Source organism: Nocardioides sp. T2.26MG-1 (assembly GCF_950101795.1).
GTDB lineage: Bacteria > Actinomycetota > Actinomycetes > Propionibacteriales > Nocardioidaceae > Nocardioides.
In genome coordinates, this window is the sequence record NZ_CATNLZ010000007.1 from 1 (window position 1) to 57,671 (window position 57,671).

Genomic DNA, 57,671 nt, shown 5'->3' on the forward strand with positions numbered 1-57,671 from the left:
CACGCGTAGCGCTACGGAGTGCCCAGGGGACGTCCGTGGGCTGCCGGGGCTCGACGACCCGCTTCGCTCGAAGGTCGCCTTCGCGTCGGCGCCTTGCGGCCGCACGCGTAGCGCTACGGAGTGCCCAGGGGACGTCCGTGGGCTGCCGGCGCTCGACGACCCGCTTCGCTCGAAGGTCGCCTTCGCGTCGGCGCCTTGCGGCCGCACGCGTAGCGCTACGGAGTGCCCAGGGGACGTCCGTGGGCTGCCGGGGCTCGACGACCCGCTTCGCTCGAAGGTCGCCTTCGCGTCGGCGCCTTGCGGCCGCACGCGTAGCGCTACGGAGTGCCCAGGGGACGTCCGTGGGCTGCCGGGGCTCGACGACCCGCTTCGCTCGAAGGTCGCCTTCGCGTCGGCGCCTTGCGGCCGCACGCGTAGCGCTACGGAGTGCCCACGCAGGTGTTGGTGGTCCTCAGCCGGAGTAGTCGGCGCTGGCCCGCTTGGCGGTCTCGAGGAACAGCTGCCGTGAGGCGAGGTTCTCCTCGAGCTCCCTGACCTTCTTCTCATTGCCCGCGGACCTCGCCTTCTCGAGGTCGGCCTCGACCTTGGCGATGGCGGCCTCGAGCTTGGAGACCATGTCGTCGGCGCGGGCGGACTTCTCGGGGTCCGAGCGGCGCCACTGCTCCTCCTCGACGCCCCGGATCTCCTGCTCGACCTTGCGGATCCGGCCCTCGAGCTCCTTCATCCGCTCCCTCGGGACCTTGCCGGCGGCGTCCCACCGCTCGGCGATGTCGCGGAACGCCCGCTTGGCGGCCTCGATGTCGGTGACGGGCAGCAGCGCCTCGGCCTCGACGAGCAGCCGCTCCTTGACCTCGGCGTTGGCCGCGAACTCCTGGTCCTGCTCGGCGGCGGCCGCGTCGCGGGCGCCGAAGAACTGGTCCTGGGCGCCGCGGAAGCGCTTCCAGAGAGCGTCGTCGACGTCGCGCGGAGCCGGACCGGCGGCCTTCCACTGCCGCATCAGGTCGCGGTAGCGGCCCGCGGTCGGGCCCCACTCGGTCGACGTGGCGAGCTCCTCGGCCTCGGCCGCCAGTCGCTCCTTGACGGCCCGAGCCGCGTCGCGCTTCTCGTGCTGCTCGGCGAAGTGCGCCTTGCGGCGCCGGGTGTACGCGGTGCGGGCGGTGGAGAAGCGGCGCCACAGTGCGTCGTCGGAGGACCGGTCGATGCGGGGGAGCGCCTTCCACTCGTCGAGCAGCTCGCGCAGCCGGTTGGCGCCGTTGCGCCAGTCGCTGCCCTCGGCGAGCTTCTCGGCCTCGGCGACGATGCGCTCCTTGCTCGCACGCGACTCGGCCGAGCGCTGGGCGCGCTCGGCCTTGCGGGCCTCGCGCTGCTGGTCCAGGACGGGGCCGAGGGCCTCGAGCCGCGCGGTGAGCGCCGCGAGGTCGCCGACGGCGTTGGCCTCGGCCACCTGGGTCTGCACGGTGCGCACGGAGGCGGCCGCCTCCTCCGGAGCCATGACCCCGGACTGGATCCGCTTCTCGAGCAGCTCCACCTCGAAGGCGAGCGCGGCGTAGCGCTCGGTGAAGAACTTCAGCGCCTCGTCAGGGGTCCCTTCGGGGTACTGCCCGACCGCGCGTTCCCCGTCCGGGGTCTTCACGTAGACGGTGCCGTCCTCGTCGACTCGTCCCCACTGCTGGCTAGTCACCACGAAATCCCTGGTTCCCTCGATGTGCGCTGGGCGTCCGCCGGCGCGGAACGCAGGTGCCCATGCTAGTCATGAACCGCCGGCGCTCGCCCGAGCCCGCCGCCCACCGGTGCGGCGGCGCCCTCGGGCGCTCGATAGTCTTCCGGGGTGCTGATCGCCGGATTCCCCGCAGGCCCGTGGGGTACGAACTGCTACGTGGCCGCCACCGGACCCGGCAGCGAGTGCGTGGTCGTCGACCCCGGCAAGGACGCCGCCGACGGCGTGGCACAGGTGGTCCGCGAGCACCGGCTCAAGCCCGTGGCGGTGCTCGTGACGCACGGCCACGTCGACCACATGTGGTCGGTCGCGCCGGTCGCCGGGACGTACGACGCCACCGCGTGGATCCACCCCCAGGATCGGCGGCTGCTCTCCGACCCGACCGCCGCCATGTCGCCCGACACCGTGCAGATGCTGCTCGGCGGCGGCTACGAGTTCGCCGAGCCCGACGACGTCCGCGAGCTCTCCGACGGACAGGTGCTCGAGCTCGCCGGTCTGCGGCTCACGGTCGACCACACCCCGGGCCACACCCGCGGCTCGGTCACGTTCCGCTCGCCGTACGACCAGCAGGACGTGAGCCAGGTGATGTTCTCCGGCGACCTGCTCTTCGCGGGATCGATCGGCCGGACCGACCTGCCCGGTGGCGACCACGCGGCGATGCTGCGCAGCCTCGCCGACAAGGTGCTGACGCTGCCCGACGACGTGGTCGTGCTCCCGGGCCACGGCGAGCAGACCTCCATCGGCCGCGAGCGCGCCACCAACCCCTTCCTCCAGGACCTGGGACAGGACCTCTGAGCATGGCCAAGCCCACCCCGCTGAGCGGGTTCCCCGAACTGCTGCCCGAGGCGCGCGTCGTCGAGCGTGAGGTCATCGCGTCGCTCTCACGCACCTTCGAGCTGCACGGGTTCGCCAACATCGAGACCCGCGTCGTCGAGCCGCTCGACCGGCTCGCCAAGGGCGGCGAGATCGACAAGGAGATCTACGTCCTGCGCCGCCTGCAGGCCGGCGACGAGGAGGGCGACGCTGCGGGAGACCGGGTGCTGGGCCTGCACTTCGACCTGACGGTGCCGTTCGCGCGCTACGTGCTCGAGCACGCCGGCCACCTGGAGTTCCCGTTCCGGCGCTTCCAGATCCAGCCGGCGTGGCGCGGCGAGCGCCCGCAGGAGGGCCGGTACCGACAGTTCACCCAGGCCGACGTCGACATCGTCGGCAAGGACGTGCTGCCGTTCCACCACGACGTCGAGGTGATGCGCGTGATGGTCGACGCGCTCGACGCGCTGCCGATCCCGCCGGTGAGCTTCCAGTTCAACAACCGCAAGCTCATCCAGGGCTTCTACCGCGGCCTCGGTGTGCCCGACGTGACGGCCGCGATCCGCTCGATCGACAAGCTCGACAAGCTGCCGGCCGAGGCGGTCGCCGGGCTGCTCGTCAGCGAGGCGGGTGCCACCTCGGAGCAGGCGCAGCGGTGTCTCGAGCTCGCGAGCATCCGGGTGCCCGACTCGTCCTTCGTGGAGCGCGTCCGCGCGCTCGGGGTGCAGGACGACCTGCTCGAGGAGGGCCTCGCCGAGCTCGCCGCCGTCGTCGAGGGCTGCGGCGCCGGCACCCACCGGCACGTCAGTGTCGAGGCCAACCTGCGGATCGCCCGCGGCCTGGACTACTACACGGGCACCGTCGTCGAGATCTTCATGGCGGGCTACGAGCGGCTGAAGTCCGTGGGGGGCGGCGGTCGCTACGACGCGCTCGCCTCCGACGGGCGCGCGACCTACCCCGGTGTCGGGGTCTCCTTCGGCGTCTCGCGCACGTTGATCCCGCTACTCGCCGACGGCGTCCTCGCCGGCAGCCGCCCGGTCCCCAGTGCCGTGCTCGTGGCCGTCGTCGACGAGGACACGCGTGCCGCCAGCACGGCGGTCGCCGACGCGCTCCGCTCCCGCGGCATCGCCTGCGAGGTCGCGGCCAGCGCCCAGAAGTTCGGCAAGCAGATCCGGTACGCCGAGCGCCGGGGCATCCCGTACGTGTGGTTCCCGCACGCCGAGGGTGGGCACGAGGTCAAGGACATCCGTTCGGGGGAGCAGGCCAGCGCGGATCCGGCGACCTGGGCCCCACCGACCGAGGACCTCACGCCCCAGGTGGTCTCGGCAACCTCGACCACCGACGTCAGCTCGACCAACGACAGCTCGACCAACGAGACGGAGCAAACCAAGTGATCCGCACCCACGACGCCGGCGCCCTGCGCGCCGAACACGTCGGCCAGACCGTCACCCTCGCCGGGTGGGTCGCCCGGCGCCGCGACCACGGGGGCGTCGCGTTCCTCGACCTGCGCGAGGCCAGCGGCGTGGTCCAGGTCGTCGTCCGCGACGAGGCCGTCGCCCACGCCCTGCGCAGCGAGTACTGCATCAAGGTGACCGGCGAGGTCGCGCTGCGGCCCGAGGGCAACGCCAACCCCAACCTCCCGACCGGTGAGATCGAGGTGATCACCAGCGGTCTCGAGGTGCTCAGCGCCGCCGCTCCGCTGCCGTTCCCGATCGACGAGCACGTGGAGGTCGGCGAGGAGGCCCGGCTCAAGCACCGTTACCTCGACCTGCGGCGCCCGGGCCCCAACCACGCGCTGCGCCTGCGCAGCAAGGTCAACAAGGCCGCCCGCGACGTGCTCGACGGCCACGGCTTCGTCGAGATCGAGACGCCGACGCTGACGCGCTCGACGCCCGAGGGCGCCCGCGACTTCCTGGTGCCGGCACGGCTCCAGCCCGGCAGCTGGTACGCCCTGCCGCAGAGCCCCCAGCTGTTCAAGCAGCTGCTGATGGTGGCCGGCATGGAGCGCTACTTCCAGATCGCGCGGTGCTACCGCGACGAGGACTTCCGCGCCGACCGGCAGCCCGAGTTCACCCAACTGGACATCGAGATGAGCTTCGTCGAACAGGACGACGTCCTGGCGGTGGCCGAGGAGATCCTGGTCGCGCTGTGGAAGTTGATCGGCCACGACGTGCCGGTCCCGCTGCCGCGGATGACCTACGCCGAGTCGATGGCGCGCTACGGCACCGACAAGCCCGACCTGCGGATGGGCCAGGAGCTCGTCGAGTGCACCGAGTACTTCGCGAACACCACGTTCCGGGTCTTCCAGGCGCCGTACGTCGGCGCGGTGGTGATGCCCGGGGGAGCGAGCCAGCCGCGCAAGCAGCTGGACGCCTGGCAGGAGTGGGCCAAGCAGCGCGGCGCCCGAGGCCTGGCCTACGTCCTCGTGGGCGAGGACGGCGAGCTCGGCGGCCCGGTGGCGAAGAACATCACCGACGACGAGAAGGCCGGCCTGGCCGCACACGTGGGCGCAGAGCCGGGCGACTGCATCTTCTTCGCAGCGGGAGCGGTCAAGCCGAGCCGTGCGCTGCTGGGAGCCGCCCGCCTGGAGATCGGCCGCCGCTGCGGCCTGATCGACGAGGACGCCTGGAGCTTCCTGTGGGTCGTGGACGCGCCTCTGTTCGAGCCGACCGCCGACGCCACCGCCTCCGGCGACGTGGCGCTGGGCTACAGCGCGTGGACGGCGGTGCACCACGCGTTCACCTCTCCGCAGGACCTCGATACCTTCGACACCGACCCGGGCAGCGCCCTCGCGTGGGCCTACGACATCGTCTGCAACGGCAACGAGATCGGCGGCGGGTCGATCCGTATCCACCGCGAGGACGTCCAGCGGCGGGTCTTCGCGATCATGGGCATCGGCGAGGACGAGGCCCAGGAGAAGTTCGGGTTCCTGCTCGACGCGTTCAAGTACGGAGCGCCTCCGCACGGCGGCATCGCGTTCGGCTGGGACCGGATCGTGGCGCTGTTGGCCGGCACCGAGTCGATCCGCGACGTGATCGCGTTCCCCAAGTCCGGTGGCGGTTTCGACCCCCTCACCGCAGCTCCTGCGCCGATCACGCCTGAGCAGCGGAAGGAGGCGGGCGTAGACGCCTCGCCGCCGAAAGCCATCCCGGCGGAGGCTTGATCAGAAGGACGGCAGGCCAACCCGTCGAGACCAGATCGTTACACGCAGTAGACCCTTTGATGCGCTGGCGTCACATAGAGTCCGACCCGTCGCCGGCCCTCCGGCGCCCGTGATCCGGGCTCTCGAACCGACGCGCAGCACACCCGACAAGACAGAGGTGACATGACTGTTCAGGCCTCCAACCTGGAGAGCGAACACCTGCCGGACCCGACCGGCGCGCCCGAGAGCGACATCGCGAAGATCGCCGGCAAGTCCCCGACGAAGCTCGCGATGGACCGGTTCCGTCGCGACAAGCTCTCGATGATCTCGTTCACGGTCGTCGCTGTGTACGTCCTGATCGGCATCTCGGCGCCGTTCCTCGTGAAGTTCGGCGTGCTCGACCCGACCGGCTTCAACAAGGAGCTCGTCGACCCGTCCACGGGCGGTCTCCCCATCGGCAGCTACGGCGGCGCAAGCTGGGATCACCCGTTCGGCGTCGAACCGGGCACCGGCCGTGACGTGCTGTCCCGACTTCTGTACGGCGTGACGTTCTCGCTGACGATCGCCATCTCGGCGACGATCATCGCGATCGTCATCGGGACCGTGCTCGGCATCATCTCCGGCTTCACCGGTGGCTGGGTCGACTCCATCATCGGCCGCGCAATCGACCTGACGCTGTCGTTCCCCCAGACGCTGATGCTGCTGGCGCTCTCGAGCATGGGCGTCGCCACGGTGGCCAAGTTCATGCCGGGCGGAGAGTCCGACAACCTCCCCAACGGCGCCTACGTGGTGATCGTGCTCGGCCTGTTCGGCTGGCCCGGCATCGCTCGTATCATCCGCGGGCAGGTGCTGTCGGTGCGCGAGCGCGAGTTCGTCGACGCCGCGGTGCTGATCGGTGCGTCTCGGCGACGGATCTACTTCAAGGAGATCCTGCCGAACCTGTGGGCACCGCTGCTGGTCACGTTCACGCTGACCATGCCGGCGTACATCTCCGCAGAGGCGGCGCTGAGCTTCCTCGGGGTCGGCATCATTCCGCCGACACCGACGCTCGGCAACATCCTGCGCAGCTCGATCAACTACTCCATCGGCGACTTCATGTTCTTCTTCACGCCCGCGTTCCTGATCATGGTCATCGTCGTGAGCTTCAACCTGCTCGGTGACGGCATCCGCGACGCGCTCGACCCCAAGGCGGCGCGTTGACGCCCTGCCCGGGCACCCACCCACGCTTCGGCGGCAGAAAGCCGTCGAATGTGCCGCCGCTCCAGGCGCGACACACACTCAAGGAGAAGTAATGGTCAAGTATCGAAAGCGGTTGCTCGCAGCCACCGCTGCGATCGCGCTGGCGGCCGGACTGGCCGCGTGCGGTGGCGGCTCGGACGACAAGAGCCCCGACAACAGCCCGACCGGTGACGCGGGCGCCGAGGGCGCGAAGGGTGGCACGCTCTACTACTACATCTACGCGCCGTACGAGCACGTCGACCCGCAGCGCACCTACGTGGGTGTGGAGCTGACGAACTTCCGCCGGACGATCTACCGCAGCCTGGTGGCCTTCCCGATCTCCGAGGACGCGGACGTCGCCAACACCCCGGTCCCGGACCTCGCGACGGACGTCGGCACCAAGAACGACGACGCCACGGAGTGGTCGTTCACGATCAAGGACGGCGTCAAGTGGGAGGACGGCCAGCCGATCACGTGTGATGACTTCAAGTACGGCGCGTCCCGCGTGTTCGCGACCGACGTCATCACCGGTGGCCCGAACTACCTCCTGAGCTACCTCGACGTCCCCACGGACAAGTCGACGGGCCTGCCGATCTACACCGGGCCCTACAACTCCAGCCCTGAGGGTCAGGCCGCCTTCGACAAGGCGATCACCTGCGACGGCAACACCATCACCTACAAGTTCAACAAGCCGTGGCCGGACTTCCCGCTGGCCGTCGCGAGCCTGTCGATGATGGACCCGTACCGCAAGGACAAGGACCAGGGCGCCAAGTCCAACTACCAGATGTTCTCGAACGGTCCCTACCGCATCGAGGGCAGCATGTGGAACAAGAACAAGGGTGCGACGTTCGTCCGCAACGACAACTACGACGAGACGACGGACTCCACCGACATCCGGATGGCGCTCCCCGAGGAGATCGTCTTCAACGTGGGTCAGACCACCGAGACGATCTACGACCAGCTGATCCAGGACTCCGGTGACGCGCAGTACGCGGTGACCAGCCAGCGCGTGCCCCCGGCCTACTACTCGCAGATCGTCGGCGACATCGAGAACCGCTCGGTGCTCGTCCCGTCGCCGTACGTCGACTACCTGGTGCCGAACTTCCGCCGCCTGACGGACCCCGCGGTCCGCGAGGCCCTGAAGGTCGCCACGGACGCCGAGGGCTGGATCAACGCCGGTGGTGGCGAGAAGGCATACGCCCCCGCCGAGTCGATCGTCAACCCGGCCGTGATCGGCTACCAGGACAACCCGGCGTTCTCCGGCCCGCAGGCCGGTGACCCCGACGCTGCCAAGAAGATCCTGGACGACGCCGGTGTTCAGACGCCGTACCCGATCAAGTTCACCTACCCGCAGTCGGACACCGCCGACAAGCAGGCCGCAGCGCTCCGGGAGACCTGGAACAAGGCCGGCTTCGACGTGACGCTCGACCCGCTGGGCGACACCTACTACGACGTCGTGCAGCAGCCCGACAAGGACAGCGACGTCATGTGGGCCGGCTGGGGCTCTGACTGGCCGTCGGCCATCACGGTGACCCCGCCGCTCTTCGACAGCCGTCCCAACCTGACCGCCAACAGCGACGGCCAGGACTACGGCGCCTACAAGAGCGACGAGTTCAACAAGCTCGTCGACGAGGCCGCCAACGCGGCCGACGTGGACGCGCAGACCGCCGCCCTGCAGAAGGCCGACGAGGTCCTCGGCAAGGACGTCGCCTACATCCCGCTGGAGATCGCGCAGTTCTACTTCCTCCACGGCTCGAAGGTGACCGGCTACATGAACACCCCCGCCTCGTCGATGTACCCGGACCTGGGCCCCATCGGCGTGGAGCAGTGACGGACTCCGTCACCGGAACACCCAGCAACACTCAGTAGCACCTGAGTCGGGGGGGGGGGGGGGGGGGGGGNCCCCCCCCCCCCCCCCCCCCCACGCCCGGGGGTGAGGGCCTCGTCGAGGGGCCCTCACCCTCACCTCCGTCCAGGGTGCATGCTTGGTCCAAGCACCAGCCGCACCCACTGACACGACCCGAGGTGGTCCCTCCCGATGTTCGCGTACGTCGTTCGCCGGCTCTTCATCGGCGTGATCCTGCTGATCGTGATGAGCCTGGTGACGTTCATGCTGTTCTTCCTGATGCCCCAAGACCCCGCGCGGGTCGCGTGCGGCAAGAACTGCAGCATCGCCCAGATCAAGCAGACCGAGAAGGCCCTCGGCTACGACAAGCCGGCCCTCACCCAGTGGGTCGACTTCCTGCAGGGCGTGGTCGTCGGGCGCGAGTACCCCGAGGACAAGACGCTGCGCGAGAAGGCGCCGGAGCTGATCTCCGACTGCGCCGCTCCGTGTCTCGGCTACTCCCGCGTCAACCAGGTCACCGTCGCCTCCGAGATCAAGGAGGCCTTCCCGGTCTCCCTCTCGCTGGCCGTGCTCGCCTTCCTGATGTGGATCATCGGCGGCGTCCTCTTCGGGGTGATCGCCGCGGTCACCAAGGGGACCGTGATCGACCGTGGGATCGTCGCGCTCTCCTTGGTCTTCTACGCCTTCCCGACCTTCTTCATCGGCCTGTTCCTACTCAAGTTCATCGCGATCAAGTGGGGCCTGGTCGACGTGCCGAGCTACACGACGATCGCCGAGGGCGGCATCGGCGGTTGGCTGAGCAACCTGTTCCTCCCGTCCCTGACGCTCGCGCTCTTCTTCATGGCCGGCTACGTCCGGATGACCCGTGCGTTCGTGCTCGAGTCGATGACCGAGGACTACATCCGCACCGCCCGTGCGAAGGGCCTCAAGCGCGGCCCGGTGCTGTTCAAGCACACGATGCGCGCCGCACTGACCCCGCTGGTCACCATGGCCGGACTCGACTTCGCCGGCCTGATGGGCGGCGCGATCATCACCGAGTCGGTGTTCAACTTCAACGGCCTCGGCAAGCTCGTAGTCGATGCGAACGTCTCCTACGACCTGCCGACCCTGATCGGACTCGTGGTCCTGCTCGGAGCATTCGTGATCGTGGCCAACATCATCGTCGACGTTCTGTACGCCGTCATCGACCCGCGCGTCCGCGTCGCCTGAGGGGAAACAACCAACCGTGAGCTTTCTGTCCGTCCGGGACCTCCGGGTCCACTTCCCGACGATCGACGGCGTCGTCAAGGCCACCGACGGCCTCTCCTTCGACCTCGAGCGGGGCAAGACCCTCGGCATCGTCGGCGAGTCCGGCTCCGGCAAGTCGGTGTCGACCTCTGCCATCCTCGGTCTCCACCGCCGCACCAACGCGATCGTCAGTGGTGAGATCCTGCTCGACGGCGTCGACCTGCTGAAGATCAGCGACGAGGACATGCGCCGCCGGCGTGGTCGTGACGTCGCGATGATCTTCCAGGACCCGCTGTCGGCCATGCACCCCTACTACCGCGTCGGCAACCAGATCGCCGAGGCCTACCGCGTCCACCATGACGTCAGCAAGAAGGCCGCGCGGGCCCGTGCCATCGAGATGCTCGACCGCGTCGGCATCCCGCAGCCGGATCGCCGCGTCGACGACTACCCGCACCAGTTCTCCGGCGGGATGCGGCAGCGCGCGATGATCGCGATGGCGCTGATCAACAACCCCAGCCTGCTGATCGCCGACGAGCCGACGACCGCGCTCGACGTCACCGTCCAGGCCCAGATCCTCGACCTGCTCCAGGACCTGCAGCGCGACTTCGACGCCGCGGTCATGATCATCACCCACGACCTCGGGGTGGTGGCCGAGATGGCGCACGACGTCCTGGTGATGTACGGCGGCCGCTGTGTCGAGTACGGCTCGACCAAGGAGATCCTCACGCACCCGGAGATGCCGTACACCTGGGGGCTGCTCTCCAGCATCCCCGAGGTCGGCGCCGATCCCGAGGCCAAGCTCCTGCCGATCCCCGGCAACCCGCCAAGCCTGCTGAACCCGCCCAGTGGCTGCCACTTCCACCCGCGGTGCACCCACCGTGACAAGGTGCCGGGCGACTTGTGCTGGACTGTGAGCCCCGAGCTGACGCCGGGGACGCGGGGAGATGGTCACCTCAAGAGGTGCCACCTCGCGAATCCCGACGTCGTGTACGAACGAGAGGTCCTGCCGGAGATCGCGCCGGACCTGGTGGAGGAACGATGAGCGACCAGCAGCTGCCGATGGTGGGTGGCATGCCAGGTGACGACCCGACCAGTCGGGGCGGCGAGCGGTTGGGCGCGGCCAGCCAGTTCGTGGAGACCGAGCGGCCGCACTCCGCGGCACAGGCCCACTTCGACGCCGAGCCGATCCTCGAGGTGCGCGACTTGCGCATGTACTTCCCGGTCCGGTCGGCCGGCATCATCCGGCGCACTGTCGGCAACGTGCAGGCCGTCGACGGGGTGTCCTTCCAGGTGCCGAAGGGCGGATCGCTCGGCCTGGTGGGGGAGTCAGGCTGTGGCAAGTCCACCACCGGTCGGCTGATCACGCGGCTCTACGAGCCGACGGGTGGGTCGATCGAGTTCGACGGCCGGGACATCTCGAAGACCTCGTCGCGCGGTCTCAAGCCATTGCGGCGGGAGATCCAGATGATCTTCCAGGACCCCTACACCTCGCTCAACCCGCGGCACACGGTCGGCGCGATCGTGGGCGCCCCGCTGCTGATCCACGGCATCCTGCCGAAGGACAAGGTCCTCCCGCGGGTGCAGGAGCTGCTCGAGATCGTCGGGCTCAACCCCGAGCACTACAACCGCTACCCGCACGAGTTCTCCGGCGGCCAGCGTCAGCGCATCGGCATCGCCCGGGCGCTCACGCTGCAGCCCAAGCTCCTCGTGGCCGACGAGCCGGTCTCCGCGCTCGACGTCTCGATCCAGGCACAGGTCATCAACCTGCTGCAGGAGGTCCAGCGCGAGTTCGACATCGCGTTCCTGTTCATCGCCCACGACCTCGCGGTGGTCCGGCACTTCTGCCCCGAGGTGGCGGTGATGTATCTCGGCAAGATCGTCGAGATCGCCGACCGTGACTCGCTCTATGACCGCCCGAACCACCCGTACACCCAGGCGCTGCTGTCCGCGGTGCCCGACGTGCGGCAGGCGGCGGTCGGTGGCCGCCGGGAGCGGATCCGGCTCGAGGGCGACGTGCCCAGCCCGATCAACCCGCCGTCCGGCTGCCGGTTCCGCACCCGGTGCTCGCTGGCGCAGGAGATCTGCGCCCGCGTCGAGCCGCCGCTGCTCCAGATCGGGAAGCGTCACAAGGTCGCCTGCCACTTCGCCGGCGAGCTGGGGCACCACCCCGAGCGGCCGGTCACGGCCTCCCTGCTCGGCGTCGACGACACCGGCACGCCCGACCCGGGCGCCAGCCCGAGCATCGAGGTCGGCAACGACCCGGGCTACGCCGACACGTGGTTCGACCTCCAGCGCAAGACGATGGCGGGGGCCTGACATCAGGCTGCCCGCACTAGCCTGACCCGGTGGACGAGGGACTGTTCGACGCGCCCGGATCAGGCTCGCGCGCCAGCGGTGGGTCGCTCACCGGTAACACGCACGCGTCGGCGCCGCTCGCGGTGCGGATGCGCCCGCGCACGCTCGACGAGCTGGTCGGACAGGCACAGCTGCGTGCGCCCGGGTCGCCGCTGCGTCGGCTGGTCGAGGGCGACCAGCCGATGTCGCTGCTGCTGTGGGGCCCGCCGGGGACCGGCAAGACCACGATCGCGGCGATCGTGAGCCAGCAGACCGACCGCCGGTTCGTGGAGGTCTCCGCGGTCTCGGCCGGGGTCAAGGAGGTGCGGGCGGCGATCGACGCGGCCCGCGCCGAGCTGGTCGGCAGCGGCCGCGAGACCGTGCTGTTCGTCGACGAGGTGCACCGGTTCAGCAAGGCCCAGCAGGATGCGCTGCTGCCGGGGGTGGAGAACCGCTGGGTGACGCTGATCGCGGCCACCACGGAGAACCCGTTCTTCAGCGTGATCTCGCCGCTGCTGTCGCGCAGCCTGCTGCTGCGGCTGCAGTCGCTGACCGACGACGACATCCGGGCGGTGCTCGCGCAGGCGCTGGCCGACGAGCGGGGCCTGGGCGGCCGGGTCACGGTCGAGGACGAGGCTCTGGAGCACCTGGTCCGCCTGGCGGGCGGGGACGCCCGGCGGTCGCTGACCTACCTCGAGGCAGCGGCCGGCGCCGCGACGTCCCAGGGGAGCGACACCGTCGACCTGGCGACCGCCGAGACCGCGGTCGACCAGGCCGCGGTCCGCTACGACCGCCAGGGCGACCAGCACTACGACGTGACCAGCGCGTTCATCAAGTCGGTCCGGGGCTCCGACGCCGACGCCGCGCTCCACTACCTGGCCCGGATGATCGAGGCGGGCGAGGACCCACGCTTCATCGCCCGGCGGCTGGTCATACTCGCCAGCGAGGACGTCGGCCTCGCCGACCCGACCGCGCTGACCACGGCGGTCGCCGCGGCCCAGGCCGTCCAGCTGATCGGCATGCCGGAGGCGGGCCTCAACCTCGCCCACGCCACGATCGCGCTGGCGGTGGCCCCCAAGTCCAACGCGGTCACGCTCGCGATCGGCGCCGCCACCGCCGACGTCAAGGCAGGCAAGATCGGCCCGGTCCCGCCCCACCTGCGCGACGCGCACTACTCCGGGGCCAAGAAGCTCGGCCACGGCGCCCGCTACAAGTACAGCCACGACGAGCCGTTCGGCATCGCCGAGCAGCAGTACGCCCCCGACGTGGTGGCCGACGCCGAGTACTACCGGCCCACGACCCTGGGCGCGGAGGCGGCGATCAAGGAGCGCTGGGAGCGAGTACGCCGTTTGATCCGTGGGAGCGGTGGTTGAGGAAGGCGCTCTGCGCCTGTCTCGAAACCACCGCGATAGGGTCGGACACCATGCAGGACTGGATCGTGCCCGTCGGCGCCGGGGCCCTCGCGCTGCTGGCGCTCGGGCTCGGCGTCGCCCTGCTGCGCGCCCGGTCCCGCACCGACCGGGCCGTCACCGCGGCCCGCGCGGAGACCGCCGCGCTCCGGGCCGAGCTCGAGGCACTGGAGCGGCGGCTGTCGCGCCCGGACCCGCGGACGCCCGCCGACGCCGCGGAGCCCCAGGAGTACGTCATCACCCACCTCGGTGAGGACGACCCGGACGCGACCGAGCCGGCGCACCTCGAGCGTGCGCTGTTCGCCGACCTGGTGCTCCGCGAGACCGTGGTCAAGGCCGCGTCCCTGGCCCACGGCGTACGCCGTGCCCTCGCCCCCGAGACCCGCAACCGGATCCGGTTCGAGATGAGGCGCGAGGTCAAGCGGGCCCGCAAGCAACGCCGCTCCGACACTCGCCAGGCTCGCCGCGAGTGGCAGGCGCGCCAGCGCGCCGACGACCCGAACCACCCCGGTCGCCCGGACCGCAAGGAGACGGCGGCATGAGGCGCGGGCTCTGGTTCGTCGCCGGGGCCGGGGCGGGGGTCTACGCCATGGTCCGCGGCCGGCGCGCCGCCGAGGCGCTCACCGTCGACGGCCTCAAGGATCGGCTCGGCGCCCTCGAGCTGGGCGCCCGGATGTTCCGCGACGAGGTCGCGCAGGGGCGGGTCGAGAAGGAATCGGAGTTGCGCGAGAGACTCGGGCTCGTGCCTCATGGGAGGCCCGAGCTCGAGGGGGGACGGCACAAGGCCGTCACCGCGCCGCCCGCAGCACTCACTGAAGAGGAAGGCACCACCTGATGGACACCGCGGAGATCCGCCGACGGTTCGTTGCGCACTTCGAGCACAACACGACCGTCGGGGCACACACGCCGGTGCCGTCCGCGTCGCTGCTGCTCGACGACCCGAACCTGCTGTTCGTCAACGCCGGCATGGTGCCGTTCAAGCCGTACTTCCTCGGCCAGGAGACCCCGCCCTACCCGCGGGCGACCAGCGTGCAGAAGTGCGTGCGCACCCCGGACATCGAGGACGTCGGCAAGACCACCCGGCACGGCACGTTCTTCGAGATGTGCGGCAACTTCTCCTTCGGTGACTACTTCAAGGAGGGCGCCATCGAGCTCGCCTGGGACCTGGTCACCAAGCCGCTCGCCGACGGCGGCTGGGGGCTGGAGGAGAGCAAGCTCTACCCGAGCGTCTACGAGGACGACCCCGAGGCAGTGGCCCTGTGGCGCAAGGTCACCGGACTGCCGGAGGACCGGATCATCCGGCTCGGCAAGCGGGAGAACTACTGGTCGATGGGGGTGCCCGGACCGGGCGGTCCGTGCTCGGAGATCCTCTACGACCGCGGCCCCGACTACGGCCCCGACGGTGACTTCGGACCCAAGGGCGAGGACCGCTACCTCGAGATCTGGAACCTCGTGTTCATGCAGGACGAGCTGAGCGAGGTCCGGTCCAAGGAGGACTTCGACATCGCCGGCTCGCTGCCGAAGAAGAACATTGACACCGGCATGGGCCTCGAGCGGGTCGCGTTCCTGCTCCAGGGCAAGGCCAACATGTACGAGATCGACGTGATGTTCCCGGTCATCCAGAAGGCCGAGGAGCTCAGCGGTCGCCGCTACGGCGCCGACCACGAGGACGACGTGCGGTTCCGCGTCGTGGCCGACCACATCCGCAGCTCGATGATGCTGATCGGCGACGGCGTGACCCCCGGCAACGAGGCCCGCGGCTACGTGCTGCGCCGGCTGCTGCGGCGAGCGGTCCGGTCGATGCGCCTGCTCGGCTACGAGGACCCGGCGCTGCCCGAGCTGTTCCCGATCAGCCGCGACAAGATGGGGGAGACCTACACCAACCTCCACCAGGACTGGGAGCGGATCTCCACCGTCGCGTACGCCGAGGAGCACGCGTTCCGGCAGACGCTGCGCGCCGGCACCACGATCTTCGACCAGGCCACCGCCGAGTTGAAGCAGGCCGGCGGCAGCCAGCTCTCCGGCGACAAGGCGTTCGCGCTGCACGACACCTACGGCTTCCCGATCGACCTCACCCTCGAGATGGCCGCCGAGCAGGGCCTGGCCGTCGACGAGGTCGGCTTCCGGCGCCTGATGAACGAGCAGCGTCAGCGCGCCAAGGACGACGCGAAGGCCAAGAAGGGCCAGCACCGCGACGCCTCGGCCTACCGCCAGGTCGCGGACTCGATGGGCCGCCCGGTGGAGTTCACCGGCTACGACGTGATCACCGACGAGGCGTCGGTGCGCGGCCTGGTGGCCGCGGGCGGCGTGGTCGCGTCGGCCGGACCCGGCGACGAGGTCGAGGTCGTGCTGGACCGCACGCCGTTCTACGCCGAGGGCGGTGGCCAGCTCGCCGACCAGGGCATCATCGAGCTCGACAACGGCGCCCGGCTCGAGGTGCGAGATGTGCAGTCGCCGGTCACGGGGCTGATCGTGCACCACGCGACCGTGCTCTCCGGCGAGGTGACCGCCGGGCTGGGCGCGCACGCCGTCGTCGACGTCGAGCGTCGCCGCGCGATCTCGCGTGCGCACACCGCGACCCACATGGTGCACAAGGCCTTCCGCGAGGCCCTCGGCGAGACGGCCACCCAGGCGGGGTCGGAGAACGCGCCGGGCCGGTTCCGCTTCGACTTCTCCGCGGTCGGCGCCGTGCCGGCGTCGGTGATGGCGGACGTCGAGGCGCGCGTCAACGAGGTCGTGCTCGACGACCTGGCCGTGCACGCCGAGGTGATGAGCCAGGCCGAGGCGGTCAGATCCGGCGCGATGGCGCTGTTCGGCGAGAAGTACGGCGACCGGGTGCGCGTGGTGTCCGTCGGCGACTGGGCCCGCGAGCTGTGCGGCGGCACCCACGCCGGCAGCTCCGGCAAGCTCGGCGTGATCAAGCTGCTGGGCGAGTCGTCGATCGGCTCCGGCGTACGCCGCGTCGAGGCGCTGGTCGGCAGCGACGCCTACCGGTTCCTGGCGCGCGAGCACGTGCTGGTCTCCCAGCTCTCCGACACCCTCAAGGTCCGGCCCGAGCAGCTGCCCGAGCGGGTCAGCGACCTGGTCGAGAAGCTCCGCACCGCGGAGAAGGAGATCGAGAAGGTCCGGGTCGCCCAGCTGCTCGCCGCGGCGGGCGAGCTCGCCGCGGGTGCCGCGAAGGTCGGGCCGGTCAACCTGGTCGCGCACCGCGCGGACGGGGCGGGCGGCGGCGACGTGCGCACGCTCGCGCTCGACGTCCGCGGCCGGCTGCCGCAGGGCGAGCCCGGCGTCGCCGTGGTCATCGGTGCCCTCGACGGCAAGGTCGCGGTCGTGGCCGCGCTCAACGACGAGGCGCGGGCCCGCGGACTGAGCGCCAACGATCTGGTGCGCGCGGTCGGCCCACTGGTCGGCGGCAAGGGCGGCGGCAAGGACGACGTGGCGCAGGGTGGCGGCACCGACGCCTCCCGCATCGACGAGGCGATCGCGCTGGTCACGACCGAGGTCGGGCGGGTGGCGGCCGGCTGAGGCCCGGCCGCGAGGATGAGCCCGACGATGAGGCACGGCACCCGCATCGGCATCGACCCCGGAGACGCCCGTATCGGGGTGGCTCGCAGCGACCCCACGGGGTTCCTGGCCACGCCGGTCGAGACCGTACGCCGCGGCAAGGGCGACCTCGCCCGGATCGTCCGGATCCTCAGCGAGGAGGGCGACGGGTCGCCCGTCCTCGAGGTCGTCGTCGGCCTGCCCCGGTCGCTCTCCGGGGGCGAGGGGCCGGCCGCGGTCAAGGTCCGGGAGTTCGCGGGCCGGCTCGCGGCCCGCGTGGCACCGGTCCCGGTGCGGCTGGTCGACGAGCGTATGACCACCGTGTCGGCGGAGGCTATGCTGCGCGACCAGGGCCGCAAGGGGGGCAAGCGGCGAGCCGTGGTCGACCAGGCAGCAGCCGTCCTGATCCTGCAGCACGCACTGGACACCGAACGCGCGACGGGGGCCGCGCCGGGCGAGATCGTCGAGGAGACCTAGATGACCGACGAGTACGAGCCCCTCGAGGGCCTGGACGACACGCGCGATCACGGGGGTGTGCTCGGCACCGCGGACCCGGCGTACGAGCCGGGCCGGCGGCGGAGGCGCCGCAGCCTGCGCAGCTGCCTCGCGGTGCTGGTCGCGCTCGCGATCGTCGTCGGCGGCTTCTACTTCGTGGTGACCTGGGGCATCGACAAGGTGCGCGACCAGTTCGGCTCCGCCGAGGACTACCCGGGCCCGGGTCGCGGCAACGTGACCTACCAGGTCGTCAGCGGGGCCACGGCCGGGAGCATCGGCCGTGACCTGAAGTCCGCGGGGGTCGTCGCGTCGGTCGACGCGTTCGTCGAAGCCGCCAACGCGAGCCCGGACTGGTCCAAGCTGCAGGCGGGCTACTTCGCGCTGAAGAAGGAGATGGCCGCCGCCGACGTGGTCGGCATCCTCGTCGACCCCGCCAACATGGTCACCGACCGGGTCACGATCCCCGAGGGCCTACGGGTGGTCGACACGGTCGCGATCCTCGCGAAGAAGACGAAGTACAAGAAGGCCGACTTCAACAAGGTCCTCGACAAGCCCGACTCGCTCGGGCTGCCCGACTACGCCGACGGCAACCCCGAGGGCTACCTCTTCCCGGCGACCTACGACTTCGGCCCGGACGCGACCCCCGAGTCGATGCTGAAGGCCATGGTCACTCGCTGGCAGCAGGCCGCCGACGACGCCGATCTGGAGGACGCCGCGGCGGCGCTCGGCTACACGCCTGCGGAGCTGATGACCGTCGCCAGCCTCGTGCAGGCCGAGGGCCGGGGTGATGACATGCCGAAGATCGCCCGGGTGATCTACAACCGTGTCGAGAACCCCGACAACGGCCTCACCAACGGGCTGCTGCAGGTCGACGCGTCGGTCAACTACGCCCTGGGTCGCTCCACGATCGCCGTGCTGACCCAGGCGGAGATCGACTCGGTGGCGGACTCGCCGTACAACACCTACAAGCAGGCTGGCCTGCCGCCCACGCCTATCGAGGCACCGGGCGACGACGCTATCGCCGCCGCGGCGCACCCCGCGGACGGCAGCTGGCTGTTCTACGTGACGGTCAACCTCAAGACCGGAAAGACCAAGTTCACCGACGACTACCAGGAGTTCTTGGGCTTCAAGCAGGAGCTCCAGGAGTACTGCGCCACCCAGTCCGACCGGTGCTGAGCCCCGACCAGACGATGCGGTGCGCCGTCCTGGGTGACCCGGTCGCCCACTCGCTGTCGCCCGCCCTGCACCGGGCCGGGTACACCGCGCTCGGCCTGGACTGGGTGTACGACGCGGTCCGGGTGCACGAGGACGGCCTGGCAGCGTTCCTGGGCGGGCTCGGCGCCGACTGGCGCGGCCTGTCGCTGACGATGCCGCTCAAGCGGCGCGCCCTCGAGCTCGTCACGGACGTGACCGACCGCGCCCGTCTCGCCGGCGGCGTCAACACGCTCGTGCTCGAGCACGGCTCGGTCGTCCTGGCCGACAACACCGACCTGCCTGGGGCGGTCGCGGCGATCCGGGAGCGCTACGACGGCCCGGTCACCGCCGGGACCGTGCTGGGCGGGGGAGCGACAGCGGCGTCGACCGGGCTCGCGCTCGTCGAGCTCGGGGCACGCCGCGTGCGGCTGCTGGCGCGGAGCCCGGAGCGAGCTGCGGCCGCGGCTGCCGCGATCGCCGCCCATCCGGCCGCGCCCACGGTCGAGGTCGACGAGCTCGCCGACGGCCGTGTGGAGGGCGAGGTGGTGGTCTCCACGGTCCCGGCCGCGGCCCAGGACACCGCACTGGTCGAGCGCTGCGCGAACGTCCCGGTGGTGTTCGAGGTGGTCTACGACCCGTGGCCGACCCCGCTCGCGGCCTCGGTGGGCGACGACCGCGTGCTGGTCGGCGGACTGGACCTGCTGGTGCACCAGGCGGTCCTGCAGTTCGAGCTGTTCACCGGCGTCGCCGGGCCGCTGGCCGCGATGCGGGCCGCGGGAGAGCGCGCGCTCGCGGCGGCGGGCGGGTGAGCCTCGACCCGGCGGCCGTCGCCCTCGGCGCGGTCGCGTGCAGCGCCGCCGGCCTGCTGGTGGCGCCGCTGATCTCGTGGATCCCCGAGCCCGACCCGGAGCCTGACCCGGACGACGGCCCCCCCAAGCCGGCGTACGCCGACGTCGCCGCAGCACCGCTCCTACCGGCCGTCTCCGTGGCCGTCTGCCTGATCGCCGGGGGCCTGGTCGGGGCGTCGGTCGGCCTCGCCTGGCCGCTGCTGTTCCTGCTCCCGCTCGTCCCGGTGGGCGTGGCGCTCGCCGCGGTCGACCTGCGCACGCACCTGCTGCCCACGGTGGTGGTGTGGCCGACGTTCCTGGTCACGGCGGTGCTGGTGCTCCTCAGCGGCCTCCTGGAGGCCGACCGGGACGCCTTGGTCGGTGCCGGCCTGGGCGTCGTCGTGGTGTTCGGGCTGTTCTACCTGCTCTGGTGGATCCACCCCGCCGGCATGGGCTTCGGCGACGTCCGCCTCTCCGCGGTTCTCGGGCTGGCGCTCGGCTACCTCGGCTGGGCCGAGGTCCTCATCGGCGTGTACGGCGCGTTCCTGGCGTTCTCGGTGCCCGGTCTGCTCGTGGCGTTGGTGCGCCGCAACCGCGCCGTGCTCAAGGTCGCCTACCCGTTCGGGCCGTTCCTGCTGGCGGGTGCGCTCGCGGGCGTGGTCCTCGGTCCGCTGTGGAGCGGTCTCGTCACGGGGTGACCGCGGTCGGGCCGGCGGCCCGGCGTGAAAGACTGCGGCCATGCTTCGTTGGCTGACCGCGGGTGAGTCCCACGGCCCTTCCCTGGTCGCGATCCTCGAGGGGCTGCCCGCCCATGTGCAGGTGACCTCGAGCGACATCGCCGACGCCCTCGCGCGGCGCCGGCTCGGCTACGGGCGCGGCGCGCGGATGAAGTTCGAGCAGGACGAGGTCACCCTGGTCGGCGGCATCCGCCACGGCGAGACGATCGGAGGCCCGGTCGCCATCGAGATCGGCAACACCGAGTGGCCCAAGTGGGAGAAGGTCATGTCGGCCGACCCCGTCGACCCGGTCGAGCTGGAGGCACTGGCCCGCAATGCCCCGCTCACCCGGCCGCGGCCCGGCCACGCCGACCTGGTCGGGATGCAGAAGTACGACTTCCCCGAGGCCCGGCCGATCCTCGAGCGCGCCTCGGCCCGCGAGACCGCGGCCCGGGTCGCGCTCGGCCGGGTGGCGTCGCAGTTCCTCGAGCAGTCGACGGGGGCCCGGATCGTCTCCCACGTGCTGGAGCTGGGCGGGGTCCGAGCGCCCGCCGGCCTGTGGCCCGGCCCCGACGACGTGGCCCGGCTCGACGACGACCCGGTCCGGTGCCTCGACGCCGACACCAGCAAGCTGATGGTCGAGGCGATCGACCAGGCCCACAAGGACGGCGACACCCTCGGCGGCGTGGTCGAGGTCGTGGTCCACGGCCTGCCGCCGGGCCTCGGGTCGCACGTGCACTGGGACCGGCGCCTCGACGCCCGCCTCGCCGGCGCGCTGATGGGCATCCAGGCGATCAAGGGCGTCGAGGTGGGCGACGGGTTCGAGCTCGCGGCGACGCCCGGCTCGCGGGCGCACGACGAGATCGTCTCCGGCACCCACGGCATCGAGCGGGTCAGCGGCCGCTCCGGCGGCACCGAGGGCGGCATGTCCACCGGCGAGATCCTCCGGGTGCGCGCGGCGATGAAGCCGATCGCCACCGTGCCCCGGGCGCTGCGGACCGTCGACGTCGCCACCGGCGAGGCGACCGTGGCCCACCACCAGCGCTCCGACGTCTGCGCGGTCCCGGCCGCCGGGATCGTCGCCGAGGCGATGGTCGCGCTGGTGCTCGCCGACGCCGTCCTGGAAAAGTTCGGCGGCGACTCGGTGCGCGAGACCCTCCGCAACGTGGAGAGCTACCTGGACACGCTGAGGTTCCGGTGACCACTCCGACCCGGCCCCGGGTCGTGCTGGTGGGCCCGATGGGCGCCGGCAAGACCACCGTCGCCGAGCTGCTGGCCACCGCCTGGGGCACGACCGTCCGCGACACCGACCGCGACGTCGAGGCCGTCGAGGGCCGGACGATCTCCGACATCTTCGTGGACTCCGGCGAGGAGGCCTTCCGCGGGCTCGAGCGAGCCGCGGTCGCCGACGCGCTCGCGACCCACGACGGCGTGCTGGCGCTCGGCGGCGGCGCCGTCCTCGACCCGCACACCCGCGAGCTGCTGGCCGGGCACCGGGTGGTGTTCCTCCAGGTGGGGCTCACCGACGCGGTCAAGCGGGTCGGGCTCGGCACCTCCCGCCCGCTGCTGCTCGGCAACGTCCGCGGCCGGATCAAGGCGCTCCTCGACGAGCGCACCCCGATCTACGAGTCGGTGGCGGACCTCGTCGTGGACACCGACGGGCGCAGCCCCGAGGATGTCGCCGAGGAGATCCTGGCCGCGTACGGCGAGCCTGAGGTGGAGGGGGAGGCATGAGGGACACCGTCGTGCGGGTCACGGGCCCCTCGCCGTACGACGTGGTCGTCGGCCACGACCTCGCCGACCGGCTCCCGCAGCTGCTCGGCGTGGGCGTCCAGCGGGTCGCGGTCGTGTTCTCCGACGCGCTGGCCGAGCTGGTGCGCCCGGTCCTCGACTCCCTTGCCGCGGCGTACGACGTGATGGTGCTGCCGATCCCCGACGGCGAGCGGGCCAAGAAGGCCGCGGTCGCGGTGTCCTGCTGGGAGGCGCTCGGCGAGGCCGGGTTCACCCGCTCGGACGCGGTCGTCACCTTCGGCGGCGGCGCGACCACCGACGTCGGCGGCTTCGTCGCCGCGACCTGGCTGCGCGGCGTGAAGGTCGTGCACGTGCCCACCACGCTGCTCGGCATGGTCGACGCGGCCGTGGGGGGCAAGACCGGCGTCAACACCCGCAGCGGCAAGAACCTCGTCGGTGCGTTCCACGAGCCCGCCGGCGTGCTGTGCGACCTCGCCACGCTGCGCACGCTGCCGCGGGCCGAGCTGGTGGCCGGCCTCGGCGAGGTCATCAAGTGCGGGTTCATCTCCGATCCGGGCATCCTGACGCTGGTCGAGAGCACCGACCCGGCTGGGCTCGACGCCGACTCGCCGGTGCTGCGCGAGCTCGTCGAGCGCGCGGTGCGGGTCAAGGCCGAGGTGGTCTCCGCCGACCTCAAGGAGACCGGGGGAGCGGGCGGCCATCCCGGCCGCGAGATCCTCAACTACGGCCACACCATGGCGCACGCCATCGAGCGCACCGAGAACTACCGCATCCGGCATGGGGAGGCCGTCTCGATCGGCTGCGTCTACGTCGCCGAGCTGGCCAGCCGCGCGGGGACCCTCGCGGCCGACGTCGTCGACCGGCACCGCCACACGTTCTCGCGGGTCGGCCTGCCCACGACGTACTCCCAGGCCTCCTTCGACGAGCTGCACCGGGCGATGCGCGTGGACAAGAAGGCGCGCGGCTCGCAGCTGCGGTTCGTGGTGCTCTCCGACCTGGCGGTTCCCACCGTCCTGGCCGGCCCCTCGGTGGTGGACCTGCGCGACGCCTACGCCGCGATCGGCGGGCCGGCGTGAGCGGTACGCGGCGGGTGCTGGTGCTCAACGGTCCCAACCTCGGCCGGCTCGGTCGTCGCCAGCCCGAGATCTACGGCACGACCACGCACGCCGAGCTGGCGCAGCGGTGCGTGGACTGGGGCCGCGACCTGGACCTCGACGTCGAGGTCCGGCAGACCAACCACGAGGGTGCGCTGCTCGACTGGCTCAACTCCGCCGCCGACGACGCGGTCCCGGTCGTGCTCAACGCCGCAGCCTGGACGCACTACTCCTACGCGATCCTCGACGCCTGTGCCCAGCTCACGGCGCCGCTGGTCGAGGTGCACATCTCCGACCCGCACCAGCGCCCCGAGGAGTTCCGGCACACCTCGGTGGTCACGCCGTACGCCGTCGAGGTGATCGCCGGCCACGGCGTCGACGGCTACCGGATGGCGCTCGAGGTCATCGCCCGACGTTGAGTCGGGACTTCTGCACGTCGAGTCGGGAGTTCAGACAGTCGAGTTGGGACTTCTGACCGGCGAGATGGCCAGAAGTCCGGAATCAATCGTCACAAGTCACGAATCAACGTGGGGGAACCCGTTGGGAGTGGCCGGCGTCGGACCCACATGAACACCAACGTGACGGTGAGTGTGCGCGGGCTCCTGGTGGCCGCGCTCGTGGCGATGGCCCTGGTGGTGGCCTACCTCCTCGGCGGCTCCGGCGGGGCGACCCCGGCGGCGCAGGCGGCCGACGACCGGAGCCCGGCACCGGCGCAGCCGCGCCGGATGCTGACCATGACCGGCACCGGCGAGGCCGGCGCGGTCCCCGACCAGCTGTCCTTCGGCCTCGGGGTGCACGTGACGCGCGTCGGCCTCGACGACGCGCTCGACGCCGCGAACACGACGATGAGCAAGGTCCTCGGCGCGCTGGGGGAGTACGGCGTCGCCAAGGCCGACGTGCAGACCACGGGGCTGTCGATGACGCCGGTGTACCAGTATCACGACTACAGCCCGCCGACGATCACCGGCTACCGCGTCTCCGAGCGCGCCGCGGTGCTCGTCAAGGAGCTCAAGCAGGGCGGCAAGGCGGTCAGTGCCGCCGTCGCCGCCGGGGGCAACAGCGTGCAAGTGAGCAACATCCGCCTGCTGGTCGGCGAGAGCGACGAGGTGATGGCCGAGGCCCGCGACGCCGCGGTCGAGGAGGCCGCCGTCAAGGCGCAGCAGTACGCCGAGGCCTCCGGCCAGACGCTCGGCGACGTCGTCACGCTCCGCGAGGTGCGCACCCGCCCGCTGCCGACCCGGGACATCGAGCTCCACGGTGCCAAGGCCGGCTACGGCTCGCTGGACCGGCTGGCCGCGGCGATGCCGATCCGCGCCGGCCGCGACCAGGGGTCGGTGACGGTGCAGGTGGTCTGGGAGCTGTCGTAGCCGCGCTTTTCGGTGCCGCGGGGCGAGCCGATAGACTCGTGCGCTGTTGCCCGGGCGCGGTCCGGGCGGCACTCCGACCCACGACGTACGCAGAAGGCTGACACGCGCGCATGGCAACGACGAACGACCTCAAGAACGGCATGGTTCTCAACATCGACGGCCAGCTCTGGGCCGTGGTGGAGTTCCAGCACGTCAAGCCCGGCAAGGGCCCGGCCTTCGTGCGCACCAAGCTGAAGAACGTCGAGTCCAACAAGACCGTCGACAAGACCTTCAACGCCGGCACCAAGGTCGAGACCGCGACGGTCGACCGCCGCACCATGCAGTACCTCTACAACGACGGCAGCTCCTACGTGTTCATGGACGTCCAGAGCTACGAGCAGCTCGAGGTGCCGCCGGAGATCGTGGGCGACACCAAGAACTTCCTGCTCGAGAACCAGGACGTCATCATCGCCACCAACGAGGGTCGGGTGCTGTTCATCGAGCTCCCGGCCTCCGTGGAGCTGCAGATCACCTTCACCGAGCCCGGCCTTGCCGGCGACAGCGCGACCGGCCGCACCAAGCCGGCGACGCTCGAGACCGGCCACGAGATCCAGGTCCCGCTGTTCATCAACCAGGGCGAGAAGGTCAAGGTCGACACGCGCGACTCCTCCTACCTCGGCCGTGTGAAGGGCTGATGAGCGCCCGGTCCAAGGCCCGCAAGCGCGCGCTGGACGTCCTCTACGCCTCGGACATGCGCTCCGAGAGCCCGGTCGAGGCGCTCGACCGCGCCATCGCGGACGGCGAGGGACCGACCAACGACTACACCGCCACGATCGTGCGCGGCGTGGTCGAGCACCAGGCCCACATCGACGAGCTGCTCTCGTCGTACTCCGAGGGCTGGGAGCTGAGCCGGATGCCCGCGGTCGACCGCAACGTGCTGCGGATCGGCGTGTGGGAGCTGCTGTACGCCGACGACGTCCCCGACGCCGTCGCGGTCAGCGAGGCGATGGCGCTGGTCACCGAGCTCTCCACCGACGAGTCGCCGCAGTTCGTCAACGGCATCCTCGGCAGCGTCGTGAGGAACAAGCAGACGATCGTCTGACCCGTCTCGCGGGCGTCCTGGGCCATAGTTGGCCCATGGTCGCTCACGAGGTGGACCTGGTCGTCATCGGCACCGGACCCGGCGGCGAGGCCCTCGCCACCGGCGCCGCCGAGGCAGGCCTGCGGGTGGTCGCGGTCGACCGGCACCTGGTCGGCGGCGAGTGCCCCTACTACGGCTGCATCCCGACCAAGATGATGGTGCGCGGCAGCGACCTCGTCGCGGAGGTCCGGCGGGCGGGGGCGGTGGCCGGGGAGGCCACGATCGCCCCCACCTGGTCGGTGGTGGCCCGGCGGCTCGACGAGGACGCCACCACCGGATGGGACGACACGATCGCGGTCGACCGGCTCCAGGACGCCGGGGCCACCGTCCACCACGGGGTCGCGCGGCTCGACGGACCCCGGCCGGGTGCGGGTCGAGCTCGCGGACGGCACCGAGCGGGCGTACGCCGCGAGCCGCGGCGTCGTGCTCAACCCCGGGACCCGGCCGGCCGTCCCGCCGGTCGACGGCCTGGCGGGGACGCCGTACTGGACCAACCGCGACGCGGTCCGGGTCACCGAGCTCCCCGCCTCGCTGGTCGTGCTGGGCGGCGGGCCGATCGGCTGCGAGCTCGCGCAGGTGTTCTCCCGGTTCGGGGTGCAGGTGACGGTTGTGCAGCACGCCCCGCGCCTGCTCACGGCGGACGAGCCGGAGGCCTCGGCGCTGATCGGGAAGGTCTTCGCCGACGAGGGCATCCGCGTGCTCACCGGGGTCGAGCTGACCCGGGCCGCGCACGCCGAGGCAAGGTTCGCGCTCGACCTCGACACCGGTGAGCGGCTGACGGCCGAGCGGCTGCTGGTGGCCGCCGGCCGGACCCCCAACCTCGACGACCTCGGACTGGAGACCGTCGGCCTGGACCCCCGGGCCCGCACCCTCGACGTGGACGTCCACCTGCGCGCGGGGGAGGGGCTGTGGGCGATCGGCGACGTCACCGGCAAGGGCGCGTTCACGCACGTGTCGATGTACCAGTCGGCCGTCGCCCTGCGCGACATCCTCGGCGAGCCCGGGGCGCCGGCGCGCTACCACGCCGTACCGCACACCACGTTCACCGATCCCGAGGTCGGCGGCGTGGGGCTCACGGAGCAGCAGGCGCGCACGGCCGGGCTGCGGGTCCGGACCGGCTCCACGCCGCTCGAGCGGTCGTCGCGGGGTTTCACCCACGGACCCGGGGGGAACGGCCTGATCAAGGTCGTCGAGGACGCGGATCGGGGAGTCCTGGTCGGAGCCACTGCGGTGGGTCCGGCGGGCGGGGAGATCCTCGGCTTCCTGGCCGTCGCGGTGCACGCGGAGGTCCCCGTCGACACCTTGAGGAACATGATGTACGCCTATCCCACCTTCCACCGGGCCATCGAGTCCGCCATCGCCGACCTGTCATGAGCGTCTCGGGAGGGAGCACCGCGCGACGGGCCGAGGGAGCCGGCCGCGACGCGCACAACAGCGACTGGATGGAGTACGCCGTCCGCGCGGGCCTGGTGGCCTACGCCGTGGTGTACCTGATGATCGGCTGGCTCGCCGTCCAGCTCGCCTTCGGCGACCGCGAGGGCAAGCCGTCGAGCTCCGGAGCGATGCACCAGCTCGCCGAGCAGCCCTTCGGCGACATCCTGATCTGGGTCGTCTCGATCGGGATGTTCCTGCTGGTGCTCTGGAAGCTGCTCGACGCGGCCTTCGGCCACCAGGAGGAGCGCGACGACGGCAAGCGGACCCGCAAGCGGCTCGTGTCCGTCGGCAAGGCGATCATCTACGGCGCGATCGGCCTCTCCGGCCTCAAGGTGGCGACCGGGTCCGGGTCGTCCGGAAAGGGCCAGGAGACCTGGACCGCGAAGGTCATGGACATGACCGGCGGGCAGCTCCTGGTGGGCCTGGTCGCGCTGGCGATCATCGCCTACGGCCTCTACCAGGGCTACCAGGCCTGGACCGAGGGGTTCGCCGACAAGCTCGACGCGGAGGGCCGCAGCGGCAGCACCGGCACGGCCTACATCGCGTTCGGCAAAGCGGGGTACACCGCTCGGGGCATCGCGTTCGTCATCGTCGGCGGGCTGTTCGCCTACGCGGCCATCACGCATGACGCGAAGAAGTCCGGCGGCATCGACCAGGCGCTCTTCGAGGTCCTCGACACCACCTTCGGGCCCGTGCTGCTGTGCCTGCTGGGGGTCGGCCTGGGCTGCTACGGGCTGTTCACGCTCGCCCGTGCCCGGCACCTGTCGAAGTAGCCCGCGCCGGTGACGTCGGTCGACCCCGTTGACGTGGTCGTCCTCGGTCTCGGGGCCGGGGGCGAGCACGCCGCTCGCAAGCTCGCCGAGGCGGGCCTGTCGGTCGTCGGGGTCGAGAGCGACCTCGTCGGCGGGGAGTGCCCGTTCTGGGGCTGCACGCCCTCCAAGCTGCTGATCCGAACCGCCCAGCAGGGCCGGCCCTGGAGCCGGGCCGCAGAGCGGATCCGTGAGGCCAACCACGACTGGACCGACGACCAGCACGCCGGTCCACTCATCGAGGCCGGAGTGCGTGTCGTGCGCGGGCACGGCCGGCTCGACGGACCGGGGCGGGTCGTGGTCGAGACGGCCGCGGGTGGCGAGGAGTACGACGCGCGACTCGGCGTGGTCCTCAACACCGGCACCCGGCCGGCCGTCCCCGCCATCACCGGCCTCGCGGGGACGCCGTACTGGACCAACCGGCAGGTGATGCGTCAGACCGAGCCGCCCGCGTCGCTGGTGATCATCGGGGCGGGTCCGATCGGCGCCGAGCTCGCCCAGGCGTTCGCGAGGTTCGGAACTCGGGTCACGATGCTCGAGGCGCAGGACCGGATGCTGTGCCCGGAGGAGCCGGAGGCCTGCGAGGTCGTGGCCCGGGCGCTGCGGCGCGAGGGCGTCGAGATCCGCACCGGCGTCGACGTGGCCGAGGTCCGGCACGGGTCGCCGGAGGGCTCTCCGGACGGGTCGTTCGAGGTCGACGTAGACGGTGAGACCGTGTCAGCGGATCGGCTGCTGGTCGCGACCGGCAGACGGATGAACCTCGACGACGTCGGCCTCGAGACCGTGGGGCTCGATCCGGAGGCCGACCGGGTCGCGACCGACGAGCGGATGCGCGCCGGCGACCGGCTCTGGGCGGTGGGGGACATCACCGGCCACGGCGCCTACACGCACCTCTCGATCTACCAGGCCCAGGTCGCGGTCCGCGACCTGCTCGGCGCGGACGGCCCGTGGGCCGAGTACCGCGCGGTCAGCCGGGTGACCTTCACCGATCCCGAGGTCGGCTCGGTCGGTCTGACCGAGGAGCAGGCACGGGCGGCCGGGCTCCGGGTCGCGGTCGGGCATGCCGAGGTGCCGCGGTCCAGCCGGGGCTGGATCCACGAGGCGGACGGGATCGTCAAGGTCGTGGCCGACGCCGACCGCGGCGTGCTGGTCGGTGGCGCCGTGGTGGCGCCGTACGGCGGCGAGGTGCTGGGGCTGCTCACGGCCGCGGTGCACGCCCGGATCCCGGTGGCGACGCTGCGCAGCATGCATTACGCCTACCCGACCTTCCACCGGGCGATCGCGGCGGCACTCGCGGACCTCTGAGGCCGACTCGTCGTCGCGTGGCCGCACCGTGGAGACCGCCCGGCTGGCCTGCCGGGATCGGTCACCCACGGCGCGTGTGACGGTGCCGATATCGGGGAATCACTTGCACAGCAGGAACTCGCCTGTCTCTCGAGAGAGGACGCCGATGTCGCAGGAAGCATGGAGCACGGCAGGCTCGCGACCCGACCTGGACGGCTCGGACGCCACCCGTGACGGGGCCGGAGACCGGCTCCGCGCCCCCGAGGACCTGGCGACGTACGCCGCGCGCCGCGACGCGTGGTCGGCCGGTGGGCCCGGGGCGTCGGGGGCACCGGTGCCCGGAGATCCTCTGACCGATCCCCTCGCGGGTCCGCCGCCGGGACGGCCGGTGGTCCCGGTCATGCCCACGTCGCCGCCGCCCAGCTCACCGCCGCCGGCGTACCGCCCCCCGGCGAGCTCGCCGCCGCCCGCCCCTCCCGCCGTCGTCGTCGAGGGACCGCCCGCGGATCCGGGCGTCGTGATCGAGCCCGGCGACCGACCGGGCGAGGTGCGCAGGTTCATGACCGCCACCGACTTCCTCGACCGGCGTGACGGCTCCCACGAACACGGACCGGCTTCGTGGGGGTGGCGGGGAGCCGTCCGACGCCTGAGCGGTGGCCTGATCACGCCGCGGATGGGACCGGCGGAGGCGGCGTACGAGGACCAGCGCCGCACTATCCAGCGCGACTTCGACGGTCCGCGCACGATCGCGTTCATCAACCCCAAGGGCGGTGCCGCCAAGACCACGGGCGTCCTGGCGGCGGGCTACACGTTCGGCACGGTCCGCGGCGGCGGCGTCGTGGCATGGGACAACAACGAGACCCGCGGCACGCTCGGGATCAGGGGCACCCGCAGCACCCACCGCAACACCACGCGTGAGCTCCTCGAGGATCTGGAGCGGTTCACCGACGTCTACCAGTCCCGGATCGGTGACCTGGGCGCGTTCGTGCGCTCGCAGGGCGACGCCCACTTCGACGTGCTGGCCTCCGACGAGCGCCCCGACGTGACGGGCACGATCCGCGCCCAGGACTTCGACGCCGTGCACAAGCTGCTCGAGCGGTTCTACCGGATCATCCTCATCGACACCGGCAACAACATGCGCGCCGAGAACTGGCTCGCGGCGGCCGGTGCCGCGGACCTGCTCGTGGTCACCAGCACCGTGCGCGAGGACACCGGCTACAGCGGGCTGTGGATGCTCGACGCCCTCCAGGACGCGGGCTACCAGAACCTGAAGTACAAGGCGATCACCGTTCTGTCCGACCCGTCGGCGACCGTCGACACCAAGCTCGCGGCCGACCTCGTCGAGGTCTACCAGCAGCGGACCCGCGCGGTCTACCGGGTGCCCTACGACCCGGCGCTCGTGTCCGGCTCGGTCGTGCCCTATGCCCAGCTGTCCGAGCACACCAGGATGCAGTGGCTCAAGGCCTGCGCCGGGATGGCCGCCGCGCTCTGAGGCCACCGGCCTCGCGGCGCCAGCGCTACGGTCGAGATCATGCGTGCAGTCGTCTACCAGCAGACAGGTCCGTCGTCGGTGCTCGAGGTGGTCGACCGGCCGGTTCCCGAGCCGGGGCCGGGCGAGGTGCGGGTGCGCCTGGTGCGTGCCGGGGTCAACCCGACCGACTGGAAGTTCCGCGCCGGCATGATGTCGGGGTACGACGAGGTCACGCCGGGCCAGGACGGCGCGGGGGTCGTGGACGCGGTCGGCGCCGGTGTCGTCGGCCTCGCGGTCGGGGACCGGATCTGGCTGGTGCTCGCCCAGCACGGGCGCGCCTACGGCACCGCTGCCGAGTACACCGTGCAACCGGCCGATCGCGTGGTGGCGCTGCCCGAGCACGCGTCGTTCGACCTCGGCGCCAGCCTGGGCGTCCCGGCCGTCACCGCCCACCGCGCGCTCACCTCGCTCGAGGGTGGCCCGGCCCGGCTCGCGCCCGGGGCGCTGGCCGGCCGGACGGTGCTGGTGGCCGGGGGAGCGGGGGCGGTCGGCAACGCCGCGATCCAGCTGGCGCGATGGGCGGGCGCGACCGTGGTGACCACCGTCAGCAGCGAGGAGAAGGCCGCGCTCGCGCGCGCCGCCGGGGCCGACCACGTCGTGAACTACCGCGAGCCGGACGTCGCCCAGCGGATCCTCGCGGTCGCCCCCGGCGGTGTGGACATCGCGGTCGAGGTCGCGCCCGCGCAGAACATCGCGCTGGACCTCGAGGTGGTCCGGGTGCACGGCACCGTGGCCATCTACGCCAACAACGGGGGCGACACCCTCACGATGCCGCTGCGCGCGGCGTTCGGGAAGAACCTCCGCTTCCAGTTCCTGATCCTCTACACCCTCGCCGACCACCTCCTGCAGGCCGCGGTCGAGGACGTCGCCGCCGCCGTGACGGCCGGCGCGCTCCGGGTGGGCGCGGAGGCGGGGCTGCCGCTCCACCACTACCCGCTCGAGCAGACCGCCACGGCCCACGACGCCGTCGAGAACGGCGCCGTGGGCAAGGTGCTCCTGGACGTCTCCGAGTGACGAAGACCTCACTGCGGAGCTGGTGGCCCGTCGGGCCCGCGACGACTGTGTGATCAACCACCCCTGCAGAGATTTTGCGCGGGCGGCGATGCAAGTTCATGCATGACGTTGTAGGGTGATCCACAACGACGCGCGCGAGCGTGCCGCGGCATGGTCGATGGCCCTCTTGCGGGCTGGGACCTGTCCCGGTCGGCAGTGCCGTTCGTCCCTCCTGCCCGCTCAGCGCCGGGCCCTAGCGTCCTTCACAGGACGGAAGATCGGTCTTCCGTCTCCTGAAGGAGGCCCGAACTACATGACTCAGCAAATGGTCCGACCACCGTCGGGCCCCAGCCCTGAGCAGCCCTCGCGAGCAGCCGGAACCCTGGCCCTGCCCGCGCTGGTCGCACTCGTCGTCGGATCGATGATCGGCAGCGGCATCTTCGCCCTGCCGTCCCAGATGGCCGGGAGCGCCGCTCCAGGACCGCTGCTCATCGGCTGGCTCATCACCGGCGTCGGCATGCTCATGCTGGCATTCGTCTTCCAGACGCTCTCGCGCCGCAAGCCCGAGGTCGACGGCGGTGTCTACGGATATGCCCGCGCCGGGTTCGGCAACTACCTCGGCTTCACCTCCGCCTGGGGGTACTGGATCAGCGCCTGGATCGGCAACGTCGGCTACCTCGTGCTGCTGATGTCGACGCTCGGCTACTTCATCCCCGCCTTCGAGGGCGGCAACACCGTGGCCGCGGTCGCATTCGCCTCCGTCGTGCTATGGGTCCTGCACTGGCTGACCACGCGTGGCGTCCACAACGCCGCCTTCGTCAACACCCTGGTGACGATCGCCAAGATCGTCCCGATCGTCACCTTCATCGCGATCGCCGCCGTCGGCTTCAAGGCCGGCATCTTCACCGCCGACGTCTGGGGTGACAACCAGGGCCTGGGCACCACGCTCGACCAGGTCAAGAACATGATGCTGGTCACCGTCTGGGTGTTCATCGGCATCGAGGGCGCCTCGGTCTACAGCCAGCGCGCCGCGAAGCGCAGCGATGTCGGCCGCGCCACCGTGATCGGCTTCGTCGGCGTCCTCGGCCTGCTGCTCGCGGTCAACCTCCTGTCCTACGGCCTCATGAGCCAGGCGAAGATCGCCGGTCTCGACGACCCGTCGATGGCCGGCCTCATGCGGCACGAGGTCGGTGCCTGGGGCACCGGCTTCATCTCGGCCGGCCTCGCGATCTCGCTGCTGGGCGCGCTCCTCTCGTGGGTGCTGCTCTGCGTCGAGATCCTCCGGCTGCCCGCCCAGGAGGGCGTGCTCCCGCGCCAGCTCGGCGCGGAGAACCGTTACGGCGCCCCGTCCAACGCGCTCTGGCTGACCAACGGCTGCGTCCAGCTGATGCTGCTGTGGACGCTCGTCAACGACAGCACCTACACGGACCTGATCTACCTCGCGACCTCGCTGATCCTGCTGCCGTACCTCTGGTCGGCGCTCTACCAGGTCAAGCTCGCGTTCACCGGCGAGACCTACGGTCAGCACGACAACCGCACCCGCGACATCGTGATCGGCATGGTCGCCCTGGCCTACGCCGTGTGGCTGGTCTACGCAGGCGGCTGGGAGTACGTGCTCGTCGCCGGCATCTTCTACCTGGTCGGCACCGCCCTGTACGTCTGGGCACGCACGCAGGTCCGGGCCGAGATCTTCACGGCCGCCGAGCGCCTGGTCGTGGCCGTGGTGGTCGCGCTGTCGATCGCCGGCGTCATCGGCCTCGTCCAGGGCTTCGTCTCCATCTGAGCGTCGCTCCTCATCACGGGAGGCGGGGCGGTCCTCGGGCCGCCGCCCCGCCTGGCCCGGCCTCCCATCGGAGCGCCCGGCCCCCGAGGACGTCCCCGGCCCCACCAATCCCCCCAGCAAGGAAAGAATCATCATGGCTATCGAACAACTGCCCCGGGCGACGGTCGAAGGGACCGTCACCGACCCCAGAGTCGGCGTATGGTCCGAAGCCGGCCGTCTCCGACGCGTGATGGTCTGCGCGCCCGGTCTGGCCCACCTGCGGCTCACCCCCGAGACCTGCGACGAGCTGCTGTACGACGACGTCATCTGGGTCAGCCAGGCCAAGCGGGACCACTACGACTTCGTCACCAAGATGCGCGACCGCGGCGTCGAGGTGCTCGACATGCTGCAGCTGCTCGTCGACGTCGTGCGCTACCCCGAGGGCCGCAACTGGATCCTCGACCGCAAGATCACCGACGACCAGATCGGCCCCGGCCTCGTCCACGAGGTGCGCGCCTGGCTGGAGAGCCTGCCGGCCGAGAAGCTGGCGGAGTTCCTGATCGGCGGCGTCGCGTTCAGCGACGTCCCCGACGACATGGCCGGCTCGTTCCTGCGGTCCTTCCGCGACGCCGACGTCCAGCAGTTCGTGCTCCCGCCGCTGCCCAACACGGTGTTCGCCCGCGACAACTCCTCGTGGGTCTACGGGGGCGTGACGCTGAACAGCATGTACTGGCCGGCCCGCCGCCAGGAGACGCTGCTGACCACCGCGATCTACCGGTTCCACCCGGCCTTCGCCGGCGAGGACTTCCGGGTCTGGTTCGGTGACCCCGACCAGCAGCCCCGCGACCGCGGCAACGCCACGATCGAGGGCGGCGACGTCATGCCGATCGGCAACGGCGTGGTCGTGATCGGTATGGGCGAGCGGACCTCGCAGCAGGCGATCACCCAGGTCGCCCGGTCCCTGTTCGCGGCGGGTGCCGCCGAGCGCGTGATCGCCGCCGGCCTGCCGCGGACCCGTGCGGCCATGCACATCGACACCGTGTTCACGTTCTGCGACCGCGACGTCGTCACGGCGTACGGCCCGGTCGTCGACAAGATCGACAGCTTCTCGCTGCGGCCCGACGAGTCCTCGCCGTCCGGCCTGGACGTCCGTCACGAGGACAAGCACTTCGTGGACGTCGTCTCCGACGCTCTGGGCGTGCCGATGCGCGTCGTGCCCACGGGCGGCGACCGCTGGGGCTCCGCCCGCGAGCAGTGGGACGACGGCAACAACGTCCTCGCGCTCGAGCCCGGCGTCGTCGTCGGCTACGACCGCAACACGCACACCAACACCCAGCTCCGCAAGGCCGGCATCGAGGTCATCACGATCGACGCCAGCGAGCTGGGGCGGGGCCGGGGCGGCGGGCGCTGCATGACCTGCCCGATCCTGCGCGACCCCATCGACTACTGACCTACGACCGGACCCGATCCGGAACAAGAGAGGAAACACCACCCATGCCGGTCAACCTTCGCGGGCGCCACCTGCTCAGCCTGCGTCACCACACCCCCGACGAGATCCGTCACCTGCTCGACCTGTCGCGCGACCTCAAGCGCGCCAAGTACGCCGGGACCGAGCGCCAGCTGCTCCGGGGCCGCAACGTCGCGCTGATCTTCGAGAAGACCTCCACCCGCACCCGCTGCGCCTTCGAGGTCGCGTCCTACGACCAGGGCGCGCACGTCACCTACATCGACCCCGCGTCGTCCCAGCTGGGCCACAAGGAGTCGGTCGCCGACACCGCGCGCGTGCTCGGCCGCATGTACGACGCGATCGAGTACCGCGGGTTCTCCCAGGACGTCGTCGAGGAGCTGGCGAAGTACGCCGGCGTCCCGGTCTTCAACGGGCTCACCGACGAGTTCCACCCGACCCAGATGCTCGCCGACGTCCTCACCATGCGGGAGCACTCCGACAAGCCGCTGCACGAGATCGCGTTCGCGTTCGTCGGCGACGGCCGCAACAACGTCGCCAACTCGCTGCTGCTCGTCGCCGCCAAGCTCGGCATGGACGTCCGCATCGGTGCCCCGCGTGCGCTGTGGCCCGAGGACGAGCTGGTCAAGCTCTGCCACGAGCTCGCCGAGTCCTCCGGTGCCCGGATCCTGATCACCGACGACCCGAAGGAGGCCGTGGCGGGTGTGGACTTCATCTACACCGACGTCTGGGTCTCGATGGGCGAGCCGGTGGAGTCGTGGGCCGAGCGGGTCGAGCTCTGCCTGCCGTTCCAGGTGAACGCCGAGCTGCTCCACGCCGCCGGCAACCCCCGGGTCAAGGTGCTGCACTGCCTGCCGGCCTTCCACAACACCCAGACCAAGGTCGGTGCCCAGGTCGTCCAGCAGTACCCGCAGCTCGCGAACGGCGTCGAGGTCACCGAGGACGTCTTCGAGTCGGCGGCCAACATCTCCTTCGACCAGGCGGAGAACCGGATGCACACGATCAAGGCGCTCCTCGTGGCGTCGCTGGCCTGAGGAGGACGACATGAGAATCGTGATCGCACTGGGGGGCAACGCCCTCCTGCGCCGTGGTGAGCCGCTGACCGCGGAGAACCAGCGCGCCAACATCCGGATCGCCGCCGAGCGGATCGCCACCGTGGTCCCCGACCACGAGGTGGTCATCGCCCACGGCAACGGTCCCCAGGTCGGCCTGCTCGCGCTCCAGGCGGCGGCGTACGAGGACGTGCGGCCCTACCCGCTGGACGTCCTCGGCGCCCAGACCGAGGCGATGATCGGCTACGTCATCGAGCAGGAGCTCGGCAACGTGCTGCCGCTCGAGAAGCACATCGCCACCCTGCTGACGATGGTCCGCGTGGACCCGGAGGACCCGGCGTTCCAGAACCCGACGAAGTTCATCGGGCCGGTCTACATGCGTGAGGAGGCTGAGGCGCTGGCCGCCGAGAACGGGTGGGCCATCCGACAGGACGGCTCGTCGTACCGCCGCGTCGTCGCCTCGCCCGAGCCGCAGCACATCTACGAGGTGCCCTCGATCCGGGCGCTCGTGGAGAACGGCACGGTCGTCGTGTGCGCCGGCGGCGGCGGCATCCCGACCGTCCTCGAGCCCGGGCGCATCCTGCGCGGGGTCGAGGCCGTCATCGACAAGGACCTCGCGTCCTCGCTCCTCGCCGAGGAGATCGACGCGGACCTGCTGGTCATCGCCACCGACGTGGACGGCGTGTACGTCGACTGGGGCACGCCCGACCAGCGCCGGCTCACCGAGACGACCCCGGCCGAGCTGCGGGCGTTCGACTTCGCGGCGGGCTCGATGGGCCCGAAGGTCGAGGCCGTGTGCCGGTTCGTCGAGCACACCGGGCGGACGGCGGCGATCGGCTCGCTCGCCGACATCGCCCACATCGTCGCCGGCCACGCCGGGACCCGGATCGTCCCCGACGGTCAGGGCACACCGGCGGGACAGGACCGGGAGCTGGCCGTCTCCGGCTGACCTCCGCAGCTGACCCCCGTCAGGCCGGGTCGTCGCATCCGGCCCGGTCCACCACGTCGACCCGCCCGAAACTTTCGGGCGGGTCAACGTCGTTTCGGAGCAGTCTGAAGGTAAGTCGGTGTCCTCCCGGCAGCGCCCAGGACGGACAATCGAGCACCGGGAGGCCGTCATACCTGCACTCACGGCTGCCGCGCTCCTCTGGCAACCGGCATCCGAGACAACTCGGGGCCGGTGCGCACATCGTCTGCGCGGGGGAGTAGGGTCCACCTCGATCGACATCCTTTAACGAGCCGTCCCGAGAGGCGGAGAAGGAGGTCCGAGGCTCTTGCCTGCGCACCCTCAGCACGTGCCCGACAGTCCGACCAGCGGCCCTCTGGCCAGCGCGGACATCTCTCGCGTCGTCCTCGACGACAGCGACATCACGCGGGCCCTGACCCGCATCGCCCACGAGATCCTCGAGCGCAACAAGGGCGCCGCCGATCTCGTGCTCCTCGGCATCCCCACCCGCGGCGTGCCGCTCGCCGAGCGCATCGCCGCGCGGATCGCCGCCGTCGAGGGGGACGACGTGCCCGTCGGCTCGCTCGACGTCACGATGTACCGCGACGACCTGCGGATGAAGCCCGCGCGGGCGCTGCTGCCGACCCAGATCCCGGCCAGCGGCATCGACGGACGCACGGTGGTCCTCGTCGACGACGTGCTCTTCTCAGGCCGCACGATCCGGGCGGCGCTCGACGCGCTCAACGACATCGGTCGCCCGAGGGCGGTCCAGCTGGCCGTGCTGGTCGATCGAGGCCACCGCGAGCTCCCGATCCGTGCGGACTTCGTGGGCAAGAACCTCCCGACGTCGCTGGTCGAGACCGTCAAGGTCAGCCTGGCGGGCGTCGACGAGGTCGACGCGGTCACCATCCAGGGCCCCGCCGGTGGGGAGGTGACCGCATGAAGCGGCACCTGCTGAGCGCGGGCGACCTGACCCGCGACGACGCCGAGCTGATCCTGAGCACCGCGGCCGAGCTGCGCGAGCTGGCCGATCGGCCGATCAAGAAGCTGCCCGCGCTGCGCGGCCGCACGGTGGTGAACCTCTTCTTCGAGGACTCCACCCGTACCCGGATCTCGTTCGAGGCGGCCGCCAAGCGGCTGTCCGCGGACGTCATCAACTTCGCGGCGAAGGGCTCGAGCCTGTCCAAGGGCGAGAGCCTCAAGGACACCGCGCTCACCCTCGAGGCGATGGGCGCCGACGCCGTCGTGGTCCGGCACGGTGCCAGCGGTGCCCCGCACCGGCTGGCGAACTCCGGCTGGGTGCGCTCGAGCGTGGTCAACGCCGGGGACGGCACCCACGAGCACCCCACCCAGGCGCTGCTCGACGCGTTCACGATGTCGCGGCACCTCGGGACCGGCCCGAAGGGCAGCCTCGACGGCCGGCGGATCGCGATCGTCGGCGACGTGCTGCACAGCCGCGTGGCCCGCTCGAACGCGCTGCTCCTGCACACGCTCGGGGCCGAGGTCACGCTGGTCGCGCCGCCGACACTGTTCCCGGTCGGGGTGGAGAGCTGGCCGGTGGAGATCTCCTACGACCTCGACGCGGTGATCCCCAAGGCCGACGCGGTGATGATGCTGCGGGTCCAGCGCGAGCGGATGAGCGGCGGGTTCTTCCCGACCGCTCGGGAGTACTCCCGCCGCTACGGCCTCGACGGCCGTCGGATGGCGACGCTGCAGGACCACACGATCGTCATGCACCCCGGGCCGATGGTCCGCGGCATGGAGATCACCGCGGACGTCGCCGACGCCGACCGGTCCGTGATCGTCGAGCAGGTCACCAACGGCGTCGCCGTGCGGATGGCGGTCCTGTACCTGCTGCTGGGCGGCTCCGAGCCCGCCGTCGGAGGAGAAGAGTGAGCACCTACTGGATCAAGAACGTCAGCATTCTCGGCGGCGCGCCGACCGACCTGCTGCTCGCGAACGGCGTGATCGAGCGCGTCGGCGCGGGGATCTCGACGAGCTCGACCACCGAAGGCGTCGAGGAGATCGACGGCACCGGCCTGATCGCCCTGCCCGGCCTCGTCGACCTGCACACGCACCTGCGCGAGCCGGGCCGCGAGGACGCCGAGACGGTGGAGTCCGGCACCCGCGCCGCCGCGATGGGCGGCTTCACCGCCGTGCATGCGATGGCCAACACCGAGCCGGTCGCCGATACCGCCGGCGTCGTCGAGCAGGTCTGGCGGCTGGGCCGCGAGGCCGGCTACTGCGACGTCTACCCGGTCGGCGCGGTCACGGTCGGCCTCGCCGGCCAGCAGCTCGCCGAGCTCGGCGCGATGGCCGACTCCGCGGCCCGAGTGCGGGTGTTCTCAGACGACGGCAAGTGCGTGAGCGACGCGGTGCTGATGCGCCGGGCGCTGGAGTACGTCAAGGCGTTCGACGGCGTCGTCGCCCAGCACGCCCAGGAGCCCCGGCTCACCGAGGGCGCTCAGATGAACGAGGGCCCGCTGTCCGGGCGCCTGGGTCTCGCCGGGTGGCCGGCGGTCGCCGAGGAGGCGATCATCGCCCGCGACGTGCTGCTCGCCGAGCACGTCGGGTCGCGGCTGCACGTGTGCCACGTGTCCACCGCGGGCTCGGTCGAGCTGATCCGGTGGGCCAAGGGCAAGGGCGTGGACGTCACGGCCGAGGCCTGCCCGCACCACCTGCTGCTCACCGACGACCTGGCCGCGACGTACGACCCGATCTACAAGGTCAACCCACCGCTGCGCTCGACCGCCGACGCCGAGGCGCTCCGGGCCGGGCTCGCCGACGGCACCATCGACATCGTCGCCACCGACCACGCCCCGCACCCGCACGAGGACAAGGACTGCGAGTGGGCCGCAGCGGCCTTCGGGATGCTCGGGCTCGAGACCGCGCTCTCGATCGTGCAGCAGACGATGGTCGACCCCGGCCTGCTCGACTGGGCGGGCGTCGCCGACCGGATGTCCGCCGCACCTGCGCGGATCGGTCGGGTCGCCGACCACGGCCGGCCGATCGCCGAGGGCGAGCCGGCCAACGTGGTCCTCTACGACCCCGCCGCGACGCGGGTGATCGACCCCGCGGAGACGCAGAGCCTGAGCCGCAACACGCCCTACCGCGGCATGGAGCTGCCCGGCCGGGTGGTGGCGACGTTCCTGCGCGGCAAGGCGACCGTGCTCGACGGGAAGATCCAGTGACCGCCCCGGCGATCCTCGTGCTCGAGGACGGCCGGACCTTCAGCGGCGAGTCGTTCGGCGCCGAGGGAGAGACGTTCGGCGAGGCGGTCTTCAACACCGGCATGACCGGCTACCAGGAGACGCTGACCGACCCGTCGTACCACCGCCAGGTCGTCGTGATGACCGCGCCGCACGTCGGCAACACCGGCGTCAACGACGAGGACCCCGAGAGCAGCCGCATCTGGGTGGCCGGGTACGTCGTGCGCGACCCCGCCCGCCGCTCGTCGAGCTGGCGGGCGAGCCGCACGCTCGACGAGGAGCTGCGGGAGCAGGGCGTCGTCGGCATCTCGGGCATCGACACCCGGGCGCTGACCCGGCACCTGCGCGAGCGTGGCGCGATGCGGGTCGGGATCTCCTCGACCGAGACCGACGCCGCCGCGCTGCTCGAGCGGGTGCGCGCGTCGGTTGAGATGTCCGGTGCGGAGCTCGCCTCCGAGGTCTCGACCCAGGAGGCGTACGTCGTCCCCGCCATCGGCACCAAGCGGTTCACGGTCGCGGCCCTCGACCTCGGCATCAAGACGATGACTCCGCACCGGATGGCCGAGCGCGGCATCGAGGTGCACGTGCTGCCCGCGACCGCGTCGCTCGACGACGTCCGCGCGGTGGGCGCCGACGGGCTCTTCTACTCCAACGGCCCGGGCGACCCGGCCGCGACCACCCACCAGATCGAGGTGCTCCAGGGAGCGCTCGCCGACGGGCTTCCCTACTTCGGCATCTGCTTCGGCAACCAGCTCTTCGGCCGGGCGCTCGGGTTCGGCACCTACAAGCTCAAGTACGGCCACCGCGGCATCAACCAGCCGGTGATGGACCGCACCACCGGCAAGGTCGAGGTGACCGCCCACAACCACGGGTTCGCCGTCGACGCCCCGCTGGAGGGCGGCACCACCACGCCGTACGGCGAGGCGAGCGTCAGCCACGTGTGCCTCAACGACGACGTGGTCGAGGGGCTGGAGCTGCGCGACGCCGACGGGCGGCTGACGGGCTTCTCCGTGCAGTACCACCCCGAGGCGGCCGCCGGCCCGCACGACGCGGCGTACCTCTTCGACCGGTTCACCGACGTGATGGAGGGCAAGGCCTGATGCCGAAGCGTGACGACATCAAGTCGGTCCTGGTGATCGGCTCGGGGCCGATCATCATCGGCCAGGCCTGCGAGTTCGACTACTCCGGCACCCAGGCGTGCCGGGTGCTGCGGGCCGAGGGCCTGCGGGTGGTCCTGGTCAACTCCAACCCGGCCACGATCATGACCGACCCGGAGTTCGCGGACGCGACGTACGTCGAGCCGATCACCCCGGAGTTCGTCGAGAAGGTCATCGAGAAGGAGCGACCCGACGCGCTGCTCGCGACGCTGGGCGGGCAGACCGCACTCAACACCGCGATCGCGCTGTCCGAGCGCGGCGTGCTGGAGAAGTACGGCGTCGAGCTGATCGGCGCCAGCATCGAGGCGATCCACCGCGGCGAGAACCGCGAGTCCTTCAACGCGATCGTGGCGAAGGTCGGCGGGGAGGTCGCCCGCAGCTTCGTGTGCCACTCGCTGGCCGACTGCGAGGAGGCCGTCGCCGCGCTCGGCTACCCGGTCGTCGTGCGCCCGTCGTTCACGATGGGCGGCACCGGCTCCGGCATCGCCTACGACGAGGGCGACCTCGCGCGCATCGCCGGCGCCGGCCTGTCCGCCAGTCCGACCACCGAGGTGCTGATCGAGGAGTCGATCATCGGGTGGAAGGAGTACGAGCTCGAGGTCATGCGCGACCGCGCCGACAACGTCGTGATCGTCTGCTCGATCGAGAACCTCGACCCGATGGGCGTGCACACCGGGGACTCGATCACGGTGGCGCCCGCGATGACGCTCACCGACCGCGAGTACCAGCACCTGCGCGACCTGGCGATCGGCATCATCCGCGAGGTCGGCGTCGACACCGGCGGCTGCAACATCCAGTACGCCGTGAACCCGGTCGACGGCCGGGTCATCGTCATCGAGATGAATCCGCGCGTCTCCCGGTCCAGCGCACTGGCGTCGAAGGCGACCGGCTACCCGATCGCCAAGATCGCCGCCAAGGTGGCGATCGGCTACACGCTCGACGAGGTCCCCAACGACATCACGACCCGGGAGGACGGCCAGAGCACGCCGGCATCCTTCGAGCCGACGCTCGACTACGTCGTGGTGAAGGTGCCGCGCTTCGCGTTCGAGAAGTTCCCCGGTGCCGACCCGGTCCTCACCACGCACATGAAGTCCGTCGGCGAGGCGATGGCGATCGGGCGCAACTTCACCGAGGCGCTGCAGAAGGCGCTGCGCTCGCTGGAGAGCCACACCGCCGTCTTCGACTGGGAGAAGGAGTGGGTCGACCTCGACAAGGACGCGATCCTCGAGGAGATCCGCAGGCCCCACGACGGTCGCCTGAAGAAGGTCATGGACGCGATCCGGGCCGGGGCCACGCCCGAGGAGGTCTTCGACGCCACCGGCATCGACCCGTGGTTCGTCGACCAGCTGGTGCTGATCAACGAGATCGCGGCCGAGGTGACCGCGGCTCCCGAGCTGACGCCGGCGCTGCTGCGCAAGGCCAAGCGGCACGGGTTCTCCGACTTCCAGATCGGCAAGATCCGGGGGATGACCCCGGCCGTCGTCCGCGGGGTCCGGCACGCGCTGGGGATCCGGCCGGTCTACAAGACCGTCGACACCTGCGCGGCCGAGTTCGCCGCGGTGACGCCGTACCACTACTCGTCGTACGACGAGGAGTCCGAGGTCCAGCCGCGGGAGAAGGAGGCGGTGATCATCCTCGGCTCGGGGCCCAACCGGATCGGCCAGGGCATCGAGTTCGACTACTCCTGCGTGCACGCGGCGCTGGCGCTCTCGGAGGCCGGCTACGAGACCGTGATGGTCAACTGCAACCCCGAGACGGTGTCCACCGACTACGACACCTCCGACCGCCTCTACTTCGAGCCGCTGACGCTCGAGGACGTGCTCGAGATCGTGCACGCCGAGCGCCAGGCGGGCCCGGTGGCCGGCGTCATCTGCCAGCTCGGGGGACAGACCCCGCTGGGTCTCGCCCAGGGCCTGAAGGACAACGGCGTCCCGATCCTCGGCACCTCCCCGGAGGCCATCCACCTCGCCGAGGAGCGCGGCGCCTTCGGGCGGGTGCTCCACGAGGCCGGCCTGCCCGCCCCCAAGCACGGCATGGCCACCAGCTTCGGCGAGGCCAAGGAGATCGCCGCCGAGATCGGGTTCCCGGTGCTGGTGCGCCCGTCGTACGTCCTCGGTGGCCGCGGCATGGAGATCGTGTACGACGACGCGGCGCTCGAGGGCTACATCCAGCGCGCCACCGAGATCAGCCCGGCGCACCCGGTGCTGGTCGACCGCTTCATCGACGACGCCGTCGAGATCGACGTCGACGCGCTGTTCGACGGCGAGGAGCTCTTCCTCGGCGGCGTGATGGAGCACATCGAGGAGGCCGGCATCCACTCCGGCGACTCCTCCTGCGCGCTGCCGCCGATCACCCTCGGCGACGCCGAGATCCGCCGGATCCGGGAGGCCACCGAGGCGATCGCCCGCGGCGTGGGGGTGCGGGGGCTGCTGAACATCCAGTTCGCGCTCGGCTCCGACGTGCTCTACGTGCTCGAGGCCAACCCGCGGGCCAGCCGCACGGTGCCGTTCGTCTCCAAGGCGACCGCCACCCCGCTGGCCAACGCGGCGGCCCGGATCATGGTCGGCGACACGGTCGCCCGGCTCCGCGACGTCGGGATCCTGCCCGCGACCGGCGACGGGGGCACGCTGCCGCCCGGACAGCCGATCGCGGTCAAGGAGGCGGTGATGCCGTTCAACCGGTTCCGCACCCCCGACGGGCGGCAGATCGACACGATCCTCGGCCCGGAGATGAAGTCCACCGGCGAGGTGATGGGCCTGGACGCCGACTTCGGCACCGCGTTCGCCAAGGCCCAGGCCGGCGCGTTCGGGGCGCTGCCGACGAGCGGGCGGGTGTTCGTGTCGGTGGCCAACCGCGACAAGCGCAACATGATCTTCCCGATCAAGGTGCTCGCCGAGCACGGCTTCGAGATCCTCGCCACCCAGGGCACGGCCGAGGTGCTGCGCCGCAACGGCGTCACCGCGACCATCGTGCGCAAGCACTTCGAGGGCGCCGGGCCGCACGGCGAGAAGACCACCGTGCAGCTGATCCTGGAGGGCGAGGTGCAGCTGGTTGTCAACACGCCGCACGGCTCGACCAGCGGCAGCTCGGTGCGCCTCGACGGCTACGAGATCCGGACCGCCGCGGTGATGGGCAACATCCCGTGCGTGACCACGATCCAGGGGCTCGGCGCGGCCGTGCAGGGGATCGAGGCGGTACGCCGCGGCGAGATCGGGGTCCGGTCGCTGCAGGACTGGGCCCGGGGCGCGGCCGAGGCCGCCGCGGCCGCCGAGAACAGCTGACGTGTACCGGCTCCTGTTCGACCACGTGCTGACCCGGACCGACCCGGAGCGTGCCCACCACGGCGCGTTCCGGGCGATCCGGGCGGCCCGCCCCGCGCTCCGGATGCTGGCCAAGGTCGGGGGAGCGCCGGGGGAGCCGGTCGACGCCCTCGGCCTGCGCTTCCCCAACGTGCTCGGCCTCGCCGCCGGCTTCGACAAGAACGCGGTCGGCATCGACGCGCTCGGGGCGCTCGGCTTCGGGCACGTCGAGGTGGGCACGGTGACGGGCGAGCCGCAGCCCGGCAACCCGAAGCCGCGGCTGTTCCGGCTGCCCGAGGACCGGGCCGTCGTCAACCGGATGGGCTTCAACAACGAGGGCGCCGAGGTCGTCGCCGCCCGGCTCGTGGCGCGCGCGCGTGGTCTCGACCGGCTCGGCGGCCGGTGCCGCCCGGTGCTGGGCGTCAACATCGGGAAGAGCAAGGTCGTGCCCGAGGCCGAGGCGGTCCGCGACTACGAGAAGTCCGCGCGGCTCCTCGCGCCGTACGCCGACTACCTGGTCGTGAACGTCAGCTCGCCCAACACCCCGGGCCTGCGCGACCTGCAGGCCGTCGAGAAGCTCGAGCCGATCCTGACCGCCGTCCAGGGGATCGCCGCCGCCGGTGACCGGCGGGTGCCGCTGCTCGTGAAGATCGCCCCGGACCTGGCCGACGACGACGTGCTCGCCGTCGCCGACCTCGTCACGGCGATCGGCCTCGACGGCATCGTCGCGACCAACACGACCATCTCCCGCGAGGGACTGCGCACCCCGGCCGGCCGGGTCGCCGAGATCGGTGCGGGCGGCCTGTCGGGACGGCCGCTGACCGAGCGGGCCACCGACGTGCTGCGCCTGCTGCGCGGCCGGGTCGGCCCGGACCTGACGCTGATCGGGGTCGGCGGGATCACATCGATCGAGGACGCCCGCGCGCGCCTGGCCGCAGGTGCCACCCTGCTACAGGGGTACACCGCGTTCATCTACGAGGGCCCGCTGTGGCCACGCCGGATCGTCGAGGGAGTCGACCAGTGACCTTTGGAGCCCGCCTGCACGCAGCCGTCGAGGCGCGCGGACCGCTCTGTGTGGGCGTCGACCCGCACGCCTCGCTGCTCGCCGAATGGGGGCTGGGCGACGACGTCACCGGCCTCGAGGCCTTCGCCCGCACCGTGGTCGAGGCCGTGGCGCCGGTGGCCTCGGTCGTCAAGCCGCAGTCGGCGTTCTTCGAGCGGTTCGGCAGCCGGGGGATCGCGGTGCTCGAGCGCGTGATCGCCGACTCCCGTGCCGCCGGCGCCCTGGTGCTGCTCGACGTGAAGCGCGGCGACATCGGCTCCACCAGCCAGGCATACGCCGACGCCTACCTCGACCCCGCCTCGCCGCTGGCGAGCGACGCGATCACGGTCAGCCCGTTCCTCGGCTTCGGCTCGCTCGACCCGTTCGTGGACACCGCACGACGCCACGACGCCGGCCTGTTCGTGCTCGCGCTGACCTCCAACAAGGAGGGTCCCGAGGTCCAGCACGCCCGGATCGACGACGGTGGCACCGGTGGGGGAACGGTCGCCGGGCGGATGCTCGACCACCTGCGCCGGCTCAACGCGGACTCGTCGCCGCTGGGGTCCTTCGGCGCGGTGGTCGGTGCCACGATCGGCGCGACCGACGAGGACCTCGCGTTCAACGGGCCCGTCCTCGCGCCGGGCTTCGGGGCCCAGGGCGGCACGGTCCACGACGTACGCCGGCTGTTCGGCGCCGCGGCCGCCGTGCTGCCCAGCTCCTCGCGCGGCGTCCTGCGGCTCCGGGACCCGGAGGCGATGCGCGCCGCGGTGCTCCGGATGAACGACGAGCTGCGCTCGTGACCCGGACGCGGGCCGCCGTCCTCGCCGCGGCCGTGCTCCTGCCGCTCCTCGCCGGCTGCGGGGGAGACCCGCAGGAGGCCTACTGCGGCGCGGTCAAGGACCACCAGGAGGAGCTCAGCGGGATCGTGGGCAGCGGGGAGCCCGACGCGCTCCTGAAGGCGCTGCCGGTCTTCCGCGACCTCCAGGCCCAGGCGCCGGACGACATCACGGACGAGTGGCAGCAGGTGGTCGGCCGGATCGAGGCACTGTCGGAGGCGCTCGACGAGGCCGGCGTCGACGCGGCGACGTACGACCGCGACCACCCGCCCGCCGGGCTCACCGACGAGGAGAAGGCCCGCATCGACGCGGCGGCCACCGAGCTGGGCAGCGGCACCACGCTGCGCGCCCTCCAGGACCTCGACCAGCAGGCGCGTGACGTGTGCCGCACGCCGTTGACGCTCTGACCGGACCCGATTGCTGCCCGGTCGCGGTTCTGACTAGTGTGACCTCTCACCGGCCCCCGCCACGGGGACCCCGCCGCCCGCCGACTTAAGGACCTCACGCTCGTGGCTCTGCCCCCGCTCACCCCCGAACAGCGCCAGGCGGCCCTCGAGAAGGCCGCCGCCTCCCGCAGGGAGCGGGCCGAGGTGAAGAACCGGCTGAAGAACTCCGGTGCGTCGATCGTCGACGTCCTCCAGGAGGGACAGCGCAACGAGGTCATCGGCAAGATGCGCGTCGTCGACCTCCTGCAGTCGATGCCGGGTCTGGGCAAGGTCCGCGCCCGCCAGGTCATGGAGCGGCTCGGCATCGCGGAGAGCCGCCGGGTCCGCGGACTCGGCACCAAGCAGGTCGCGGCACTCGAGAAGGAGTTCGCCGCGCGTGACTGACGCGCCGCCCCACCCCGTCCCTCGTCGCTCGCGCCTCCTCGTCCTCGCCGGCCCGACCGCCGTCGGCAAGGGCACCGTCGCCGCCGAGGTGCGCCGCTGCCACCCCGAGGTCTGGATCTCCGTGTCGGCGACCACCCGGGCGCCGCGGCCGGGGGAGGAGAACGGCGTCCATTACTGGTTCGTCTCCGACGAGGAGTTCGACGCGATGGTCGAGCAGGGCAACCTGCTGGAGTGGGCCGTGGTCCACAAGACCGCCCGCTACGGCACGCCCCGTCAGCCCGTGGAGCTCGCGCTGGCCTCCGGCCGCCCGGCGATGCTGGAGATCGACCTCCAGGGCGCGCGCCAGGTGCGCGGCACGATGCCCGACGCGCTGTTCGTGTTCCTCAAGCCCCCGTCGTGGGACGAGCTGGTGCGCCGGCTGGTCGGACGGGGTACGGAGACCGAGGAGGAGCGGGAGCGGCGGCTCGAGACCGCGCGCGAGGAGCTGGCGGCCGAGGCGGAGTTCGACGTGACGATCGTCAACCGCGAAGTTCACGCTGCTGCGGAGGAGTTGGTAGCCTTGATGTTGCCATCCCCAACAGATTCGTGAGGCAACTGCTTTGTCCGGACCCACCATCGCGGCCGAGGGCGTCACCAACCCCCCGATCGACGAGCTGCTGACGAAGACCGACAGCAAGTACAAGCTGGTCCTCTACAGCGCCAAGCGCGCCCGGCAGATCAACGCCTACTACTCCCAGCTGGGCGAGGGCCTCCTCGAGTACGTCGGCCCGCTCGTCGACACGCACGTCCAGGAGAAGCCCCTCTCGATCGCGCTGCGCGAGATCAACGAGGACCTGCTGACCTGCGAGGACATCGACCCTGCCGAGCTCGCCGCCGAGGAGGCCGCCGCGTCGGCCGCCGCCGCGGACGCCGGGAACTCCTTCAGCGAGTGATCCGCTGAGCACCAGCAGCAGCCACGAGGCCGTCTCCCCGTCGGGGAGACGGCCTGCTGCTCGTTCGGGCCCGGTGCGGGTGGTGCTGGGTGTCTCGGGCGGCATCGCGGCGTACAAGGCCTGCGAGCTGCTGCGCCGGTTCACCGAGTCCGGTCATGACGTGACGGTCGTGCCGACCGCGGCGGCGCTGGAGTTCGTGGGCGCGCCGACCTGGGCGGCGTTGTCGGGCAAGCCGGTCGCCACCGACGTCTGGACCGACGTGCACGAGGTGCCGCACGTGCGGATCGGGCGGTCCGCCGACCTCGTCGTCGTGGCGCCGGCCACCGCCGACCTGATCGCCAAGGCCGCCCACGGGCTCGCCGACGACCTGCTCACCAACACCCTGCTCACCGCCAGCTGCCCGGTCGTGTTCGCGCCCGCGATGCACACCGAGATGTGGGAGCACCCCGCGACCCGGGCCAACGTCGCCACGCTGCGCTCCCGCGGCGCTCTCGTGATCGAGCCCGCCGAGGGCCGGCTCACCGGCGCCGACACCGGCAAGGGACGGCTCCCCGAGCCCGCCGAGATCTTCGAGGTCTGCCGTGAGGTGCTGGCCGGGTCCGGCTCCGACCCGGCGACCGATCTCGCCGGCCGGCACGTGCTCGTCACCGCCGGCGGCACCCGCGAGTACCTCGACCCGGTCCGCTTCCTCGGCAACCGCTCCTCCGGGCTGCAGGGCTACGCCCTCGCCCGGGCGGCCGTCGCCCGCGGTGCCGAGGTGACCCTGGTCGCGGCCAACGTGACGCTGCCCGACCCGGCCGGGGTGAAGGTGGTGCGGGTGGAGACCACCGCCGAGCTGCGGCAGGAGGTGCTCGCGGCGACCCCGTCGGCCGACGCGGTCGTGATGGCCGCCGCGCCCGCCGACTTCCGGCCCGTGGACGTCAGCGACGCGAAGATCAAGAAGGCCCCCGACGGCTCGGCGCCCCCGCTGGCCCTCACCCAGAACCCCGACATCCTGCACGAGATCAGCAGCAACCGGGTCCGCCCGGGCGCGGTGATCGTCGGCTTCGCGGCCGAGACCGGCGACGACACCGGGTCGGTGCTCGACCTCGGCCGCGCCAAGCTCGCCCGCAAGGGCTGCGACCTCCTGGTCGTCAACGACGTCGGCGGCGGCGCGGTGTTCGGCAGCCCCGACAACGAGGCCGTGATCATCGGCGCCGACGGCGCGACGGTCGAGGTGCCGCGTGGTTCCAAGGGTGCGTTGGCGCGCGTCATTTGGGACGAAGTGGCCGCCAGGCTGCAGGATTGAGACCGGCGTCGCGACGTACGAGACGCTCGATATTCTGAGCCGCACCGCCCGCACCGGGCCAACACCCACATCAGGAGCGCAGAAGTGACCGGACGCCTCTTCACCTCGGAGTCGGTGACCGAGGGTCACCCCGACAAGATCGCCGACCAGATCAGCGACTCGGTGCTCGACGCGATGCTCGAGCAGGACCCCACCAGCCGTGTCGCGGTCGAGACGCTCCTGACCACCGGCCTCGTGGTCGTGGCCGGCGAGGTCACCACGACCGGCTACGTGGACGTCAAGGACGTCGTACGCCGCCGGATCATCGACATCGGCTACGACTCCTCGATCAAGGGCTTCGACGGCCACTCCTGCGGCGTCATGGTCGCCATCGGCGGCCAGTCCGGTGACATCGCCCAGGGCGTCGACACCGGCCACGAGAGCCGCACCGGCTCGGTCGACGCCATGGACAAGCAGGGCGCGGGCGACCAGGGCCTGATGTTCGGCTACGCCTGCGACGACACCGACGTCCTCATGCCGCTCCCGATCGTGATCGCGCAGCGCCTCGCCGAGCAGCTCACCGCCGTCCGCAAGGACGGCACGCTGCCCTACCTGCGTCCCGACGGCAAGACCCAGGTCACCATCGAGTACGACGCCGCCAACCGACCGGTGCGCGTCGACACCGTCGTGCTGTCCTCGCAGCACGACGAGGACACCGAGCTCGGCACGCTCGAGGCCGACGTCAAGAAGCACGTCATCGACCCGGTGCTCGCGAAGTTCTCGATCCCGTCCGAGGGCTACCGGCTGCTGGTCAACCCGACCGGTCGCTTCGTCGTCGGCGGCCCCATGGGCGACGCCGGCCTGACCGGCCGCAAGATCATCGTCGACACCTACGGCGGGATGGCCCGCCACGGTGGCGGTGCGTTCTCCGGCAAGGACCCGTCGAAGGTCGACCGCTCGGCCGCCTACGCGATGCGCTGGGTGGCCAAGAACGTCGTGGCCGCCGGCCTCGCCACCCGCTGCGAGGCCCAGGTGGCCTACGCGATCGGCAAGGCCCAGCCGGTCGGCGTGTTCATCGAGACCTTCGGCACCGGCGTGGTCTCCGACGAGCGGATCCAGGAGGCGGTGCTCGAGGTCTTCGACCTGCGCCCCGCCGCGATCATCCGCGACCTCGACCTGCTCCGGCCGATCTACGCCAAGACCGCGGCGTACGGCCACTTCGGCCGCGAGCTCCCCGAGTTCACCTGGGAGCGCACCGACCGCGCCGACGCGCTCAAAGCTGCCGCCGGCCTGTGACCTGGTTGACCCGCCCGAAACTTTCGGGCGGATCGTCGACACTACGTTGACCCGCCCGAAACTTTCGGGCGGGTCAACGTCGTGTTGGGGGCGTCGCCGCCCGCTGGTAGACATCTGCCCGTGACCCCGCCCATGACCGACCCCGAGGAGCAGCCCGAGCTGCTGCCGGGCATGGTCCGGGCGACGCTCAAGGCGTCCCAGGCGAAGGCCCGGGCGACCCGCGAGCGCAAGGCGAAGCAGGCCGAGCCGGCTGCGGTCGACCCGGTGGCCAGGGTGCTGGTCGACGTCCCCCTCGCGCACCTCGACCGGCCCTTCGACTACGCGGTGCCGGCGGCGATGGCCGACGACGCCCGGCCGGGGGTGCGGGTCAAGGTCCGCTTCGCCGGACAGGACGTCGACGGCTACCTCGTGGCCCGGGCCGCCACGTCGGACCACCCCGGCCGGCTGGCCCCGCTGCGCCGTGTGGTGAGCGCCGAGCCGGTGCTCGCCCCGCAGGTCGAGGCCCTCACCGCCGACCTCGCCGAGCGTTACGCCGGCACCCGCTCCGACGTGCTCCGGCTCGCCGTGCCCGCACGGCATGCGACCACCGAGCAGCGCGCCAGCCCGCCCGCCCCGCCCTGGCGCGGCGTCGACCTCCCGGCCGGTGAGGCCGCCTGGGCAGGTCACGAGCCGGGCGCGGCGTACCTGCGCCACCTCGCCGACGGAGGCACACCGCGGGCGGTGTGGACCGCCGCCCCGGCGACCGACTGGCCGGCGCTGGTCGCCCATGCCGTGGCGGCGACGTACGCCTCGGGGCGCGGCAGCCTCGTGTGCGTGCCCGACGGCAAGGACGTCGCTCGTGTCGACGCGGCGCTCACCGCGGTGCTGGGAGACGGGCACCACGTCACGCTGACCGCGGACTCGGGGCCGGCGGCCCGCTACCGTGACTTCCTCGCCGTCAGCCGTGGCGCGCGGCGGATCGTGGTCGGCACCCGCGCTGCGGGCTTCGCCCCCGTCCACGACCTCGGGCTCGTCGTCGTGTGGGACGACGGCGACGACCTCCATGCCGAGCCGCGCGCTCCCTACCCGCACACCCGCGAGACCCTGCTGCTGCGCGCCGAGCGCGAGCGCACCGCGGCGCTGGTCGGCGGCTTCGTGCGCACCGTCGAGGGGGAGTACCTGCTGCGCACGGGCTGGGCCCACGAGCTCGCGGCGCCGCGCGAGGAGGTGCGCCGCCGGGTGACGGTGACCGTCGCCGGAGCCGCGGACAACCGCGACACGCACGCCCGAGGCGCCCGGATGCCCCGCGAGGTCCACCTGGCAATCCGCGACGCGGTGGCCGAGGGGCCGGTCCTCGTGCAGACCCCGCGGCTGGGCTACGCCACCGCGCTGGCCTGCGAGCGCTGCCGTACACCGGCCCGCTGCGCGGCCTGCCAGGGCCCGCTGGCGCTCACGGGACCGACCACCCCGCCCGCCTGCCGGTGGTGCGGCACGGTGGCCGAGGACTGGTCGTGCCCCGAGTGCGGGCACCGGGGGCTGCGCGCGCCGGTGCTCGGCGACGCCCGCACCGCCGAGGAGCTGGGCCGGGCCTTCCCGGGGGTCACCGTGCGCTCGAGCTCGGGGGACAGTGTGGTGCCGTCCGTCGCCTCCCGCCCCCAGATCGTGGTCGCCACCCCGGGCGCCGAGCCCGTGGCGGAGGACGGCTACGCCGCGGTCGTGCTGCTCGACACCTGGCTGCTGCTCTCGCGCATCGACCTGCGAGCCGAGGAGGAGGCGCTGCGCCGCTGGGCCAACGCCGCCGCCCTGGTCCGTCCCGGCGGCCGGGTGGTCGCGGTGGGCGACGCCGCCCACCCCGCGCTCCAGGCGCTCGTGCGCTGGGACCCGGCCGGGTTCGCCGCCCGCGAGACCGCCGAGCGGGTCGAGGCCCACCTGCCGCCGGCCAGCCGGCTCGCGACGGTCACGGGGGAGCCGGGAGCGGTCGACGACGCCCTCACGCTGCTCGACGCTCCCCGCGGCGCAGAGATCCTCGGCCCCGTTGACCTCGGCGACGGCGAGTGCCGGGTCGTGGTCCGGGTCCCGCGTGCCCAGGGTGTCGCGCTCTCCCACGCCCTCGGCCAGCTGCAGCGCGTGCGCTCGAGCCGCAAGCTCGACGCGGTCCGCATCCAGGTCGACCCGCCGACGCTGTAGGCCGTGACGCGCTGCCACCCACCGCGCGACCGACCTATCCTCGGAGGATGATCCGCCGCTCGGCCCCGGTGGTCGCCCTGGCCCTGGTGCTGGGCGCGTGCGGCGTCGACTCCACCTCGCACGCGTGGGAGAAAGACGGCGAGCAGGTCGACCTCGACAAGATCGCGTACAACCGCGGCGTCGAGCACTGCGGCTGGCAGGACGTCACCTTCCTCGACATGGACTGGCCACCCGACGACCCGGCCGCGCCGTCGCGCCGGCAGTACCTCTGGGACCCGAAGGGCATCCTCGACGACCGCACACTGACGGATTCGACGGACGACGCGGAGCTGCCCGGTGACGCGCGGTTCACCGGCTACTCCAGCGACCTCGGCGAGCTGTGGCTGGCGCCGAGCGACCAGGACACCCGCGCCTACCTCGTCTCCGAGGACGGCGACGAGGTCGAGACGTGGGGGCGCACCGACCGGACCGTCGGCTGCGACTGAGCGTCGTCGCCCGGGAGTCAGTCCCCGACGGCGTCGATGCCGCGCTGCACGATCAGCGGGTCGGGGGCCGCGACCACCTGGGCGTCCTTGCCCTCGTAGTCGAACCGCGAGAGGAAGTAGCGCATCGCGTTGAGCCGCGCCCGCTTCTTGTCGTTGCTCTTCACCGTCGTCCACGGCGCCCACTCCGTGTCGGTACGCCGGATCATCGCCTCCTTGGCGTCGGTGTAGGCCTCCCACTTGCTCAGCGACTGCAGGTCGATGGGCGAGAGCTTCCACTGCCGCACCGGGTCCACCTGCCGGATGATGAACCGGGTGCGCTGCTCGGACTGGGTGACCGAGAACCAGAACTTCGTCAGCGAGATCCCGCTGTCGACCAGCATCCGCTCGAACAGCGGCGCCTGGGCCATGAACTGCTCGTACTCCGGCTCGGTGGTGAACCCCATGACCCGCTCGACACCGGCGCGGTTGTACCAGGAGCGGTCGAACAGCACCATCTCGCCGGCCGTCGGCAGGTACTGCACGTAGCGCTGGAAGTACCACTGGCTCTGCTCGCGGTCGCTGGGCTTGGTCAGCGCGACGGTGCGGGCGTAGCGGGGGTTCAGGTGCTCCATGAACCGCTTGATCGTCCCGCCCTTGCCGGCCGCGTCGCGGCCCTCGAACAGCAGCACGTGCTTGGTGTGGGTGTCCTGGGCCCAGTTCTGGAACTTCAGCAGCTCGACCTGCAGGCGGTACTTGACCTCGTCGTACTCCTCGCGTGGCATCCGCTCGTCGTACGGGTAGTTCTCGCGCCAGGTGTCCACCGCCCGGCCCTGGGGGTCGAGCAGGATCGGGTCGTCGTCGTGGTCCTCGCCGATGGTGTGGCCGTCGATGCGGAGATGGTCGATGTACTCGCGCACGTCCTGCAGCATGCTTCGCAACCTAGCCTCCTCAGCCCGGTCGCACGGGCGATCCCTAGACTGGCGTCGTGCCCGTACAGCCGATCCGTCTCCTCGGGGACCCCGTCCTCCGCAAGCCCGCCATCGAGGTCGTCGACTTCGACAAGGAGCTGCGCCGGCTGGTCGAGGACCTCACCGACACGATGCTGGACGCGCCGGGCGCGGGTCTGGCGGCACCGCAGATCGGGGTCGGCCTGCGGGCGTTCACGTGGTACGTCGACGGCGAGGTCGGCCACCTGGTCAACCCGCGGCTCGAGCTCTCGGCCGAGATCCAGGACGGCCCCGAGGGTTGCCTCTCGATTCCCGGCCTCAGCATCGACTGCCGCCGGGCGCTGTCGGTGGTGGCGCACGGATTCAACATGTACGGCGACCCTGTGGTGATCGAGGGCTCCGAGCTGCTCGCCCGGGCCATCCAGCACGAGACCGACCACCTCGACGGGGTGCTGTTCATCGACCGCCTCGACCCCGAGGCCCGCAAGGCCGCGATGAAGGAGATCCGCGAGTCCGACTGGTTCGGCCTCGACAAGCCCCAGGTGAAGGTCTCACCGCACGCCACCAACGGGCTGGGCTTCTAGGCGATGCGCGTCGTCTTCGCCGGCACCCCCGAGGTGGCCGTGACCGTGCTCGACGCGGTGGCGGCCTCCGCCCACGAGCTCGTGGGCGTGGTCACGCGTCCCGACGCCCCCACCGGGCGTGGCCGGCGCCTCGTGGCGAGCCCGGTCGCCGTGCGCGCCGAGGAGCTCGGCGTACCCGTCCTCAAGCCCGGCCACCCCCGCGACCCGGGCTTCCAGGACGCGCTGCGCGCCCTGCAGCCCGACTGCTGCCCGGTGGTCGCCTACGGCGCGCTGCTGCCGCAGTCCGCGCTCGACATCCCCCGGTACGGCTGGGTCAACCTGCACTTCTCGGCCCTCCCGGCTTGGCGGGGCGCGGCCCCGGTGCAGCACGCGATCTGGTCTGGCGACGAGGTGACCGGCACCACGACGTTCCGGATCGTCAAGGAGCTCGACGCGGGTCCGACGTACGGCGTGATGACCGAGCGGATCCGGCCCACTGACACCGCGGGCGACCTGCTGGCCCGGCTCGCCGAGGGCGGGGCGGACCTCCTGGTGGCAACCCTCGACGGCATCGAGAACGGCTCGCTGGTCGAGCGGGCCCAGCAGGAGGAGGGTGTCTCGTACGCCCCGAAGGTGGAGGTGGACGACGCCCGGGTCGACTGGAGCCACCCGGCCGTCGCGATCGACCGGCAGGTGCGCGCCTGCACGCCGGCTCCTGGGGCGTGGACGACGTTCGCCGGTGAGCGGCTCAAGCTGGGGCCGGTACAGCGCACGGATCAGCGCCTCGAGCCCGGAGTGCTCGAGGTCACCAAGAATGCCGTGCTCGTCGGCACCGGCACGGAGGCGGTCCGGCTGGGCGACGTCCGCCCGCACGGGCGCAAGCAGATGGCCGCCGCCGACTGGGCCCGCGGGGTCCGCGTCGAGTCCGGTGCCCGGATTGGTGCGGGTTCCGGTGAAAGCTGACGCCGGGATCGATACGGTCATGACCATGAGCCGTCCGGCGCATCCTGAGGACACTCGCGACGACCTGGACCCGGTCCTCGACGAGATCTGCAGGTCGCTGCCCGAGGTCGAGCTCGGCACCTCGTGGGGAGACCGACCCACCTACAAGGTGCGCGGCAAGGGCTTCCTGCTCTACCGGGCTCCGCACCGCAGCGCGATCGACCCCGCGACGGGGGAGATGTACGACGACCTGGTGGTGATCATGACCGCCGGTGAGGCCGACAAGCGGGCGCTCGTGGCGGACGAGCGGCTGCCGTTCTTCACCATCGACCACTTCAAGGGGTACGCCGCCGTCCTGGTCCAGCGGTCCCGTCTCGGAGAGATCGAGCGCGAGGAGCTGACCGAGATCATCACCGAAGCCTGGGCCGCGAAGGCCCCCAAGAGCCTGTCGAGGAAGTACCTCGGGGATGACTGATCCCCGCACGCGGGGGCCCCAGCGTGGGAGCCGGGCCACCGGCACCCGTTCCCCCGTCGACCCGGCCCGGCTCGCAGCGCTCGAGGTGATGAAGGCGGTGCGGGTCGACGGCGCGTACACCAACCTCGTGTTGCCCTCCGTGCTGCGCCAGCACGGGCTCTCCGGCCGGGACGCGGCGTTCGTCACCGAGCTCGTGTCCGGCACGATCCGGCGGCGGGGGACGTACGACGCGATCCTCGCCGCGTGCGTGGACCGTCCGCTGAGCAAGGTCGAGGCCAAGGTGCTCGATGCCCTGCGGCTCGGCACCCACCAGCTGCTGTCGATGCGGGTGCCGACCCACGCCGCGATCAGCACGACCGTCGACCTGGTGCGGGCCAAGGTCAGCTCCGGGGCCGGTGGCTTCGCCAACGCGGTGCTCCGCCAGGTCGCGCGACAGGAGCTCGCCGAGTGGATCGGCCGGGTCGCGCCCGACCCGCGGGTCGCGCCCACCCGGTTCGCCTCGATCGCCTACAGCCACCCGCGCTGGATCGTGGACGAGCTGCGCTCGGCGGTGGGCGCCGAGGAGCTGTTCGAGCTGCTGGCCGCCGACAACGAACCGCCCCGGGTGACGCTGGTCGCCCGGCCCGGACGCGGCACCCGGGACGAGCTGCCGGGCGAGCCGACGCCCTACTCGCCGTACGGCGTGGTCCTGGCGGGTGGCGACCCCGGCGAGATCCCGGCGGTCGCCGAGGGCCGCGCGGGCGTGCAGGACGAGGGCTCCCAGCTGGTCGCGGTCGCGATGGCGGCCGCGGCCGTCGACGGTCCCGACCGCCGGTGGCTGGACCTGTGTGCCGGCCCGGGCGGCAAGGCCGCGCTGCTGGCGGCGCTCGCGGCGCAGCGCGGCGCGTCGCTGGTCGCTGCGGAGCGCCAGGAGCACCGGTCCCGCCTGGTGCAGCGGGCGCTGCGGGGCGCACCGGGCACGCTCGGGATCGTCACCTCCGACGGGACCGCGCCGCCGTTCGCCCGGGGTGCCTTCGACCGCGTGCTGGTCGACGCGCCGTGCACGGGCCTGGGAGCGCTCCGACGCCGTCCGGAGGCCCGTTGGCGGCGCCGGGCCGACGACCTGCTCAGCCTCGTGCTGCTGCAACGACGGCTACTGTCCTCGGCCCTCGACCTCACC

Annotated in this window: 54 protein-coding genes and 1 pseudogene (1 of these 55 running past the window's edge); 52 read left to right on the plus strand and 3 right to left on the minus strand. The window is 71.8% G+C overall.

Annotated features, from left to right (window positions below):
• Positions 1 to 451: 451 nt before the first annotated feature.
• Complete coding sequence (locus QQZ14_RS07765; protein WP_284533672.1) at positions 452 to 1,681, minus strand: DUF349 domain-containing protein; 1,230 nt, start codon at positions 1,679 to 1,681, stop codon at positions 452 to 454.
• A 147-nt stretch (positions 1,682 to 1,828) separates the two neighbouring features.
• Between QQZ14_RS07765 and QQZ14_RS07770 the strand changes: the two genes are divergently transcribed.
• The 24 genes and pseudogenes from QQZ14_RS07770 to QQZ14_RS07885 all read left to right on the plus strand — a co-directional run.
• Positions 1,829 to 2,512, plus strand: a complete 684-nt coding sequence (locus QQZ14_RS07770) for an MBL fold metallo-hydrolase (RefSeq protein WP_284533674.1) — start codon at positions 1,829 to 1,831, stop codon at positions 2,510 to 2,512.
• 2 nt (positions 2,513 to 2,514) lie between these two features.
• Positions 2,515 to 3,921, plus strand: coding sequence for a histidine--tRNA ligase (gene hisS / locus QQZ14_RS07775; RefSeq protein ID WP_284533675.1), 1,407 nt, complete (start codon positions 2,515 to 2,517; stop codon positions 3,919 to 3,921).
• On the plus strand, positions 3,918 to 5,690 hold the full coding sequence (gene aspS / locus QQZ14_RS07780) for an aspartate--tRNA ligase (RefSeq protein WP_284533676.1): 1,773 nt from the start codon (positions 3,918 to 3,920) through the stop codon (positions 5,688 to 5,690). The genes hisS and aspS overlap by 4 nt, the downstream gene beginning before the upstream one ends.
• 162 nt (positions 5,691 to 5,852) lie before the next feature.
• Positions 5,853 to 6,869, plus strand: coding sequence for an ABC transporter permease (locus tag QQZ14_RS07785; protein WP_284533677.1), 1,017 nt, complete (start codon positions 5,853 to 5,855; stop codon positions 6,867 to 6,869).
• A gap of 91 nt (positions 6,870 to 6,960) precedes the next feature.
• Positions 6,961 to 8,718 carry an ABC transporter substrate-binding protein gene (locus QQZ14_RS07790; RefSeq protein ID WP_284533678.1) on the plus strand — a complete coding sequence of 586 codons (1,758 nt, stop codon included), beginning with the start codon at positions 6,961 to 6,963 and terminating at the stop codon, positions 8,716 to 8,718.
• A gap of 207 nt (positions 8,719 to 8,925) precedes the next feature.
• Complete coding sequence (locus tag QQZ14_RS07795; RefSeq protein ID WP_284533679.1) at positions 8,926 to 9,942, plus strand: ABC transporter permease; 1,017 nt, start codon at positions 8,926 to 8,928, stop codon at positions 9,940 to 9,942.
• A 16-nt stretch (positions 9,943 to 9,958) separates the two neighbouring features.
• Entirely contained in the window at positions 9,959 to 11,002 is a 1,044-nt protein-coding gene (locus QQZ14_RS07800) for an ABC transporter ATP-binding protein (RefSeq protein ID WP_284533680.1), read from the plus strand.
• Positions 10,999 to 12,276, plus strand: a complete 1,278-nt coding sequence (locus tag QQZ14_RS07805; RefSeq protein ID WP_284533681.1) for an ABC transporter ATP-binding protein — start codon at positions 10,999 to 11,001, stop codon at positions 12,274 to 12,276. Before QQZ14_RS07800 ends, QQZ14_RS07805 begins: the two co-directional genes overlap by 4 nt.
• Positions 12,277 to 12,305: 29 nt before the next feature.
• Positions 12,306 to 13,667, plus strand: a complete 1,362-nt coding sequence (locus tag QQZ14_RS07810; RefSeq protein WP_284533682.1) for a replication-associated recombination protein A — start codon at positions 12,306 to 12,308, stop codon at positions 13,665 to 13,667.
• A 50-nt stretch (positions 13,668 to 13,717) separates the two neighbouring features.
• Complete coding sequence (locus tag QQZ14_RS07815) at positions 13,718 to 14,245, plus strand: hypothetical protein (protein WP_284533683.1); 528 nt, start codon at positions 13,718 to 13,720, stop codon at positions 14,243 to 14,245.
• The gene (locus QQZ14_RS07820; protein WP_284533684.1) at positions 14,242 to 14,538 is read left to right on the plus strand and encodes a DUF6167 family protein; all 297 of its coding nucleotides are present in this window, start codon (positions 14,242 to 14,244) and stop codon (positions 14,536 to 14,538) included. Before QQZ14_RS07815 ends, QQZ14_RS07820 begins: the two co-directional genes overlap by 4 nt.
• On the plus strand, positions 14,538 to 17,228 hold the full coding sequence (alaS, locus tag QQZ14_RS07825; RefSeq protein ID WP_284533685.1) for an alanine--tRNA ligase: 2,691 nt from the start codon (positions 14,538 to 14,540) through the stop codon (positions 17,226 to 17,228). The genes QQZ14_RS07820 and alaS overlap by 1 nt, the downstream gene beginning before the upstream one ends.
• A gap of 27 nt (positions 17,229 to 17,255) precedes the next feature.
• Positions 17,256 to 17,723 carry a Holliday junction resolvase RuvX gene (gene ruvX, locus QQZ14_RS07830; protein WP_284533686.1) on the plus strand — a complete coding sequence of 156 codons (468 nt, stop codon included), beginning with the start codon at positions 17,256 to 17,258 and terminating at the stop codon, positions 17,721 to 17,723.
• The gene (gene mltG / locus QQZ14_RS07835; protein ID WP_284533687.1) at positions 17,724 to 18,917 is read left to right on the plus strand and encodes an endolytic transglycosylase MltG; all 1,194 of its coding nucleotides are present in this window, start codon (positions 17,724 to 17,726) and stop codon (positions 18,915 to 18,917) included. It begins immediately after the preceding gene.
• The gene (locus QQZ14_RS07840) at positions 18,911 to 19,744 is read left to right on the plus strand and encodes a shikimate dehydrogenase (RefSeq protein ID WP_342395228.1); all 834 of its coding nucleotides are present in this window, start codon (positions 18,911 to 18,913) and stop codon (positions 19,742 to 19,744) included. Before mltG ends, QQZ14_RS07840 begins: the two co-directional genes overlap by 7 nt.
• Positions 19,741 to 20,460 (plus strand): prepilin peptidase, encoded by a 720-nt coding sequence (locus QQZ14_RS07845; protein ID WP_284533688.1) that lies wholly within the window; start codon positions 19,741 to 19,743, stop codon positions 20,458 to 20,460. Before QQZ14_RS07840 ends, QQZ14_RS07845 begins: the two co-directional genes overlap by 4 nt.
• Before the next feature lie 40 nt (positions 20,461 to 20,500).
• Entirely contained in the window at positions 20,501 to 21,679 is a 1,179-nt protein-coding gene (gene aroC, locus QQZ14_RS07850) for a chorismate synthase (RefSeq protein ID WP_284533690.1), read from the plus strand.
• Positions 21,676 to 22,212: a shikimate kinase gene (locus QQZ14_RS07855; protein ID WP_284533691.1), complete on the plus strand. Its 537-nt coding sequence runs from the start codon at positions 21,676 to 21,678 to the stop codon at positions 22,210 to 22,212. Before aroC ends, QQZ14_RS07855 begins: the two co-directional genes overlap by 4 nt.
• Positions 22,209 to 23,306, plus strand: coding sequence for a 3-dehydroquinate synthase (aroB, locus tag QQZ14_RS07860; protein WP_284533692.1), 1,098 nt, complete (start codon positions 22,209 to 22,211; stop codon positions 23,304 to 23,306). Before QQZ14_RS07855 ends, aroB begins: the two co-directional genes overlap by 4 nt.
• Positions 23,303 to 23,743 (plus strand): type II 3-dehydroquinate dehydratase, encoded by a 441-nt coding sequence (locus QQZ14_RS07865; RefSeq protein ID WP_284533694.1) that lies wholly within the window; start codon positions 23,303 to 23,305, stop codon positions 23,741 to 23,743. Before aroB ends, QQZ14_RS07865 begins: the two co-directional genes overlap by 4 nt.
• A 147-nt stretch (positions 23,744 to 23,890) precedes the next feature.
• Positions 23,891 to 24,691: an SIMPL domain-containing protein gene (locus tag QQZ14_RS07870; protein ID WP_284533695.1), complete on the plus strand. Its 801-nt coding sequence runs from the start codon at positions 23,891 to 23,893 to the stop codon at positions 24,689 to 24,691.
• 110 nt (positions 24,692 to 24,801) lie between these two features.
• Positions 24,802 to 25,365, plus strand: a complete 564-nt coding sequence (gene efp / locus QQZ14_RS07875; RefSeq protein WP_284533696.1) for an elongation factor P — start codon at positions 24,802 to 24,804, stop codon at positions 25,363 to 25,365.
• Positions 25,365 to 25,772 (plus strand): transcription antitermination factor NusB, encoded by a 408-nt coding sequence (gene nusB, locus QQZ14_RS07880; protein WP_284533697.1) that lies wholly within the window; start codon positions 25,365 to 25,367, stop codon positions 25,770 to 25,772. The genes efp and nusB overlap by 1 nt, the downstream gene beginning before the upstream one ends.
• A gap of 35 nt (positions 25,773 to 25,807) precedes the next feature.
• A pseudogene (locus QQZ14_RS07885) lies at positions 25,808 to 25,927 on the plus strand (hypothetical protein); the annotation flags it as partial.
• 14 nt (positions 25,928 to 25,941) lie between these two features.
• Here the strand turns inward: QQZ14_RS07885 and QQZ14_RS07890 are convergent.
• Positions 25,942 to 26,082, minus strand: a complete 141-nt coding sequence (locus QQZ14_RS07890; protein WP_284533780.1) for a hypothetical protein — start codon at positions 26,080 to 26,082, stop codon at positions 25,942 to 25,944.
• A 95-nt stretch (positions 26,083 to 26,177) separates the two neighbouring features.
• Between QQZ14_RS07890 and QQZ14_RS07895 the strand changes: the two genes are divergently transcribed.
• From QQZ14_RS07895 to QQZ14_RS08010, 24 genes are all read left to right on the plus strand, one after another.
• A complete protein-coding gene (locus QQZ14_RS07895) occupies positions 26,178 to 27,185 on the plus strand; it encodes a dihydrolipoyl dehydrogenase family protein (protein ID WP_284533699.1) in 1,008 nt (335 codons plus the stop codon).
• Positions 27,182 to 28,018, plus strand: a complete 837-nt coding sequence (locus QQZ14_RS07900) for a DUF1206 domain-containing protein (protein WP_284533700.1) — start codon at positions 27,182 to 27,184, stop codon at positions 28,016 to 28,018. Before QQZ14_RS07895 ends, QQZ14_RS07900 begins: the two co-directional genes overlap by 4 nt.
• 9 nt (positions 28,019 to 28,027) lie before the next feature.
• Complete coding sequence (locus QQZ14_RS07905; RefSeq protein ID WP_284533701.1) at positions 28,028 to 29,359, plus strand: dihydrolipoyl dehydrogenase family protein; 1,332 nt, start codon at positions 28,028 to 28,030, stop codon at positions 29,357 to 29,359.
• Positions 29,360 to 29,504: 145 nt separating this feature from the next.
• Positions 29,505 to 30,830, plus strand: a complete 1,326-nt coding sequence (locus QQZ14_RS07910; protein ID WP_284533702.1) for a MinD/ParA family ATP-binding protein — start codon at positions 29,505 to 29,507, stop codon at positions 30,828 to 30,830.
• 39 nt (positions 30,831 to 30,869) lie between these two features.
• Complete coding sequence (locus QQZ14_RS07915) at positions 30,870 to 31,883, plus strand: NADPH:quinone reductase (RefSeq protein ID WP_284533703.1); 1,014 nt, start codon at positions 30,870 to 30,872, stop codon at positions 31,881 to 31,883.
• Between the two features lie 292 nt (positions 31,884 to 32,175).
• A complete protein-coding gene (gene arcD / locus QQZ14_RS07920; protein ID WP_284533704.1) occupies positions 32,176 to 33,645 on the plus strand; it encodes an arginine-ornithine antiporter in 1,470 nt (489 codons plus the stop codon).
• A 133-nt stretch (positions 33,646 to 33,778) separates the two neighbouring features.
• Positions 33,779 to 35,074, plus strand: a complete 1,296-nt coding sequence (gene arcA, locus QQZ14_RS07925; RefSeq protein WP_284533705.1) for an arginine deiminase — start codon at positions 33,779 to 33,781, stop codon at positions 35,072 to 35,074.
• Positions 35,075 to 35,118: 44 nt separating this feature from the next.
• A complete protein-coding gene (locus QQZ14_RS07930) occupies positions 35,119 to 36,123 on the plus strand; it encodes an ornithine carbamoyltransferase (protein WP_284533706.1) in 1,005 nt (334 codons plus the stop codon).
• Positions 36,124 to 36,133: 10 nt separating this feature from the next.
• Positions 36,134 to 37,090 carry a carbamate kinase gene (gene arcC, locus QQZ14_RS07935; protein WP_284533708.1) on the plus strand — a complete coding sequence of 319 codons (957 nt, stop codon included), beginning with the start codon at positions 36,134 to 36,136 and terminating at the stop codon, positions 37,088 to 37,090.
• Positions 37,091 to 37,436: 346 nt separating this feature from the next.
• Positions 37,437 to 38,030 (plus strand): bifunctional pyr operon transcriptional regulator/uracil phosphoribosyltransferase PyrR, encoded by a 594-nt coding sequence (gene pyrR, locus QQZ14_RS07940; RefSeq protein ID WP_446740482.1) that lies wholly within the window; start codon positions 37,437 to 37,439, stop codon positions 38,028 to 38,030.
• Complete coding sequence (locus tag QQZ14_RS07945) at positions 38,027 to 38,983, plus strand: aspartate carbamoyltransferase catalytic subunit (RefSeq protein ID WP_284533709.1); 957 nt, start codon at positions 38,027 to 38,029, stop codon at positions 38,981 to 38,983. The genes pyrR and QQZ14_RS07945 overlap by 4 nt, the downstream gene beginning before the upstream one ends.
• Complete coding sequence (locus tag QQZ14_RS07950) at positions 38,980 to 40,278, plus strand: dihydroorotase (RefSeq protein ID WP_284533710.1); 1,299 nt, start codon at positions 38,980 to 38,982, stop codon at positions 40,276 to 40,278. The genes QQZ14_RS07945 and QQZ14_RS07950 overlap by 4 nt, the downstream gene beginning before the upstream one ends.
• Positions 40,275 to 41,396: a glutamine-hydrolyzing carbamoyl-phosphate synthase small subunit gene (carA, locus tag QQZ14_RS07955; protein ID WP_284533712.1), complete on the plus strand. Its 1,122-nt coding sequence runs from the start codon at positions 40,275 to 40,277 to the stop codon at positions 41,394 to 41,396. Before QQZ14_RS07950 ends, carA begins: the two co-directional genes overlap by 4 nt.
• The gene (gene carB, locus QQZ14_RS07960; protein ID WP_284533714.1) at positions 41,396 to 44,734 is read left to right on the plus strand and encodes a carbamoyl-phosphate synthase large subunit; all 3,339 of its coding nucleotides are present in this window, start codon (positions 41,396 to 41,398) and stop codon (positions 44,732 to 44,734) included. Before carA ends, carB begins: the two co-directional genes overlap by 1 nt.
• Before the next feature lies 1 nt (position 44,735).
• Complete coding sequence (locus QQZ14_RS07965; RefSeq protein WP_284533716.1) at positions 44,736 to 45,776, plus strand: quinone-dependent dihydroorotate dehydrogenase; 1,041 nt, start codon at positions 44,736 to 44,738, stop codon at positions 45,774 to 45,776.
• On the plus strand, positions 45,773 to 46,594 hold the full coding sequence (gene pyrF, locus QQZ14_RS07970) for an orotidine-5'-phosphate decarboxylase (RefSeq protein ID WP_284533718.1): 822 nt from the start codon (positions 45,773 to 45,775) through the stop codon (positions 46,592 to 46,594). Before QQZ14_RS07965 ends, pyrF begins: the two co-directional genes overlap by 4 nt.
• Positions 46,591 to 47,037 (plus strand): hypothetical protein, encoded by a 447-nt coding sequence (locus QQZ14_RS07975; protein ID WP_284533719.1) that lies wholly within the window; start codon positions 46,591 to 46,593, stop codon positions 47,035 to 47,037. Before pyrF ends, QQZ14_RS07975 begins: the two co-directional genes overlap by 4 nt.
• 102 nt (positions 47,038 to 47,139) lie before the next feature.
• A complete protein-coding gene (gene mihF, locus QQZ14_RS07980; protein ID WP_284533720.1) occupies positions 47,140 to 47,460 on the plus strand; it encodes an integration host factor, actinobacterial type in 321 nt (106 codons plus the stop codon).
• Complete coding sequence (gene gmk, locus QQZ14_RS07985; RefSeq protein ID WP_284533721.1) at positions 47,453 to 48,049, plus strand: guanylate kinase; 597 nt, start codon at positions 47,453 to 47,455, stop codon at positions 48,047 to 48,049. Before mihF ends, gmk begins: the two co-directional genes overlap by 8 nt.
• 10 nt (positions 48,050 to 48,059) lie before the next feature.
• On the plus strand, positions 48,060 to 48,392 hold the full coding sequence (gene rpoZ, locus QQZ14_RS07990) for a DNA-directed RNA polymerase subunit omega (RefSeq protein WP_284533722.1): 333 nt from the start codon (positions 48,060 to 48,062) through the stop codon (positions 48,390 to 48,392).
• 79 nt (positions 48,393 to 48,471) lie between these two features.
• Positions 48,472 to 49,680, plus strand: a complete 1,209-nt coding sequence (gene coaBC / locus QQZ14_RS07995; protein ID WP_284533777.1) for a bifunctional phosphopantothenoylcysteine decarboxylase/phosphopantothenate--cysteine ligase CoaBC — start codon at positions 48,472 to 48,474, stop codon at positions 49,678 to 49,680.
• An 84-nt stretch (positions 49,681 to 49,764) separates the two neighbouring features.
• Positions 49,765 to 50,955 carry a methionine adenosyltransferase gene (gene metK / locus QQZ14_RS08000; RefSeq protein WP_284533723.1) on the plus strand — a complete coding sequence of 397 codons (1,191 nt, stop codon included), beginning with the start codon at positions 49,765 to 49,767 and terminating at the stop codon, positions 50,953 to 50,955.
• Positions 50,956 to 51,075: 120 nt separating this feature from the next.
• A complete protein-coding gene (locus tag QQZ14_RS08005; RefSeq protein ID WP_342395229.1) occupies positions 51,076 to 53,121 on the plus strand; it encodes a primosomal protein N' in 2,046 nt (681 codons plus the stop codon).
• A gap of 47 nt (positions 53,122 to 53,168) precedes the next feature.
• Positions 53,169 to 53,606: a hypothetical protein gene (locus QQZ14_RS08010; RefSeq protein ID WP_284533724.1), complete on the plus strand. Its 438-nt coding sequence runs from the start codon at positions 53,169 to 53,171 to the stop codon at positions 53,604 to 53,606.
• 17 nt (positions 53,607 to 53,623) lie between these two features.
• On the opposite strand, the gene ppk2 is transcribed toward QQZ14_RS08010, so the two are convergent.
• Positions 53,624 to 54,514, minus strand: coding sequence for a polyphosphate kinase 2 (gene ppk2, locus QQZ14_RS08015; protein ID WP_284533725.1), 891 nt, complete (start codon positions 54,512 to 54,514; stop codon positions 53,624 to 53,626).
• A gap of 56 nt (positions 54,515 to 54,570) precedes the next feature.
• On the opposite strand from ppk2, the gene def reads away from it, so the two are divergent.
• The 4 genes in view from def to QQZ14_RS08035 are tightly spaced (at most 25 nt apart) and all read left to right on the plus strand, a layout consistent with a single transcriptional unit that may run on beyond the window.
• Entirely contained in the window at positions 54,571 to 55,116 is a 546-nt protein-coding gene (def, locus tag QQZ14_RS08020) for a peptide deformylase (RefSeq protein WP_284533726.1), read from the plus strand.
• Positions 55,117 to 55,119: 3 nt separating this feature from the next.
• Positions 55,120 to 56,058 (plus strand): methionyl-tRNA formyltransferase, encoded by a 939-nt coding sequence (fmt, locus tag QQZ14_RS08025; RefSeq protein ID WP_284533727.1) that lies wholly within the window; start codon positions 55,120 to 55,122, stop codon positions 56,056 to 56,058.
• A gap of 25 nt (positions 56,059 to 56,083) precedes the next feature.
• Positions 56,084 to 56,512 carry an MmcQ/YjbR family DNA-binding protein gene (locus QQZ14_RS08030; RefSeq protein WP_284533728.1) on the plus strand — a complete coding sequence of 143 codons (429 nt, stop codon included), beginning with the start codon at positions 56,084 to 56,086 and terminating at the stop codon, positions 56,510 to 56,512.
• Positions 56,505 to 57,671 carry the 5' portion of an RsmB/NOP family class I SAM-dependent RNA methyltransferase gene (locus tag QQZ14_RS08035; RefSeq protein WP_284533729.1) on the plus strand. It continues 231 nt past the right edge of the window, so the window shows 1,167 of its 1,398 coding nt (coding positions 1-1,167); the start codon lies at positions 56,505 to 56,507; the stop codon falls past the right edge of the window. The genes QQZ14_RS08030 and QQZ14_RS08035 overlap by 8 nt, the downstream gene beginning before the upstream one ends.

Bases quoted from the DNA above. Each gene is read 5' to 3' on its own strand.
- hisS (WP_284533675.1), top strand. From the start codon at position 2,515: ATGGCCAAGCCCACCCCGCTGAGCGGGTTCCCCGAACTGCTGCCCGAG.
- QQZ14_RS07785 (WP_284533677.1), top strand. From the start codon at position 5,853: ATGACTGTTCAGGCCTCCAACCTGGAGAGCGAACACCTGCCGGACCCG.
- QQZ14_RS07790 (WP_284533678.1), top strand. From the start codon at position 6,961: ATGGTCAAGTATCGAAAGCGGTTGCTCGCAGCCACCGCTGCGATCGCG.
- QQZ14_RS07795 (WP_284533679.1), top strand. From the start codon at position 8,926: ATGTTCGCGTACGTCGTTCGCCGGCTCTTCATCGGCGTGATCCTGCTG.
- QQZ14_RS07805 (WP_284533681.1), top strand. From the start codon at position 10,999: ATGAGCGACCAGCAGCTGCCGATGGTGGGTGGCATGCCAGGTGACGAC.
- QQZ14_RS07815 (WP_284533683.1), top strand. From the start codon at position 13,718: ATGCAGGACTGGATCGTGCCCGTCGGCGCCGGGGCCCTCGCGCTGCTG.
- QQZ14_RS07820 (WP_284533684.1), top strand. From the start codon at position 14,242: ATGAGGCGCGGGCTCTGGTTCGTCGCCGGGGCCGGGGCGGGGGTCTAC.
- alaS (WP_284533685.1), top strand. From the start codon at position 14,538: ATGGACACCGCGGAGATCCGCCGACGGTTCGTTGCGCACTTCGAGCAC.
- ruvX (WP_284533686.1), top strand. From the start codon at position 17,256: ATGAGGCACGGCACCCGCATCGGCATCGACCCCGGAGACGCCCGTATC.
- mltG (WP_284533687.1), top strand. From the start codon at position 17,724: ATGACCGACGAGTACGAGCCCCTCGAGGGCCTGGACGACACGCGCGAT.
- aroC (WP_284533690.1), top strand. From the start codon at position 20,501: ATGCTTCGTTGGCTGACCGCGGGTGAGTCCCACGGCCCTTCCCTGGTC.
- aroB (WP_284533692.1), top strand. From the start codon at position 22,209: ATGAGGGACACCGTCGTGCGGGTCACGGGCCCCTCGCCGTACGACGTG.
- QQZ14_RS07870 (WP_284533695.1), top strand. From the start codon at position 23,891: ATGAACACCAACGTGACGGTGAGTGTGCGCGGGCTCCTGGTGGCCGCG.
- efp (WP_284533696.1), top strand. From the start codon at position 24,802: ATGGCAACGACGAACGACCTCAAGAACGGCATGGTTCTCAACATCGAC.
- nusB (WP_284533697.1), top strand. From the start codon at position 25,365: ATGAGCGCCCGGTCCAAGGCCCGCAAGCGCGCGCTGGACGTCCTCTAC.
- QQZ14_RS07900 (WP_284533700.1), top strand. From the start codon at position 27,182: ATGAGCGTCTCGGGAGGGAGCACCGCGCGACGGGCCGAGGGAGCCGGC.
- QQZ14_RS07910 (WP_284533702.1), top strand. From the start codon at position 29,505: ATGTCGCAGGAAGCATGGAGCACGGCAGGCTCGCGACCCGACCTGGAC.
- QQZ14_RS07915 (WP_284533703.1), top strand. From the start codon at position 30,870: ATGCGTGCAGTCGTCTACCAGCAGACAGGTCCGTCGTCGGTGCTCGAG.
- arcD (WP_284533704.1), top strand. From the start codon at position 32,176: ATGACTCAGCAAATGGTCCGACCACCGTCGGGCCCCAGCCCTGAGCAG.
- arcA (WP_284533705.1), top strand. From the start codon at position 33,779: ATGGCTATCGAACAACTGCCCCGGGCGACGGTCGAAGGGACCGTCACC.
- QQZ14_RS07930 (WP_284533706.1), top strand. From the start codon at position 35,119: ATGCCGGTCAACCTTCGCGGGCGCCACCTGCTCAGCCTGCGTCACCAC.
- arcC (WP_284533708.1), top strand. From the start codon at position 36,134: ATGAGAATCGTGATCGCACTGGGGGGCAACGCCCTCCTGCGCCGTGGT.
- QQZ14_RS07945 (WP_284533709.1), top strand. From the start codon at position 38,027: ATGAAGCGGCACCTGCTGAGCGCGGGCGACCTGACCCGCGACGACGCC.
- carB (WP_284533714.1), top strand. From the start codon at position 41,396: ATGCCGAAGCGTGACGACATCAAGTCGGTCCTGGTGATCGGCTCGGGG.
- QQZ14_RS08010 (WP_284533724.1), top strand. From the start codon at position 53,169: ATGATCCGCCGCTCGGCCCCGGTGGTCGCCCTGGCCCTGGTGCTGGGC.
- ppk2 (WP_284533725.1), bottom strand. From the start codon at position 54,514: ATGCTGCAGGACGTGCGCGAGTACATCGACCATCTCCGCATCGACGGC.
- fmt (WP_284533727.1), top strand. From the start codon at position 55,120: ATGCGCGTCGTCTTCGCCGGCACCCCCGAGGTGGCCGTGACCGTGCTC.
- QQZ14_RS08030 (WP_284533728.1), top strand. From the start codon at position 56,084: ATGAGCCGTCCGGCGCATCCTGAGGACACTCGCGACGACCTGGACCCG.